45 protein-coding genes, 2 pseudogenes and 1 riboswitch (1 of these 48 running past the window's edge) are annotated in these 57671 nt (G+C 38.4%); of the genes and pseudogenes, 31 read left to right on the top strand and 16 right to left on the bottom strand.

Annotation, left to right across the window (positions count from 1 at the left end; all coding sequences use genetic code 11):
- Nucleotides 1-1885: the 5' portion of a PTS sugar transporter subunit IIA gene (locus tag AAHB12_RS20645; RefSeq protein ID WP_342046847.1), read on the bottom strand. The gene continues 20 nt to the left of window position 1, outside the view; the window shows 1885 of its 1905 coding nt (coding positions 1-1885); it begins with the start codon at nt 1883-1885; the stop codon falls past the left edge of the window.
- Nucleotides 1886-1889: 4 nt separating this feature from the next.
- Complete coding sequence (locus AAHB12_RS20640; protein WP_342046846.1) at nt 1890-4007, bottom strand: BglG family transcription antiterminator; 2118 nt, start codon at nt 4005-4007, stop codon at nt 1890-1892.
- 650 nt (nt 4008-4657) lie between these two features.
- Between AAHB12_RS20640 and AAHB12_RS20635 the strand changes: the two genes are divergently transcribed.
- The 8 genes from AAHB12_RS20635 to xylB all read left to right on the top strand — a co-directional run bounded on the left by AAHB12_RS20635 (nt 4658) and on the right by xylB (nt 12126).
- The gene (locus tag AAHB12_RS20635) at nt 4658-5083 is read left to right on the top strand and encodes a transcriptional regulator GutM (protein WP_129731071.1); all 426 of its coding nucleotides are present in this window, start codon (nt 4658-4660) and stop codon (nt 5081-5083) included.
- Nucleotides 5084-5110: 27 nt separating this feature from the next.
- Entirely contained in the window at nt 5111-5656 is a 546-nt protein-coding gene (srlA, locus tag AAHB12_RS20630; RefSeq protein ID WP_129731073.1) for a PTS glucitol/sorbitol transporter subunit IIC, read from the top strand.
- Nucleotides 5657-5669: 13 nt separating this feature from the next.
- The gene (srlE, locus tag AAHB12_RS20625; protein WP_342046843.1) at nt 5670-6719 is read left to right on the top strand and encodes a PTS glucitol/sorbitol transporter subunit IIB; all 1050 of its coding nucleotides are present in this window, start codon (nt 5670-5672) and stop codon (nt 6717-6719) included.
- A gap of 119 nt (nt 6720-6838) precedes the next feature.
- Nucleotides 6839-7204, top strand: a complete 366-nt coding sequence (locus AAHB12_RS20620; RefSeq protein ID WP_342046841.1) for a PTS glucitol/sorbitol transporter subunit IIA — start codon at nt 6839-6841, stop codon at nt 7202-7204.
- Nucleotides 7205-7353: 149 nt separating this feature from the next.
- Nucleotides 7354-8154 (top strand): SDR family oxidoreductase, encoded by an 801-nt coding sequence (locus AAHB12_RS20615; RefSeq protein WP_342046840.1) that lies wholly within the window; start codon nt 7354-7356, stop codon nt 8152-8154.
- A gap of 539 nt (nt 8155-8693) precedes the next feature.
- Nucleotides 8694-8927, top strand: a complete 234-nt coding sequence (locus AAHB12_RS20610) for a hypothetical protein (protein WP_342046838.1) — start codon at nt 8694-8696, stop codon at nt 8925-8927.
- Nucleotides 8928-8941: 14 nt separating this feature from the next.
- The gene (locus AAHB12_RS20605; RefSeq protein WP_342046837.1) at nt 8942-10051 is read left to right on the top strand and encodes a GerAB/ArcD/ProY family transporter; all 1110 of its coding nucleotides are present in this window, start codon (nt 8942-8944) and stop codon (nt 10049-10051) included.
- A 587-nt stretch (nt 10052-10638) separates the two neighbouring features.
- Complete coding sequence (gene xylB, locus AAHB12_RS20600) at nt 10639-12126, top strand: xylulokinase (protein WP_342046834.1); 1488 nt, start codon at nt 10639-10641, stop codon at nt 12124-12126.
- 234 nt (nt 12127-12360) lie between these two features.
- On the opposite strand, the gene AAHB12_RS20595 is transcribed toward xylB, so the two are convergent.
- The 6 genes from AAHB12_RS20595 to AAHB12_RS20570 all read right to left on the bottom strand — a co-directional run bounded on the left by AAHB12_RS20595 (nt 12361) and on the right by AAHB12_RS20570 (nt 18318).
- Nucleotides 12361-12486 (bottom strand): hypothetical protein, encoded by a 126-nt coding sequence (locus AAHB12_RS20595; RefSeq protein WP_281278918.1) that lies wholly within the window; start codon nt 12484-12486, stop codon nt 12361-12363.
- Nucleotides 12487-12636: 150 nt separating this feature from the next.
- Nucleotides 12637-13734 carry a GerAB/ArcD/ProY family transporter gene (locus tag AAHB12_RS20590; RefSeq protein WP_129731091.1) on the bottom strand — a complete coding sequence of 366 codons (1098 nt, stop codon included), beginning with the start codon at nt 13732-13734 and terminating at the stop codon, nt 12637-12639.
- A 76-nt stretch (nt 13735-13810) separates the two neighbouring features.
- Complete coding sequence (locus AAHB12_RS20585) at nt 13811-15013, bottom strand: Ger(x)C family spore germination protein (protein ID WP_342046833.1); 1203 nt, start codon at nt 15011-15013, stop codon at nt 13811-13813.
- A 40-nt stretch (nt 15014-15053) separates the two neighbouring features.
- The gene (locus tag AAHB12_RS20580; protein ID WP_129731096.1) at nt 15054-16661 is read right to left on the bottom strand and encodes a spore germination protein; all 1608 of its coding nucleotides are present in this window, start codon (nt 16659-16661) and stop codon (nt 15054-15056) included.
- Between the two features lie 372 nt (nt 16662-17033).
- Nucleotides 17034-17702, bottom strand: coding sequence for a phosphatase PAP2 family protein (locus AAHB12_RS20575; protein ID WP_342046831.1), 669 nt, complete (start codon nt 17700-17702; stop codon nt 17034-17036).
- 19 nt (nt 17703-17721) lie between these two features.
- Entirely contained in the window at nt 17722-18318 is a 597-nt protein-coding gene (locus AAHB12_RS20570; protein ID WP_129731101.1) for a DedA family protein, read from the bottom strand.
- Nucleotides 18319-18696: 378 nt separating this feature from the next.
- Nucleotides 18697-18795: riboswitch (cyclic di-GMP riboswitch) on the top strand.
- A gap of 20 nt (nt 18796-18815) precedes the next feature.
- Between AAHB12_RS20570 and AAHB12_RS20565 the strand changes: the two genes are divergently transcribed.
- Nucleotides 18816-19049, top strand: a complete 234-nt coding sequence (locus tag AAHB12_RS20565) for an aspartyl-phosphate phosphatase Spo0E family protein (RefSeq protein ID WP_342046830.1) — start codon at nt 18816-18818, stop codon at nt 19047-19049.
- Nucleotides 19050-19310: 261 nt separating this feature from the next.
- On the opposite strand, the gene AAHB12_RS20560 is transcribed toward AAHB12_RS20565, so the two are convergent.
- On the bottom strand, nt 19311-19508 hold the full coding sequence (locus tag AAHB12_RS20560) for a YwbE family protein (protein ID WP_342046828.1): 198 nt from the start codon (nt 19506-19508) through the stop codon (nt 19311-19313).
- A gap of 104 nt (nt 19509-19612) precedes the next feature.
- Here AAHB12_RS20560 and AAHB12_RS20555 point away from each other — a divergent pair, with 104 nt between their 5' ends.
- The 6 genes and pseudogenes from AAHB12_RS20555 to AAHB12_RS20535 all read left to right on the top strand — a co-directional run bounded on the left by AAHB12_RS20555 (nt 19613) and on the right by AAHB12_RS20535 (nt 24953).
- The gene (locus tag AAHB12_RS20555) at nt 19613-20083 is read left to right on the top strand and encodes a hypothetical protein (RefSeq protein ID WP_129731106.1); all 471 of its coding nucleotides are present in this window, start codon (nt 19613-19615) and stop codon (nt 20081-20083) included.
- Nucleotides 20084-20167: 84 nt separating this feature from the next.
- Nucleotides 20168-20272: pseudogene (locus tag AAHB12_RS31905) on the top strand (hypothetical protein); the annotation flags it as partial.
- A complete protein-coding gene (locus AAHB12_RS20550; protein ID WP_342046826.1) occupies nt 20270-20449 on the top strand; it encodes a hypothetical protein in 180 nt (59 codons plus the stop codon). The pseudogene AAHB12_RS31905 and the gene AAHB12_RS20550, both read left to right, overlap by 3 nt.
- A 261-nt stretch (nt 20450-20710) precedes the next feature.
- Complete coding sequence (gene yhfH, locus AAHB12_RS20545) at nt 20711-20842, top strand: protein YhfH (protein WP_129731108.1); 132 nt, start codon at nt 20711-20713, stop codon at nt 20840-20842.
- A 559-nt stretch (nt 20843-21401) separates the two neighbouring features.
- A complete protein-coding gene (locus tag AAHB12_RS20540) occupies nt 21402-22298 on the top strand; it encodes a DMT family transporter (RefSeq protein WP_342046824.1) in 897 nt (298 codons plus the stop codon).
- Nucleotides 22299-22841: 543 nt separating this feature from the next.
- Nucleotides 22842-24953, top strand: coding sequence for an RNA degradosome polyphosphate kinase (locus AAHB12_RS20535; protein WP_342046823.1), 2112 nt, complete (start codon nt 22842-22844; stop codon nt 24951-24953).
- A gap of 1371 nt (nt 24954-26324) precedes the next feature.
- Here the strand turns inward: AAHB12_RS20535 and msrA are convergent.
- Nucleotides 26325-26612: pseudogene (gene msrA, locus AAHB12_RS20530) on the bottom strand (peptide-methionine (S)-S-oxide reductase MsrA); the annotation flags it as partial.
- Between the two features lie 52 nt (nt 26613-26664).
- On the opposite strand from msrA, the gene AAHB12_RS31900 reads away from it, so the two are divergent.
- Nucleotides 26665-27234: an acyltransferase family protein gene (locus AAHB12_RS31900; protein WP_446715591.1), complete on the top strand. Its 570-nt coding sequence runs from the start codon at nt 26665-26667 to the stop codon at nt 27232-27234.
- A 170-nt stretch (nt 27235-27404) separates the two neighbouring features.
- Here AAHB12_RS31900 and AAHB12_RS20525 read toward each other — a convergent pair whose 3' ends face one another.
- The 3 genes from AAHB12_RS20525 to AAHB12_RS20515 all read right to left on the bottom strand — a co-directional run bounded on the left by AAHB12_RS20525 (nt 27405) and on the right by AAHB12_RS20515 (nt 30387).
- Nucleotides 27405-28391 carry a DUF3231 family protein gene (locus tag AAHB12_RS20525; RefSeq protein ID WP_342046822.1) on the bottom strand — a complete coding sequence of 329 codons (987 nt, stop codon included), beginning with the start codon at nt 28389-28391 and terminating at the stop codon, nt 27405-27407.
- 437 nt (nt 28392-28828) lie between these two features.
- On the bottom strand, nt 28829-29479 hold the full coding sequence (locus tag AAHB12_RS20520; RefSeq protein WP_342046821.1) for a YczE/YyaS/YitT family protein: 651 nt from the start codon (nt 29477-29479) through the stop codon (nt 28829-28831).
- Nucleotides 29480-29625: 146 nt separating this feature from the next.
- A complete protein-coding gene (locus AAHB12_RS20515; RefSeq protein WP_342046856.1) occupies nt 29626-30387 on the bottom strand; it encodes a MurR/RpiR family transcriptional regulator in 762 nt (253 codons plus the stop codon).
- Between the two features lie 420 nt (nt 30388-30807).
- Here AAHB12_RS20515 and AAHB12_RS20510 point away from each other — a divergent pair, with 420 nt between their 5' ends.
- On the top strand, nt 30808-31323 hold the full coding sequence (locus AAHB12_RS20510) for a hypothetical protein (protein WP_342046819.1): 516 nt from the start codon (nt 30808-30810) through the stop codon (nt 31321-31323).
- A 539-nt stretch (nt 31324-31862) separates the two neighbouring features.
- Nucleotides 31863-32990: a GerAB/ArcD/ProY family transporter gene (locus AAHB12_RS20505; protein ID WP_342046818.1), complete on the top strand. Its 1128-nt coding sequence runs from the start codon at nt 31863-31865 to the stop codon at nt 32988-32990.
- 372 nt (nt 32991-33362) lie between these two features.
- On the opposite strand, the gene AAHB12_RS20500 is transcribed toward AAHB12_RS20505, so the two are convergent.
- Nucleotides 33363-33980, bottom strand: coding sequence for a TetR/AcrR family transcriptional regulator (locus AAHB12_RS20500; protein WP_342046817.1), 618 nt, complete (start codon nt 33978-33980; stop codon nt 33363-33365).
- A 118-nt stretch (nt 33981-34098) separates the two neighbouring features.
- On the opposite strand from AAHB12_RS20500, the gene AAHB12_RS20495 reads away from it, so the two are divergent.
- Together AAHB12_RS20495 and AAHB12_RS20490 are read left to right on the top strand one after the other, a co-directional pair.
- Complete coding sequence (locus tag AAHB12_RS20495) at nt 34099-36330, top strand: MMPL family transporter (protein WP_342046854.1); 2232 nt, start codon at nt 34099-34101, stop codon at nt 36328-36330.
- A gap of 284 nt (nt 36331-36614) precedes the next feature.
- Nucleotides 36615-37616: a LacI family DNA-binding transcriptional regulator gene (locus AAHB12_RS20490; protein WP_342046816.1), complete on the top strand. Its 1002-nt coding sequence runs from the start codon at nt 36615-36617 to the stop codon at nt 37614-37616.
- Nucleotides 37617-37792: 176 nt separating this feature from the next.
- Here the strand turns inward: AAHB12_RS20490 and AAHB12_RS20485 are convergent, their stop codons facing one another.
- Nucleotides 37793-39070, bottom strand: coding sequence for an MFS transporter (locus tag AAHB12_RS20485; protein ID WP_342046815.1), 1278 nt, complete (start codon nt 39068-39070; stop codon nt 37793-37795).
- Between the two features lie 717 nt (nt 39071-39787).
- On the opposite strand from AAHB12_RS20485, the gene iolG reads away from it, so the two are divergent.
- The 6 genes from iolG to lmr(B) all read left to right on the top strand — a co-directional run bounded on the left by iolG (nt 39788) and on the right by lmr(B) (nt 47111).
- A complete protein-coding gene (gene iolG / locus AAHB12_RS20480; protein WP_342046814.1) occupies nt 39788-40816 on the top strand; it encodes an inositol 2-dehydrogenase in 1029 nt (342 codons plus the stop codon).
- 50 nt (nt 40817-40866) lie between these two features.
- The gene (iolE, locus tag AAHB12_RS20475; RefSeq protein ID WP_342046813.1) at nt 40867-41760 is read left to right on the top strand and encodes a myo-inosose-2 dehydratase; all 894 of its coding nucleotides are present in this window, start codon (nt 40867-40869) and stop codon (nt 41758-41760) included.
- A 563-nt stretch (nt 41761-42323) separates the two neighbouring features.
- Complete coding sequence (locus AAHB12_RS20470) at nt 42324-42758, top strand: MarR family winged helix-turn-helix transcriptional regulator (RefSeq protein ID WP_342046852.1); 435 nt, start codon at nt 42324-42326, stop codon at nt 42756-42758.
- Between the two features lie 625 nt (nt 42759-43383).
- Entirely contained in the window at nt 43384-44607 is a 1224-nt protein-coding gene (locus AAHB12_RS20465; protein ID WP_342046812.1) for a multidrug effflux MFS transporter, read from the top strand.
- 400 nt (nt 44608-45007) lie between these two features.
- Nucleotides 45008-45586 carry a TetR/AcrR family transcriptional regulator gene (locus tag AAHB12_RS20460; RefSeq protein ID WP_342046811.1) on the top strand — a complete coding sequence of 193 codons (579 nt, stop codon included), beginning with the start codon at nt 45008-45010 and terminating at the stop codon, nt 45584-45586.
- A 79-nt stretch (nt 45587-45665) separates the two neighbouring features.
- On the top strand, nt 45666-47111 hold the full coding sequence (gene lmr(B), locus AAHB12_RS20455; protein WP_342046809.1) for a lincomycin efflux MFS transporter Lmr(B): 1446 nt from the start codon (nt 45666-45668) through the stop codon (nt 47109-47111).
- 106 nt (nt 47112-47217) lie between these two features.
- Here lmr(B) and AAHB12_RS20450 read toward each other — a convergent pair whose 3' ends face one another.
- Nucleotides 47218-48459: a helix-turn-helix domain-containing protein gene (locus AAHB12_RS20450; RefSeq protein WP_342046808.1), complete on the bottom strand. Its 1242-nt coding sequence runs from the start codon at nt 48457-48459 to the stop codon at nt 47218-47220.
- Nucleotides 48460-48613: 154 nt separating this feature from the next.
- Between AAHB12_RS20450 and AAHB12_RS20445 the strand changes: the two genes are divergently transcribed.
- The 5 genes from AAHB12_RS20445 to AAHB12_RS20425 all read left to right on the top strand — a co-directional run bounded on the left by AAHB12_RS20445 (nt 48614) and on the right by AAHB12_RS20425 (nt 57559).
- Entirely contained in the window at nt 48614-50923 is a 2310-nt protein-coding gene (locus AAHB12_RS20445; protein ID WP_342046807.1) for a glycoside hydrolase family 3 C-terminal domain-containing protein, read from the top strand.
- Between the two features lie 727 nt (nt 50924-51650).
- Complete coding sequence (locus AAHB12_RS20440) at nt 51651-53417, top strand: sensor histidine kinase (protein ID WP_342046805.1); 1767 nt, start codon at nt 51651-51653, stop codon at nt 53415-53417.
- A gap of 3 nt (nt 53418-53420) precedes the next feature.
- On the top strand, nt 53421-54896 hold the full coding sequence (locus tag AAHB12_RS20435; RefSeq protein WP_342046803.1) for a response regulator: 1476 nt from the start codon (nt 53421-53423) through the stop codon (nt 54894-54896).
- Nucleotides 54897-55279: 383 nt separating this feature from the next.
- A complete protein-coding gene (locus AAHB12_RS20430; RefSeq protein WP_129730092.1) occupies nt 55280-56602 on the top strand; it encodes an ABC transporter substrate-binding protein in 1323 nt (440 codons plus the stop codon).
- 90 nt (nt 56603-56692) lie between these two features.
- Nucleotides 56693-57559: a carbohydrate ABC transporter permease gene (locus AAHB12_RS20425; protein ID WP_129730094.1), complete on the top strand. Its 867-nt coding sequence runs from the start codon at nt 56693-56695 to the stop codon at nt 57557-57559.
- The last annotated feature ends 112 nt before the right edge of the window (nt 57560-57671 follow it).

Below are 57671 nucleotides of genomic sequence, written 5' to 3'. Positions count from 1 at the left end.
CTTTGTTATGAGACTTAGCCAAGCCATTCTTGATAATTTGAATAATTTCCTTACGGGTTGTAGCATGGATTAGCCCATTCACTGTATCCTTTTGTTCAATGATTTCGGCTAAACGTGAAAGAATGGATAATTGTTTTTCTCCCTTTCCAGCTATAGCTATCAAAATGTAAGCCTTTTGTCCATCCGCGAAAGTGATTCCTTCTGGATATTGTGCAATAGAGATTCCTGCTTTTTTAATCTGATCACTTTTGGCATTCATCCCGTGCGGAAGAGCTACTCCGTTTCCAAGATAAGTGGAGAAAACCCGTTCGCGTTGCTTCATTTCCTCGATATAATGACTTCCTACATTCCCTCTATGAATCAGTACAGTCCCGACTTGTTCAATCGCTTTCCATTTATCCTTTGCTTTCATATTCAGAAGAACATGTTCTTCATTCAGATCCTCAAAGGCATCAATTGTGTCAGAATTCCCAACAGGTTCACCCCCCTGTTGAGCTTTAAGCCGCGGAATCAATTCTTCATGAAATGATCGATCTAGAAAGGATGTAACAGAAATATGCTCTGCTTGAGGAGCACATGCATGAGCTCGTTCTGTTAACCGAATATTGGATATGACGATATCAGCATCTTGAGGAATATCGTCGACGGAAAGGTTATCCACCATTATATCTAAATTTTCCTGCTTTAGCCTTTTTTGTAACGCAGCGGCTCCCATTGCGCTTGAGCCCATTCCTGCATCACAAGCAAAAATGATATTTTTCACTTCCATCTTTTTCTCCTTAGCTTCCAATGGAGTTAACAGACTATCGTATATGTCTTCGTGTATAACTTCATCTATAACCTCATCTATAATTTCAGTTTGATTGATGGCTCTTCTTTTATGATCATAGGAAAGTACAAGGACAGATCCAAAAAAACTCACCGCAGCCGAGGCGAGAAAGCCGACAGCAACTGCCATATGTGTTCCTTTTGCTGCCATCATCAGCAATAAAATAACACTGCCCGGTGAAGGAGTAGCAGCTAATCCAGCGTCAAGCAGGTAGAAGAGTAAATTTCCTGCCATTCCCCCTAGGATAAGAGGAATGAGAAGTAAAGGCTGCATAAGCGCATAAGGAAAATATACCTCATGAATTCCCCCGAGGACATGGACTGGAAGAGCTGCTTTTAGATTTTCCTTTTCCTTCCCGTTTAAATAGAAATAGCACCCTAGTAACATCCCGAATCCTGGACCTGGGTTTGTTTCTAGAAGAAATAAGAGAGACTTTCCGTTTTCCTGTGCTTGTTGGATACCTAATGGCTCTAAAATACCGTGGTTGATTACGCTATTAAAAAATAAGGCCTTTCCTGGTTCAATAATAAGAGCTAGTAATGGCAGATAGCCAGATTGGGTCAGGAATTCTACTTGCTGAAGGATAACATTCATCATCTTTATGAAGATAGGGTTAGCCCACTGAATACCGATACATATAAATAGGATTGCGGTTAGAGCATCAATAATATTATTAAACAGTAGCTCAAACCCTGTCGGTATTCTCCCCTCCAGCCATCGACTTATGTTCTTAATACTATACCCTATGGCAGGACCGATTACCATAGAGGGCAGGATCATCGGTATGCTTGAGGGATTTTCTATGACTAATACAAACATAACGATAGCCGCAACAACGCCTCCCCGATGTTTGCCTAGCATCTGAGCGGAGGTGTAGGCAAACAGGACAGGAATAAAATAGCTGACCATAAGAACTGCTACTTGGTAAATTTCTTGATTAGGTGACCAGCCAATAGGACCGAATACTACTCTGATTAGACCTACAAGGATCAACACAGCCATATTTTTGAATACCATTCTGCTTATCAAACGGCCAATTCGATCTAAATATTTCATATGTTCACCTACTCAATAATGCGTTTGATTTCAATAAGTATCCTTTTCCGAGAACAGATTTAATTTGATTTTTAGCTGCTTCCATATCTGCTCCCCCTAGAGCTCTAACAAAATCATCTTCAATTAATGCTTTACTCACTTCACTAATAATTTCAATATGTTCTTTCGGGGCGCCTTTTGGAGCGAGCAGGACTAGTACTGTACGAACGCCTGTGTTATGCTCCCAGTCTACGTCTCTTTCTACTTTAAACAAGCAGATACACATCTGATTGATGAGATGACTGCGGCAATGGAGCATCGCGAGCCTTCCTTCTTCAATAACCAATGCTCCTATTTCTTCTCTTTTCCGCAGCTCTTCTGCGAGAGATGCAGAATCAATCTCAGTAAACCGGGAGTGTACATATTCTGCTACTTGCTTGATAACTTCTTCCTTTGTTGACGCATCACTATCAGTACAAATAAACACATGATTCAATAACTGCGTCATGGCCTCTCCGTAACGATTGACCTTCTGAACGGTGTCTTCAATTTCGATGTTTGTATGCACAATTCCCCGCTCTCCCTTCTCTAAACTTTTTAATTGTTTTAAATGCCCTTCAATTAGTTGAATATCCTGGGGAAGGAGAAACGGATTCACTACAACTACCACTTGTCCTTCGCATTCAAATGGCACTGTTGAAATAATTAAATCAACTGGCGGATTTTTTCTAATCCATTCACTAAGATGAAGAAGGGAAACAACATCCACAACTTCTATATAAGAAAATTGCTTTTCAATCTGGGCTGATAGCAAGTGGGAAGTTCCGATTCCACTCGTGCAAACAAGAAGTACACGATAGGATTTATTCTTGAGCTCCTCATTTCTTACCGCTGCAGCACCAAAATGCATAGCCAAATATCCGATTTCCTCTTCTGGGACCCGGCAGTGCAATTTCTTTTCTAAGTATGTGGCCGCCTTATTGGTAGCAGCAAAAATATGAGGATATTTTTCTTTAATGTTCCCCAGAAGAGGATTTCGAAATTCCATATTTAACTTAATTCGATGAATAGCTGATCTCAAATGTGTGCTTAGGTGTTCGATAAGTGAAGAGTCGCTAGCTAAATTGACCCTAATTTCGTTTTCTACAATTTGTATCATATGATACACATATTCATCGATTTCATTTGTATAGATAGGAGCTGAATGTAATCTTTTCACCTTGGCTCCCAAAAGATGCATTGTAATATACCCAATTTCACTGTAGGGGATCTGGATTGCAAGAAGGGAATCCAGGTCTTCCGCCATTTTGCCGGCAGCTTCATATTCCTGCGTATCCTTTATGCTGTTAAAAGCATCTGGAGCAATTGTAATAATCTCACCGTTTTTTAAACGTTGAACAGCTAATGCGATATGAACGACTAAACCCACATAGGCGCTATCCGTTAGGATGTAACCCCATTCCTCGGTTTTCTGTACCACCGTTTCAATTTTGGATATTGTGTCAGGATCAATAAATTGCAGCAGCCGGTTTCGGATGGAAAGGTGCAGTTTTACCTTATCGGAAGAAGGATCCGAATAGGTGGAAAGAACCTCCATCAATTGTTCTTGACTAAAATGCTGATAAAATAAATCAACAATTGCCTCTCGAATGCTTTTTTCATTTCCCTCAATATAAACCCCGAATCCAGGCTTACGGATAAGCTTGATACCATGTTTTTCAAACCAAGGCTCGATCTTTAGCAGGTCATTGCTAATCGTTGCTTCTGTCACATTAAATTTTGTACTGAAATAGTAAAGCTTGGTTGGTTCTTTTAATGTGAGCAACAATTGCTTCAGAATATATTGACGTTCCTCAGGTGAAAATATTTTATTGGATTGATTGATGGACAAGTACTGCAGCAGCTTCTCGCGAGCATACTCCTCACCTTCTAAAGACAGCCCAACTCCTGTCTTTTTATTTAAGATAAGACCATAGGCCTCCAAAAAATGATCCAATCCGACCAGCTCCCTTTGAACGGTGCGGCCGCTAATTGCAATCTCCTTTGAAATTTCCTTCAATGTTACCGGAGAAGGAGACCTTAGGAGAAGCAAGAGAATTTGCTGTTGCCTAGAGTTAAGCTGAATTTCTTCTTTTTCGAGCATTACGAACACTCCTGACAAAATTTAATATCGAAATAATATTATGCGTATTCATCATGTAAAGTCAACGACAAAATTAAAGAGAGGGACTAGCTAGGAAAAAAAGAGGTGAATTTTTTCTATATTTAAGAAAGGAGAGGCTTCCAGCTAAGATGTTAATTTGATGTATCTAGAAATTTGAGGGTCGAAATTCAAGTGCAACTAATCCTCTGTCTTCACCTGATGGCTCACCAATTAGCAAGTTTTCTTTACTACTTCTATGGGAGTAATTAACGTTGAGACTATTCACTTCCTAATATCTGAATCTCTTTTTCCTTTACAATTTAAGAAATTATAAATTTCTAGCTGGAAGACAATTCGCGTAGTTAGAAATTTTAGGAACAAAGTATAAGTAGGGCTACGTCTCTGTCTTCGCCCAAGGGCAGGGATTGCCAATCGGCGAGTTTTCTTTATTAAAAAATGTCATTATGTAAATCACGACATTTTTTAATGTATATCCCTTGAAAAATGTCGTGATTATGATTGTGACAATGTTATATATGTAAGTGATTACATTATCTATTGTGTCGTAATATAATCAATCCATAGAAAGAAATTTAATTTTGTCGACAATCACTTGTTGTTCTGTTCGACTTTTGAAAGGGAGGGAATTCATGATTTGGTACATCATTGTTTTAATCGGTTGTTCATGGCTTCTCCAAAGTATTTTGGGTTTTTTTCAGATTAGACATTTTAATAAGAAATATGCCGAGCTGAGAAAACTAGGAAGAGTGGCGATTGGGAAGAAAACGGCAATGTTTCGGGCTGGTACGGTTGTTATGTTTGCAATTGACCGGAAAAATACTATTTTAAGGGCTGCTAGAATGCAAGGAGTAACAGTCTTCTCGGGAGTAAGAAATTTAAAAGGTTTTGAGGGGAAAAACTTATTAAAATTAAGTGAAGAGGATCTTCAGAAGGTAAATAAATTAACAAAATTGGCCATTCACGATGCTTTGAACAGCTACCATATCATCGCTAAAGGAGGTGAGTTAAAGGTTAAGAGAGGATGGATCGACCTATTTATACCAGCTAAAAAATAAAAAAAAATACGTTGAGGTGAAAGCAAGATGGATTACATTGTAAAGTTCGCAGATGGATTTATGGGCTTGTTTAGAGCAGGCGCTGAAACTTTCGTAAGCTTAGTAACTGGAATTGTACCATTATTGATTATGCTTTTGATTGCCATGAATGCTCTCATTCGTCTAGTCGGGGAAGAAAGAGTAGAGAAGCTGGCAAGAAAGTCAGGTAAAAACCCGTTCACAAGATATTTTGTTCTTCCAATCATCGGAACATTTGTGTTAGCGAACCCAATGACATTATCGCTAGGCAGATTTCTGCCAGAAAAATATAAACCGAGTTATTATGCGGCGGCGTCATTTTCTTGTCACACACACAATGGACTGTTCCCACATGTTAATCCAGGAGAATTATTCGTATTCTTAGGAATTGCGGCCGGGATTACAACACTCGGCTTTGAAACGACAGAATTGGCGGTTCGTTATTTTCTGGTAGGGATTGTGACGAACTTTCTAAGAGGCTGGGTAACAGATATAACAACGGCCTTTGTAGCGAAACAACAAGGTGTGAAGCTGAAAGAAGCAGTTGATCTATAAGGAGGGGAAACACATGGGTACAAGCAGCGCAGTAATCAGAGGAGAAGGCAAAGTGGCTCAAAGCTATAGCCCTATTCTTGTACAAGCAGGACCAGGCGGATTTGGTGGTCCGTTAGTAATTACGCCGACAGAAACGAAAAACAAAGTTGTGTATATTACAGGTGGAACGAAGCCTGATATCGCGGATCGAATTGCAGAATTAACAGGCTGTGAATTAGTGGATGGCTTTAAAACAAGTGTTCCAGAGAGCGAAATGGCCTGTGTCATTATCGACTGTGGCGGAACCTTACGATGCGGTTTATATCCACAAAAACGAATCATGACAATTAACGTCATGCCAACAGGAAAGAGTGGTCCATTGGCAAAGCACATTACAGAAGACATTTACGTCTCTGGAGTAAAACCGGCGAATATCAGCTTGTATGAAGGTGCGGCAACACCTCAAACAGCTAATGTTCAATCTACTGCTGAAGCAGAAAAAAGCAATCAACCTAAGTATAGCGCAGGTAAGAAAATTAGTGAACAGCAAAAACCTAAAGGTGCGATTGCACGTATTGGTATGGCTATGGGCTCCATTGTCAGCATATTTTATCAAGCAGGCCGTGAAGCGATTGATACAGTTATCAAAACGATTTTGCCATTCATGGGATTTGTTGCGATGTTAATTGGTGTCATTAAAGCATCTGGACTTGGGGATGTAGTTGCAAAGTATTTGTCACCGTATGCAGGCACCTTACCTGGATTACTCTTAATTTCTCTAGTTTGTTCCTTCCCGTTACTTTCACCATTTTTAGGACCTGGATCTGTTATTGCGCAAGTAATTGGTACATTGATTGGTGTAGAAATTGGAAAAGGGAATATTCCAGCTCATTTGGCATTACCAGCGCTTTTCGCAATTAACTCTCAAGCTGCAGCAGACTTCGTTCCAGTAGGGCTAGGACTAGCAGAGGCCGAGGTTGAAACGATTGAAGTCGGAGTACCCGCTGTTTTATATTCCCGTTTCTTAACAGGAGCACCAACGGTATTTACTGCATGGCTCGCAAGCTTTGGAATGTATGAATAAAGCTTGAAAAGGATAAATAATTATTTGATTTATCATGAAGAAGGCGGAGAGAAATACAATCAATTCATCTTGATGTTATTTCTCTCTATAAACTCACATAGGATGTTGGAGGAATTAATATGCAAACAGTTTACCAAACTACAATTAATAAAATTGGTTCATCTGTATCAGACTTTCTTGGAGAAAAAATGTTTATTTTATTCGGAGATAATGCTCCTGCTGAACTAGCGGACTACTGCTTATTAATTAATGTAAAAGAAATTGACGGTGAAATTGGACAAGGGGACGTTTTAGTATTCAATAACAAAGAATATAAAATTACAGCTGTAGGCGATGCAGTGAAAAAGAACTTGGGGTCACTAGGACATATTACATTGAACTTTAATGGCTTCGATACTCCTGAACTGCCAGGGACTTTATATCTTGAGGATACTGACATTCAAGTTCCAGAAGTGGGCTCGCAGATTCAGATCCTTAAAAAATAGAGTTAGTAATTTAATAGTAATAGAAAGACTTTTCCTAGAGGATCATTCAGGAAATCCAAAAATTACAAGGAAGAATCGGAAGTTATTTCGTATTTTCGCTTTTCTAAATCATACTCAATTTTATATAGCTAATTAAGGGGGAAAAGAAAATGAATCAATCATGGTTACAATTAGAAAATCAAGTAGCAATTGTTACAGGCGGCGCATCTGGAATCGGCTTAAAAATAACAGAGAATTTGGTAAAGAACGGCGCAAAGGTTATTGTTGCTGATCTGAGTGTAAGTACTGGGGAACAAGCTGATGGAACATACCATATCCAATGCAATGTCACGAATAAACAAAGCGTTGAGAATATGATAAGCCAAGCCGTAGAACGATTTGGAACAGTAGACATTTTGGTTAACAATGCTGGTGTGAACTTACCGCGTTTACTTGTTGACTTCCGTGGCGAAAAGCCGGAGTACGAGTTAAATGATAAGGATTTCGACTTCATGGTTGCTGTGAATCAGAAGGGACCATACCTTTGTGCACAAGCAGCTGCGCGAGTAATGATCAAAAATAATAAGGGTGTTATTATTAATGTTTCCTCCGAAGCGGGCATGGAGGGATCTGCCGGGCAAAGTGCTTATTCTGCTACAAAGGGTGCTGTTAATGGATTCACCCGTTCTTGGGCTAAAGAACTTGGGAAATTTAACATCCGTGTAGTTGGTGTTGCACCAGGGATCAATGAACAAACTGGTTTAACAACACCTGCTTATAATGAAGCATTAGCTTATACACGGGGAGTAACAGTAGAGGGCATTGGAACAGATTACAGTAAAGCAATCCCGCTTGGGCGTCCCGGACAGCTGGATGAAATCGGTGAACTGATTACGTATCTGGCTTCAGACCGCGCAAGCTATATCACAGGTACGACTGTAAACATTTCAGGTGGAAAGTCCCGCGGGTAAATCCTGTAACAAGCATAAGCATTCCTGCCAAATAGTTGAGAAGGAATAAATAGCGTTTCTGTATTTTTCTAGGAGGATAACCTAAACAGTTATCCTTTATTTTTTATATAAGGAATAATGGTTTTCGGGACTTTTGATACACGCAGCAAATTCAACAAATATTTGGAAGTTGCATAAATTTAGATGGATTCTCTCCTATTTGTAGTGATTCTTATAATCAGAGAAGGGAATGGGCATAAATATAACTATATTTTGGATAATCTAAACAGCATAAGAGGTCAAAGCCATTATTCTAAAGGTAAGAAAAAGCAAAGGGAAAAATGTAATTTAATTTTAGGGCTAGGTTTTTAGAGAATTATGGAATATTAAATTTACATTGTAAGAAAGTATAAATTCCCAGCTAGAAGTTCATTCGACGTAGTGTGGAATTCTAGGAATACAGTATAAGTGTAACTACGCCTCTGTCTTCACCCGGCGAGCTTTCTTTATCAAAAAACATTTATAAGTGCATTTTACAAGACACAAAGGAGCAAACATACATGTGGTCAGTCTTAGGAGTGCTCTTTGTAGTGATAGTCATTTTAATCATTGAAGTTCCTTCACTTTGGAAGGCGAAAATGAAAAAGGAATTATGGATATTTTCATTCTTACTCCTGTGTAGTACCGTGTTAGGTATTGCAAAAGGTTTACAGCTGGATATTCCAACCCCTCTAGATTGGGTGGCAGCCATTTTTGAGCCGTTAGGTTACATCTTGCAAGGTTTATTAAAATAAAAAGAGGGGATAAGATGCTCAAGAAAAGGAAAGTATCCTTTTATCAATTTGTGGCATTAGTGACGCTATATACTGTTGGCAGTACGATCTTAGTTGTCCCGGGAAGTATGGCTGCTAATTCAAAACAGGATGCCTGGATAGCAGCAATCATTGGTGTGGGGGCAGGTTTATTATTGGTATGGTTGTATAGCGCTGTGGGGAACCATTTTCCTAATCAGAACCTGATTGAATTAAATGAGACAATTTTAGGGAAATGGTTGGGCAAAACTGTTTCTCTCGTATTTATTTTCTTTACATTAACTTCTTGTAGTCAGGTCGTGTTTTATTTAGGGAATTTTTTGCTTTCAGAAATTATGCCTGAAACTCCAATGATATGGATCCACATTCTCTTTATGATTGTTGTTGTTATGGGCGTGCGTCTGGGGATTGAATCATTAGCTCGTTGTGCGGAAATTTTGTTCCCATTTTTTATCATCCTTTTTATAGTTTTAACACTTTCTACCTTTCCTCAAATAAAGGCTAACAACATACAGCCTGTCTTAGAAACAGGAATGAAGCCTATAGTATGGTCTGCCTTAGTATTTTTAAGCATAGCTTCCCTAACTCTTATTGTTTTACTTGTGGTTTTTCCTGCTTATGTGAATAATTGGAAAGAAATGCGTAAAGCCTTTTTTATTGGTCATTTTATTGGCGGACTTATTATGGTTATGATTATAACTTTGAGCATTTTCGTTCTTGGTCCTTTTCATACAGCAAGATATTTATATCCAAGCTATGAGTTGGCTAGAAGAGCAACTATCGGAAATTTTCTAGAACGAATTGAAGCTATTCTAGAAGTTATGTGGTTATTTTCGCTCTATATCAAAACATCGCTTTATTTTTACGCTACTGTTTTAGGTCTAGGGCAAATGTTCAAATTAAAAGGTTATCGACCATTAACTTTCCCTATTGGAATGATGATAGTTATTCTTTCTGTTAGTGTGTATCCGAATTTTGCTTATCAACAGAAGTGGGATACTCTAACTTGGGTACCTTATATTTTAACAATAGGCTTTTTCTATCCTGTTCTTTTATTAGGAGTTGCTATATTTCGAAAGAACCACCTGGCTAGAGTTAAGAAATAAAGTGATGAATACTCATTTTTTATGATGTAGAGAAAGTAAAGTCGATGGAAATAGGCTAGATTTTTTTCTTGTACTTTAAGAAAGAAGTTTCTAGCTGGAGACCGTTCGACGTAGCGAGAAATTTTAGGAATAAAGTGTAAGTGCAATTGCGCTTCTGTCTTTGCCTAACGGCTCACCAATCGACGAGTTTTCTTTATGAAGAGCAACTCTGTGTAAAAGACCTGAAGGCCTCGGCGCTGTACAGCGAGGTCTTGTTTTGTATTCTAATGTTACGATATAAAGAATGAATGTAATACATCGATAGATATGTCAGTTAAGTAGATCATCATGTCGAGAAACTAAATAAGATTTTATATATGTTTATATACTTTATGTTATGACAGTAGAAAGAATAGGATAGAGGTGATGTAGACTATGGTAAAAATGGATAATTATATTGATTCTCTCTATCTTTCTAGTTACTGTAATAGGGAGTACAGTAGCTAGAAAGATAGAAGGTAGACCTAAAGCAATCATTATTTTACCTGATTAGACTCATAGAACTGGAATTTTATCGAAATGGGAGCAAGAAAGGGGCATAAGTAAATATGAAATATCTAATAGGTATTGATTTAGGGACTTCAAGTGTAAAAGCAATTGTAATGGACGTGGAAGGGGATGTAATCGCAGATGCGCAAGAAAGTTACTCTATTCAAGTGCCTGAAATCGGTTATGCGGAGCAATCCCCTAATGTATGGTGGTCTGCAACTGTTAATGTATTGAGAACAATACTAGAAAAAGAACATGTAGATCCAGCTTTGATAGGTGGAATCGGATTATCAGGCCAAATGCATGGTCTTGTACTAGTTGACCATAAAGGAGAAGTAATTCGTCCCGCCATTATTTGGTCCGATCAACGTTCAAAAACACAAGTGGAAAAGATCAATCAACTTATTCAGCAGGAACAGGTAATCGACAGCATGATGAATTCAGTTTCAACAGGTTTTGCAATTTCCTCTTTATTATGGGTAAAGGAAAATGAACCGGAAAACTATGCAAAAGCTGATACGATTCTTCTGCCGAAAGATTATATACGCTATCGATTAACAGGGGAGCTCGCAGTTGAAGTAACAGATGCCTCCAGTACACTTGCATTTGATATTGCCAAGCGAAAATGGGCCACTTCTTTAATTAACAAGCTGGGGATTAAGGAGAATTTGTTCCCGCCTTGTTATGAACCATACGAAGTGGCTGGTGAAATTACAACATGTGCTGCTGAAGAGACTGGGTTACAGAAAGGGATCCCTGTTGTATTTGGCGGTGGAGATCAATTTATGCAGGCGGTAGGAAATGGGATTGTCTTCCCCGGCATTGTTTCTTCAAATATTGGAACAGGCGGACAAATTGCGGTAATGGTTGAGAAACCGGCGTATGACCCGCAACTAAGAACCAATACATTTTGCCATATCCACCCTGATACTTGGAATATTCAAGGTTCGAGTTTAAATAGCGGTCTTTCTCTGGGGTGGCTAAAATCAAATGTTTTGCGAGCGAATGATTTTCAAACATTAACGAAAATGGCAGAAACTATTGCACCAGGAAGTGAAGGCCTTATCTTTTTACCTTATTTAACTGGGGAAAGAACGCCACATTTAGACCCAAATGCAAAAGGGATTTTCTTTGGCTTAACGCTCAAGCATCGAGATGACCATCTTGTGAGGGCAGTAATGGAAGGAGTGACGTATTCTCTAAGAGACTCTTTGGAAATTATTGAATCACTAGGCATTCCTGCTAATAGAGTCATTGCATCAGGGGGCGGAGCGAAAAGCAGATTATGGCTGCAAATACAAGCAGATATTTTCAATAAGCCCGTGTATACGACTAAAACAAATGAAGAGGCTTGTGTAGGTGCTGCGATTATCGCCGGTGTTGGGGTAGGCATATATCCTTCGCTTGAAGAAGCCTGTAAAAAGCTGATTTCATTTCACTCAGAGATAGTCGAGCCTATCCGAGAGAATGTAGAGATATATAGCCATTACTATGAATTATTTAAAGAATTATATAAACGAAATCAGGATTTATTTGTGTTTGTATAGGTGGATTATAGTCTGATAGCTATTCAAAAACGAGAAAGGACTGAGCGAGGATAATTTTCCTGTGCTCAGTTTTGCTTACACTGTAGTAAGATGTAAATCTCCATCTGGAAGTGAATTCGACGTAGGAGGGGATTTTAGGAACACAGTATAAGTACAACTACGCCTCTGTCTTCGCCCAAGGGCGGGGCTCACCAATCGACGAGTTTTCTTTACACCTTAAGAAAGTCTAATCCATTATTTCTTTTGTCGTTTCCAAGAAATAATGGACAAAGGGATGGAAAGAATGATAAAAAATGCAAGCAGTGCCCATGGGTATTGCAGCATCACATGTGTTTGCCATGGCCATAGGTATTGATTCATTTCTGTTACACTCCTCGCAGGTTTATTCATTTTGCACAGAAAGTATAAATAGACCATTCGACGTAGTGAGGAATTTTAGGAATACAGTATCAGTGCAACTACGCTTCTGTCTTCATCCGGGGAGCAGGGCTTGCCAATCGGCAAGTTTTTTTATAAGTGTGTTTTAAGCAATTTTCTTCTTATCACTGTAACAATTAATAGTGGAATCGGTAGAATGATTAATAAGGGTACCCATACATAAAGAGGAAACGCAGTGATACCAATATAGAAATGTTCATTTATATTTTGGGACATTGTCATACCTAACAAATATGTAACAACTGCCACAGGGAAGATAATAAGGCGATTATCAAGCATATTCAGTAAAATTTGAATCGCGCGAATTGCTACAAATAAGTAAATGGTCACCTTAACATAGGCCATGATGATCATAGTTAAAGCTACCATTGCATCTAAATTTTCTAGGAAATCTGCAATTGATATTTGTCTAACTAATACATACAGGGGATATACTGTATGACTGACTATACCTTCACCCAAAACGAGAATCGCCATTAGGCTAAAAGCAGTAATGGTAAGCCCTGATAGCAAGGTTGCGATAAAAGTTGTTTTTCTGACTTTTTCCGGTTTTTTTACAGAGGGCCAAAGCATAGCTAAGATCAAAGTTTCTGCAAACGTTTGGGTGATACCTGTCGGCCATACAGCCGACCAAATCTTTCCCCAGCCTTGTCCTAAAATAGGCCGCACATGTTTAAAGTCGACAACTCCTGAGCTAAATAACAGGATAATCTCTAGTATGAATAGCAAAAGCAGAACGGGTAACAAATACTCTGTGAACCGCGCCAATACTTCAATTCCGGAAAATAGACAATATACAATAACTAATAACATGCTTATAACAACAAACCATGGCGGTGTACCTGGCAGAAGCGTTGCTGGTATTAGCGACTTTAAGTCAGAAAATATACGTCCTGCCACATATAGAAATAAAAGAGGGTAGAGCCATGCAAGAGGTATACCTAGCCATCGACCAAATTGCGCAGGGAACCATTCTACAAGCGTTAAACCAGGGTTCATTTTCATAAGGGTCGTATATAGTAAAATGATGCTCATGCCTATAACTGTAGAGATTAAAATAGAAAGCCAGGCATCTCTACCTGCAGCTGAAGCAAAGCCAAATATAACTGTTGTGCCAATCTGTAAGAACATTGTGATTGTAAAAAGTTGAAAATTAGAAATCCGTTCCATGTCATCTTCCCCTTGAACTATAGATAACTTGCATAATAGTTGATGTTAGCCAGACAGGGTATGTAAAAGAATATTGTTAATTTTTGATATGATCTGGTATCAGTAGCGGTTTTGTAGTGAATCCCGTCCCTTGTATTTTCACATGAGACTCGATTGTTACTTCTAAATCAGGGAATATTTTATACCACCTCTGTTTATAATACGTCTCCCATTTCTTTGGGTATGCTCGATAGACAGCCTGTCCAAATCCAAATATGTCTGATTTAAATTGTTTTTGCGTTTTATTTAGAGCTAGTTGGATTCTTTCCTCCACATCTTTTTCAAAGACGGATTGCAGAGTATGAAGTACCATTGGATTGCCTAAATCTAATTTTGAGGAGTTCTCAAATATTTCCATTTCACCATAAGCTTCGATTTTTATTGCTAGCTTGTCATTACGTAATACGGGGTTAACCTTGGTGGATGCCTTCCATATTCGAGCGCCGACCCTTCCGCCGCCTTTTTCCTTTGGTATGGGTACTGCCAAGACTCCAGATTCCAATTCACTCCGAATCCACAAAATTCCGCGAGTTTCTTTATCATTCAACCAGCCAATTAGCCGATCTCCTCGAAAGATTGCAGTTCCATGAATAGAAGGGATTTTTTTTGATGCTCCAGAGTCTTTTCTTTCATTCTGGCTTGCAGCTTCTACAGGCAGATTTGACACTTGGGCTGCAACAGGCTCTTCTCCATCTGTCAGCATTCGATCCCAAAACTCCCTTACTCGAACCTTTACCCCAACTTCCATTTTTTCCTTTTCCCTAAGTTCTTCTGATGTAATTGCTTCAAAGTGAGGATTTGTCCGTAAGATGTCAACTGCCTTTCCTTTCGTAAATAGAAGATAATTACGCAGGTGTGCCTGCCGATGTCTTGAAAAGAAATCCAGAATAGGAGAAACCCCATCTCTTGCCAGTTTTTCTCCCACAATAATTACACGGCCATGAGCAAAAAAAACTTCCCGTGAAATTTTCTCTTGAATGATTCGATATGCTTCTATGATAGATGCTCCTTCTGCAGAAACCATCATCGTTGATTTTGTGGTCCCAGAAGCTTGGTTGGCCTCGCTCGCTCCTCCGGATGCCTTGGGAACTGCAATCTGCAAGGTAAGCAAGAGATTTCCATTCTTCGCCTTATCTAAAGCTACCCCGAGAACAATCGCCACATCATTGACCTCCTGCCGACTCCAACAGCCAGTTAGTAACGGTACTATCACTATAAGTAATGTGAAGATTCTTTTCATCCGTTTTCCTCATCTCATCTCATCTAGTTTAAATACTCATTTACTTCTGATGAGGTCCAGGACGCAGTGTGTCCTTCATCCGCTTAGTCTTGTGGTTTACTCCGAGCCCTGGGCGTTTCACCATAGCCCACCGAGGAGCGCGGATGATGACGTCTTTCAGGATGCTATCGGCATCCATAGGGGCCACGGGTGAAAAGTATGGCACCCCAAAGGAGCGAAGACGGCAAATATGAATTTGGAGAGCGATTGCCCCTAATAATACCCCGTACAATCCCATCACCCCTGCTAGTATCATCATAGGAAACCGAAGGATGCGGATAGAGTTCCCTAGGTTATAGCTTGGATTGATAAATGATGCGATACCAGTCAGTGCTACGATCATAACCATTGGACTTGAAACAATTCCAGCTTGTACGGCTGCTTGACCGATTACGAGGGCACCTACGATACTAACAGCTTGCCCGACTGGACGCGGCATACGAACGCCCGCTTCTCGTAATCCTTCAAATGAGATTTCCATAATTAACGCTTCTACAAACGCTGGAAACGGCACAGTCTCACGTGAGGAAGCGACGCTAAGCAGCAGGCTTGTTGGTATCATCTCCTGATGGAATGTTGTCACCGCAATATAAAGAGAGGGCAAAAGCAAGGAAATAAGCAAAAATAGATACCGAATGAAACGAATAAACGAAGCTACAGGGTAACGCAGGTAATAATCCTCCGTGCCTTGAAGAAATTGAAAAAATGTTTGCGGAGCAATCAGACAAAAAGGTGTGGTATCAATTAAAATGCCAATTTGTCCTTCCAGTAAGTTTCCCACTACTTTATCAGGCCGTTCTGTATATGCGACTTGAGGAAAAATAGAAAAAGGATTGTCTGAGATGAGCTCTTCAATATATCCGCTTTCCAAAACGGCATCAATGTCAATTCGGTGGATTCTTTTGCGGACTTCTGCCACTAAGGATTCGTCTGCAATGTCTTCGAGATATGTCATAACAATATTTGTTTTCGATAACCTTCCCACGGTTGCGGACTCCATCTTCAGTTTAGGAGTTTTTAGTCTTCTCCGTATTAAAGTTGTGTTTGTTCGTAAGTTTTCGGTAAATCCTTCCCGTGGTCCGCGCACCACCGGTTCTGTTGAAGACTCCTCTACGCTGCGTTTATCCCATTGTTGCAGGCTAATAAATAATGCTTGCTGCATTCCATCAATGAGCACTGCCGTATCACCTGATAAAACATGATCAATCACGTCCCCAATTTTTTGTCCCTCACTGATTTGAGCAGCCGTAATGACTTGTTCCAGAAGCAGTTGTTTGATGAGATGGATTTCGGAAGGACATACTTGGTCTTTTCCATAGTTAAATAACGGCTTTAATATATCTGCATCCATTAATTCTGTACTAACAAGGCCATCCAAAAAAATAAGAGTTCCCTTTTGGCATCCCACTTGGAATTCGCGATATACAATATCGGAGGAACGCTCGAAAATCATTTTGAATTCTTGTATGTCATGATTTAAATTTCCAGTTAGTATTTGATTGTTTAGTACATTTTGTTCGTCTTCAATAGGGTGTTCTTTGTTATAGGAGCGGCTGCTGTGATAAAGAAATGTAATGAATTCCTTGATGCTTTTAATGATATCAATCACCCTCCCCAGCCTCTAAATGACTTCATTTTCTTACTTTATTGTTGTTGCATTAACTACCAATTATGCATAACTATGTAAATGAATCCGATAATGCTTTTGGAGAGGTTTTAATAAGGGAGAAAATCTGTAAGTATTTAAGAAATAGGGTGGTGAAAAGAAATGATTCTGAGGGGATGAATCAAATATCCGAATATCGTACAAAAATAAAATGCGGTCTTAGATTAGAGCATATCCGGCTGGATATGCTGTCCGTATAAAAATACATAGTTTAGTTTATCCATTCCTTCAAGAGAAATCCCTTAAAGGAACGGGGATTATTTGTCTGTATGCAGAGCCTGTTATATGCAGCATTTTATCTCATATGGGTAATCGTTATTTGTTGTTTCCATTGACATGCTGCCGCATATATCGCTTTTCCCTATATCGTTGATAAAACCAAATGAGCGTGGTTAACCAAAATGTACTAATAAAATAGCCGCCGATGATATCGCTAGGATAATGTACGCCTAGATAAATGCGGCTTATTCCAATTGTGAGAATCATTACGATACTGATAATAATTAAGATGGTACGCCCCCAACGAGTAGGAATATGCCGCCATAGTAGGAAGGAGAGAGTTCCATATAGCGTACATGCATTTGTTGCATGGCCGCTCGGAAAGCTGTAGCCGCTTACCTCGATCAGACGATGTAAATCCGGACGGGCTCGCTGAAAAAACAGCTTTAATGTGATAAAAAGGAGGTTGCTTCCTAAAACGGCAGTAAGTAATAGAATCAGCTCTGATCGATGCTTGAGTACAACATAGAGAAAAAATAAGGCAATCATAGCAAGTATCGCAACAGAACTTGTCGATCCAATAAAGGTGAAGAATTTCATAATAGCTGTCAGAGCTGGGGACTCAAGGCCTTGAATAAAGGCTATAACGGTACTATCAAATGAAATAATCCTTTGCTTGCTAATCAGAATAGCCATAAGGCTGAAGCCGATAAGAGATAACAAACTTATTATAAAAGCAGTAGTAAGTTGAAGCTTTAAATTCATATAAATAACCACCTTAGATTCATTGCAATTTTTGTCTTCTCTTCCAAAATAAATAGGCGCCCCAGATAATACTAACCGCAGCTAGCATAAGGTATATACGATATTTAGAGATATACATAGCAATGATTTTCCAATTTCCTCCTAATGATCTTCCTAACGTAATAAAGGTAAAAGACCAGAGCAATGCCCCAGGGTATGCATACCGTGCAAACTTCTTAAAGGAGTACCCGTTAATTCCTGCAAGATAGGCGGTAATATGGCGGATGCCAGGAATAAAGTATCCAATAAAAAGCAGATAAGGACCTAGTTTTGTGAATAATTGTCTTGTTTTATTAATTCTGTCTTCTGTAATATGGAGCCTTGGTCCAAACCTTGTTAAAAATGGCAAACCCAATTTGATTCCTAATAGATAGCTAAGCGAAATGCCGCCGCTTGTCCCTAAAAAAGCACTTAGTAAGGAAGGAATATAAGCTATGTTTCCCTGAAAGACGCAATATCCAATAAAGGTAAGAAGGATTTCATCCGGCAGAGGGAGTCCGATAATGCCTCCAATTAAGGCTAATATAATACCATAATATCCAAAATGTGAAAGAAGATAGGTTAATTGGTGCTCCATCCATTCACACTCCTATGCTATTGGAATAAAAGAATCGGTCGGAGATGATGCTTTTCTCAGTATTCTTTTTTTATGCGCGGTTTATACCTGTTACAATGTGCTTAGTATTTGGGCTAGGAGGGTTATGGCCTGTATAAGAGGAGTGTGAGGATGTGGGGAGTAAAGGTAGTAGGTAGTTCAACTCGTAAAACTTTCTAAAAACTATAATTGAAAAAAATGTAAAAATATGAGAAAATGATTAAAGAGAACGACTGAGCCATTTGGTGTTGATGGATTCTATAGAAATAATTTTGTAGAGGCTACTAGTGCAGCAAATAGTGATTCTTGTTACTCCTATATTGACAAAATAAAGCATATTTATATAGATAAAAAATAAAGTTTCGATAAAGGCAAACCTATTGAAAGATAGGGACGCAAAGCTACAGGTCTAAGGTGGGAGAGGTATGCCGCTCCCACTATGATTGCTGGGCTGCCGTAATACGGAGGGAACTACAAGGGTGAAGGTGCTAGTTGAATTACCGATGGAAGACAAGCAAGCTGATTCTACTGATTTGAAATGGATGGACGTACTTTTGGATGCTAAACAAAATAACCCAGCCATTATTGAGCAAAAAAGAAGGCAACTACTTCATCTAGGTAAACTATATGGATTAACTCATCCTAAAACTATCAAATGCAGTCAACAACTAGACAAATTAATCAACCTATCTATGAGGGGACAAATTGTATAGGTATTATTAATGTGTGCAGCATCTAAATGATAAGGGATAAGCAAACATAGGATTAATGGAGATGGTATAAGCGTTTCTATCGGGGATTGTTCAACTGCCTGAAGTAGTGATTAGCTAGCTAAAGTTAAATTAGGTTGCATGTTAAAACTCCAAGTTTGTCCTATAACTCATAGTATTTGTGACGAGGTAGGGAAAATGGTTGTCATCAGATAAAAAGGGACAGATTCGTAAGTGTATGAATCTGTCCCTTTTTGTTTGTTATTAGTTAACAATTGTTTGTACCCTGCCTACTTGTCCATCTGTAAGACGAACCTTGATTCCATGAGGATGAAATTGCGAATTCGTCAGCAGGTCCTTTACAATTCCACGCGTCGTATTTCCTGTACGCTGATCCTTTTTTAGTACAATATTCACTTCTAGACCAGCCTGAATATTTTTTCTATATCGTCCATCATTCATAAATCATTTCCTCTTTTCCGCCTAAGAATTTGCTTAGTTTTGGTGTTATCTTCTACTAATGGTATAATAATTTGAACTATAATGCACATCTACATGGAGGTAACATGTTAACTTTTGAACAAAAACTCGCTATTATTGAATCTTTTCCGGAGCTTAAGCGCAAGGATGTATCGATGAAACGTGTAAATTTTCATTATGAGGAAAGTGCAAGCGATAAGAAAAATGTCGTATACCACTTGCATCCAAACGGAAATGGATTTGTTTATGCAGAATATGTAAGCAGCTATAATACAGATGACAGAGGCATGATTAATATCCGAGATTTCTCAGAGGAAGAGCTGCGCACAGTGATTGCAAAATCGATTCAATCCCTCGCACCCCGATCAACTGCTGAAGTGGCAATCGTTGGAGATTTGGAGGAGGAGCGCTGGGTGAATGAAGATAACGCATCGCTTATTTTAGTCCAAGAGGATGAGATGTGGAATGTGTATGCAGGTTTAAACCTTGATGGAACGTTTCCTTCCTACAATGAAGCGAAGCAGTATTTGGAGGAAGAAGGGTTTAAGCGGGCATGAGTCTTACAAAAAAGCCCATGATTTATATACAACGTAAATCATGGGCTTTTTTGCTTATAGACACCATCTGATGTTAAACCCACATTTGCGGCAATTCGAGAACAGCTTTCAAAGTTAAACTCGGTTGTACAGGAAAATATAAGTGGAATCGGGTTGTAAAAGCTTTTGCTAGAGAAGATTATGAAATTGAAGAGTTTTCTATGGAAAATGGTGCCTTTAAGGAGAAAAGCCTTCAGTTCGCAAAGATTTGGGAAAAGTATTTATCGGTTCTTGATTCGCTTGCCGGAATCAGTAGCAAAGCTAACCTATGTAGCGCTAAAGCATACGCTACAGGAGCAAGAAGCTGAGAAAGAAGAAACGAAATAACGCAAAGAAAACGCCTGTAGCTTAACGCTGCGGGCGTCTTTTTTACATTGTTAGGAAGGTATAAGTTTCCAGATAGAAGCGAATTCGACGTAGTCGGAAATTTTAAGAATACAGTATAAGTGCAGCCACGTCTCTGTCTTCGCCTAAGAGTGGGGCTCACCAATCGGCGAGTTTTCTTTATTGGAATTATGTAGCAGTTATCAAATTACCACCTTGCTGAATAATACAATAGTACGAATAAAATTGAAGGAGGCACTTGTTATGGAAGACCTAGAATTTTATAGACGAATACCTGCGAAGGTCTGCCGCGGCTGTGGCTGGAAGATCGAAGAGCAACACGAATCATACTTACACGAATGCGAACATTGCAAGGAAGTAATTGATGAAGGGTGATGACGTTTTGTAATTCGCCTTTCATGCGCTTATAAGAAGTATGCAGATTATAGCGCATGTCCATCAAGTTAAAGCAAATAGAGTAACTGAGTTACGAACGAGAAATTTTTATTTTTTATAAACTGAGAAACAGGCAGGAAATGCCTGTTTTTTTTGTACTTTAAGAAAGTATAAATTTCTAATCGAGAAGTCATTCGACGTAGCGAGAAATTTTAGGAATAAGGTATAAGTACAACTACGCCTCTATCTTCGCCCAAGAGCAGGGCTCATCAATCAGCGAGTTTTCTTTATGGAGTTCATTTATAATAAAAATATAAAAAAATGAATTATAATAAATATATGTTTTATTTACAGTTAATTGTGACTTTCTTTTCTGTTTGTCACTATATGTTAGAATTAGAGAACTGTTGAATGACAATAAAGTTGTTCCGCAAACGGGCCATTTAGTGGGAGAAGACTTCCATAGAACAACCTCCATACCAACTGTAATGCTAATACTAGGGATGATTTTAAACTTTAATTACTGTTAGATATGCTAAAAGACATGGGGGAATCATTAATGAATGGACTGATGCTTTTTTTATGTATGATTTGGGGTTTTAATTTTGTTATTATGAAACTGGGCAATGGCGTGTTCCCGCCTGTTTTATTTGCAGCCTTTCGGTTTTTGCTTGGGGCAATTGTCCTTTTTGGGTTAAGCTATTTTAAAAAAATCCCGATGCCAGGTAAACGGGAACTGAAATGGTATATTCTATGTGGAATTCTGCAGACAACTTATTTTAATATCGCAATCCAAATTTCTTTAAATTATATAAGCGCGGGACTTACTTCTGTTCTAACATATAGCATGCCGTTGTTTCTTTCACTTATGGCTCATTATTTCATTCCCGGAGAAAAATTGACTGCTGGTAAGACGGGTGGGATCTTGATCGGAATATTTGGCTTATTTTTAGCAATGAATATTCATCTTGGAGAAAATATCTGGGCTCCCATTCTTGCGTTAAGCTCTGCAGTAGCGTGGGCGCTATCTAGTTTGATTTTCAAAAAGAAATTGCAAGACTGTGATAATGTTCAATTCACTACATGGCAAATGGGTGCGGGAGCAATTGGCTTGTTTTTGTATTCCTTCAGTTTTGAACATGGAGAGTCACATTGGAGTCTCATGGCTGTAGTATACCTTTTATATTCCGGAATTTTAGCCTCTGCATTAGCTTTTGTTATATGGTCACATATTCTTTCTAAAATGGAAGCCAGTAAAGCTTCAATTTCTTTGCTAATTGTACCAGTAGTTGGTACCTTATCAGGATTCCTATTTTTAAAGGAAGATTTGAGTGCTATTACATTACTAGGAATCATTTTGGTGCTTTCAGGAATTTGGCTGGTAAATAATACAGGCTCTGCCCGTTCCACGTTACAAAATCAGCGATTCTTAATAGGTAAAAAAGATAAATACTGAAGACGAGATAAATGGAATAAAACTTAGATTTTCAAACGACTTTATTGTTATTTTTTGAGTTCTGTGAAGCATTTTCTATCAAAAATTAAATAGCTTTATTTTACCCCCATCCTAAAATCAGGACGGGGGTAAGTGTGTTTGAGGTTTTTGAAATTAAAGAACTTTATTGTCATTCTACAAAACATCTCCTCTGTTTTATTGTCCAGAAGGTCACTGTTTTCTGAACATAGAAATATAACAAGTAGTTTACATATTTTTAGATTGAATTGTGTTCAAAAACTCATAAAGTATTCTATGTTCAGATAACCTCATGTGTCTTAAGGTATGTTACAATTCAGGGCCGATAAGTGAGATGTGCCATACAAGAATACAGCATTGAGTTGTATTTTTTCGTGAAAATGGTAATAAAACACGGAAAAATTTACATAAAATTAACAAAAAAAATAAATAGAGATAAAAAATGGTTCTCCTTCTTTTGGTATGATAAAGGCGGATGAAGAATAATATCAAAAAAATATAGAGATGAAGGGGAAGTAAGTAAGTATGAACACACTCCAAACCGATTTCATTAATTTAAACAACACAGATTATTACAACAATCGTGAGCTTAGTTGGCTTGCCTTCAATGAGCGTGTATTGCGAGAAGCGTTGGATGAACGTAATCCGTTGTTGGAACGTTTTAAGTTTATTAGTATTTTTAGCTCTAATTTAGATGAGTTTTTTATGGTTCGGGTAGCTGGCTTACAAGATCAAGTAAAGGTGGGCTTTAACCAGCCTGAAAATAAAGCTGGTCTGACGCCGAGGCAGCAGTTAAATCAAATTTCACAAAAAACCCATGAACTGGTAGACCTGCAATACAATACATTTCAATCTGTATTAATTCCGAAGTTGGAAGAAGAAGGAATATTCCGGCTTTCCTTTGATGAATTAACACCAGAACAGCGAGTTTTTATAGAGGAATACTTTGATGAACAAATCTTCCCCGTTCTAACCCCCGTTGCCATTGATGCATATCGGCCATTTCCTATGTTGCTTAACAAGAGTCTAAACTTAGCGGTTATGCTGTATGACGATGTAGAAGAGCTTGAGGAAAATCGTACGAAGCTCGGAATTGTGCAAGTGCCGTCCGTGCTGGAACGCTGTATTTTTCTTCCCGGAGAAGAAGAACAAAAGTTTATCTTTTTGGAGGATGTAATCAGTAACCTCGTTCATAAAATGTTTACTGGCTACGGCGTGTTGTCTGTTACTCGTTTTCGCATTACACGTAACGCTGATTTGACCATTCATGAAGAGGGTGCTCGTGATTTATTAAAAGTGATTGAAAAGGAATTGAAAAAGAGAAAACGGGGAGCTGCCGTTCGCTTGGAAATAGGAAAACAAGGATTGGACGAGCAGGTGCTGGATTTCTTGCTTACAACCCTAGAAATCCATGAAAAAGATGTGTACAGAATTGACGGACCTGTGGATTTGACTTTTTTATTTGCGTTATATAAGGTATTGTCCAAAACACACGAACATTTAATGTACCCTGCCTTGATTCCGCAGCCCCCTAGAGACATTCGCTCAGACGAAGCTATTTTTGAAAAAGCTTTAGAGCAGGATATTCTTTTGCATCATCCGTTTGAGTCCTTTCAACCAGTAATTGACTTTGTCACAGAGGCTGCCGAGGACCCAGACGTATTGGCGATTAAACAAACCTTATATCGTGTAAGTGGTGATTCTCCTGTTATTTCCGCTTTGAAAACAGCAGCAGAAAATGGGAAACAAGTTGCTGTTCTTGTTGAGTTGAAGGCGCGTTTTGATGAAGAAAACAACGTACATTGGGCAAAGGAGCTCGAGCAAGCAGGGTGCCAGGTGATATATGGGATGAGCCATTTAAAGACGCACAGTAAAATTACGCTTGTCGTTCGCCGCAAGAACGGAAAAATTGAGCGTTTTGTTCACCTGGGCACAGGAAATTATAATGATGCGACGGCGAAATTCTATACAGATTTAGGTTATATTACATCGAGGAAAGAGATTGGAATTGATGCCACAAACTTTTTTAACTATTTAACAGGATACGGAGAAATACCGAGTTATCATCAATTGTCAGTTGCGCCTTTTGATATACGCGATCGTTATATCGAGTTAATCGATGCGGAAATTTGTTATCACAAGCAATACGATAATGGACAAATCATTGTCAAAATGAACTCTTTAACGGATAAGGTGCTCATTCGGAAACTTTATGAGGCTTCTCGCGCAGGGGTGAAGGTCGATGTAATTGTGCGGGGAACGTGCTGCTTAAAGCCAGGAATCCCGAATGTGAGTGAGAATATACGGGTAATCAGCGTAGTAGGGCGCTACTTAGAGCATAGCCGTATTTTTTATTTTCATCACAATGGAAAAAACAATGTGTTTTTATCATCTGCTGACTGGATGACACGCAACATGGAAAAGAGGGTAGAAATTTCATTCCCGATTGTAGAAGAAAGCATGAAACAACGGATTATAAAAATACTAGAGCTCATTCTTTCTGATAATGTGAAAGCACGAGAACAAGACAGTAACGGCGAGTACCATTACGTAATCCGAAAAGAAGATGACCCCGAAATTGACAGCCAAACTGAGATTTTTTCTATGGCTTACCATATTTCGGAGGACGAGGAATAGGAGCCTAACAACACCATGTGCGCTTGTTCATAAAATATAAAAAACTACTTGAGCAAAATCACATACAAAAATGATAAACATGTAGAAGAAGATAAGGAAGAAAATCGAAGTAAGACGAATGAATAAAAAATAGTTCAGTCCATGTAGTTACGCGATTCTTGGTAATATATTTATCTATCATTGGTATCCATTTCAAGCATTGAAGATTAAGAAGGCCTTTATTTTGTATATTGGACAATAGTTTTGTTATTGGATGAACGGTTTATATTGTTACCACAACCATTTGGTTGTTTTCACTATGGTTGGTGGACAATATGGAACTCCGTTGTGGCAGACCCTATCTTATTGTTCTTGCTATTGATGCCTTACAAATGAATATGTAGGATTGAAAATGCATCGTAAGATAAGTAAAGTGACTTCCTTCCTACATCATATTGATTATTGATTACGTGAACAAAAAGCCCTCCAGTTGGAGGGCTTTTTATATTTTAGATACATTGACTCTTGATAATGCAGGGGTATGTTAATCGGACTTGTATAGAATATACAGTATTCTTTATTCAATTAACTCATCTTTCTTTCCTATATATGTCTAAATCTCAACAAGAAAACTATTTATTTATAAATCTTTTGTAAATCTTTTGTAAACTTTTTGTAAACTTTTGCTACACATTTATTTGTTTTTGGATTAAAATAATGAAGTTAGAAATGTATAGAATATACAATTTAAGCTAAAATAGGGCTCTTTACATTGAATGTTATCCTCTACAACGAATGAATGAAGATCAGATAAGGAGGAGAGAAGCATACTTCACTATTATATAGATAGACATACTACGGTTATGGCTATTATCGTTATCATTTGCGCTGTGTCATATATTCTTTTTCTTATCTATGTATGGGTTCGAACATCCTTGCAAGAACGTAAATTAAAGCGAACAGCGTTTGATGCTGAAATCGATCTCATAGATGAAAAAATCTTAAAAAAAAGAAAAGAAAGGCAAGTTCCTCGTGAGCTCAGTTCAGTAGACAAATTAAAAAATAAACGAGATTCTAAATAATTGCTGTGTCTTACTCTCGCTAATGGTGGTGATGTAAATAAGAGGGACGTTGTGACAGGGCTATTTTTAGCTAACTAATGTATATTAACAACGGGATGATTAGGATAAAGCCTAATTATCTTTTACATCTCACTATAAAGAGGGTATAAACTTCCATATTGAAGTGAATCCGATATAGATGGAAATTTTAGGGGTGTAGTATAAGTACAACTACGCCTCCGTCTTCGCCCAAGGCCCAAAATGGCAGATTCCGGGCTGAATCTCCACAAAAGGCAAAAAGCGCCTTTTACTCCGGCCCGCCTCTACGCTGCGCTGCCATAAAAGATGGGCCTCGTCCGCCTTCATCAGTAGGGTCTATTTGTCTCCAATACATTTCAAGTAAATCCGTATAGGGAAAAACTGAAGGGTTGAATGTGATTTGGAAGACCTCGCAATGCCCTGTATTCCCTTCTTTTACTTCTTCATAAGTTGGATTATCAATGTGCCCACCCATATAACCTGAAACTACCTTATGAATTCCCGGCAATTGATCAAATGGTTGAACCATACACCAAAAACAACCTCCAGCAAATGTTGCTACCTCTAATGGATGATCCATTTTATTCACGTTCCTTCTTGTAACTTTTTATTAGACCTTTGCTGCTTATATTTTGTTGTTTTATATTGGAACTGTTGCGTATAGGAATAATTGGCTTGAAAGTATAACTCCTGGTATTTTAAAAGTATGGAAAAGGATCACCTTCATTGCTATTCCTGTTTTCCCTATTGGTTTGATTCTTACTGGTGCCTTAAACGGTCCTTTAAAGGTAAATGGAGGATTAAATAGTCAAGCCATTCTTTATGCTTTGTGGGAGCCTTTTGTTTGCATAGGAATGTGCTTACTCTTGTTATCACTTTTCAAAAGGAAATATAATCAGATGACAAGCCTTTTTATATGGTTATCAGATAATGCTTTTACGGTTTATATCCTACATCCGCCCATCATAGTAAGTTGGTCTCTATTACTTCATACATTAGTCATTCCAGCGATTTGCAAGTTTGTAATGGTTAGTATTCTCTCTTGTTGCCACCTTTACTTTGGCTCACGTAGTTCGGTTAATCCCTTATACAAGGCGAGTGTTAGGATAGAAAGTCAAAAGAAGTTTAAACATTCATTCAATACAGCAGAAATTCACATCAATAAGATTGTCGACACTATTTTTATGGATAAAACTCATTGACCTTATTGAGCTATAGGATGCTTAAGTTAAAAAGTAAAATAAAAAATGAATCATTAAATAAACTTCCAAAAATGCGAATGATGTGAACATAAAATCCCTTCAGGTTAGGTTAACTGAAGGGATTTTTGGAGGCTTCTAAATGTAATATGCTTTCTTTACTGAATGATATATTACTTTAATTTTAATTCTGGCGGCTTTTCTATCCATCCTTTTTTCACCATTAATTTAGTGCCGTCACTTGCGTAATCTACAATGTCTTTAGCAACTAACAACGCCTTCATCTTCAAATCATTGCGTAAATTAAAAGCAAAACCAAATGCATTCCCCCCAATGCTTAGGCTACATAATAAAAAATTGCAGTACATCATGAGTTTATCCGAAAATGGGCTGTTCTTTGAATTCGTTGTATTTCCTCCAGATGAAAGCGTTGGTGAAATGTCGTCATCTAAGAGGATTTTACTAAATTCTTTAACTATTTTCTTTGATATTTCCATTCCTTTATGAAAATATTGCTGAACTTCTTTTTCCTGTGCAACCTGTGAAAAAGCGGCCATTAGAATCATCCCTATTTTATTTGTTTCCATTCCATGGTATAGCGATGAAAATTCAATTGTATTCAGTTGTCTAGTATCACCCATTAAATTTAAACCATTTAGATAATGTAAATCATTGATATATTCAGCTGAAATAGGCATAGGGATAAACGGAGGACGAGTGAGAATATCTCTTTCTAACAAGTATTGTGTACACTCATTGTAACAGCCTTGGGTAATTGCTGTTAAATCCTTGTATATATTTATAATATCTTCACGATAGGACTTTCCCATATTCAGAGTATATAAAGCCATGCTTACTTCTTTGATTGTTCGAATAAACATAATATCAAAGCCATTTTCAAACAATTTAGGTGCGTGTATATTTACATCTTGGGAAGAAAAGCCTATTGGAACCGCAGCTCCTTCATTTTCAAAAAGGGTTTCTATTTTTTCTACATATGTACTTAAGTTTTTATATAAAGTAGTCATAATCTGTTCTGCTTTTTGATCGTCTGCGTTTGGAATTAAATATTCTAATACACGTAAAATGAACGTTTTTTCTCCATAGGTTGACCATAACGTGCCTATTTCACTGGAGGTAATTTTAGGTTTTTCTGGCATGAAAACTGCTCCTTACTTTAATATTCAATATTCTTACTGTTTAGAGTTGCCAATTCTGATTGATTTATGTAGGCCTTTCGTATGAGTACTAACACTTATCCCGATAATACTGCTGTTTAGTCAGTCCTTGAAATAAAAATTACCAATAATTGGATTATATTCATAGCATTTACTTTGTAAGCGCTTTCTATTATAATAAGAATTGGGTTGGGCGGCGCGCGTGGCTGCCAGTGGTACAAAGCGTAGGTGGGGCTTGTACTAGGGACGAATTGATGGAAGTCCTTTTATTCTATAAGTTAAAGATAAATAAGTTGTTTCTAAAAGCTTTCCAAATATGCTTGATAGAAAAAACACCATTCGTTCCAACGGTTCTGGTGCAAGCTTGATAGCTTAGAGGAGAAGCCCCCTCTAAACCATCCAATTAACCTCTATATATTCTATAGCGAGTGCGCATTTCGTGTCGGAGCTTTATGAATCACAATCCAGCGGTTATAATGATCAATTAAAAAACCAATTCCAAACATAAACAAAATTGTTCCTATACCTAGACCAGCTACATGGTGCTGAAAGACAATAATAAGAATGCTGACGGATAACGGAATGGACATACAAAAGATTGTACCGACCGTATAATTGTTCTTTAGCTTCCCAAATGCCTGCAGCAAATAGTCAAACGGCAAGTACACCGAGCCTGCCTGAAAGTAAATGCTCACAGCAACTGCGACAAGATTGATTCCTATTAATGAATATAAACAACGAATCCATATATTCTCTGGTACATACACAATATGATGTACATACACAAACAAATCAATAAACATTCCAAAAAAGAAGGCGAGGGCCATACTTTTGATGATCGTCATCAAGGTAAGTCTTGTTTTCATCAAATAGCTAAGTATAAATGAAAAGAAATTCAAAATAATAATGCAGACACCAATAGAAACAGGTAATATGGACACAAGATTTTGCCCGGCAGCTGTCCAAGGAGCACTTCCTAGATTAGCTACTATCATAAAGCTATTTCCTAAAGCATTTAATGTAATGGAACAAACAAACCATAATATGTTTACAGGTAGACTTTTCATCATGACCTCTGCTTTCTCACAGTATTTTGTATCCATTGTAGATAAGTATACTGCTAAAAAAGGATCTGATGTAAAAAAAATCTATGGAAACTGTACATATTACTGCTAACTTTTCAACATTTTGATGATGTAAGGGATCACCCCTCACATCATTTGTTGTTTTTACAAAGCTTATACACTTCCCGTGCCATAAACTCCAAGATGTACAGCGCAGGAAGCTGGGTTGTGATGTTAATGGGTACATTTGGTATATTTGAAAGGTGCGTTCGCTCTTCCGTTACATAATAAGAAATGTTAATATCTGAAATTTTAGCTAGTGTACAGTTTTTATTATTTGTAATGCTAATAATTTTATTTCCTTCTTCTTTTAATTTGCTAACCTGCTGAATAGTATGGTCGGTTTCACCCGAAACAGAAAGGGCAACTGTAATACTGTTATGCAGGTAGTGGGAATGAATAGGGAAATAAGGATCATTAATATAAAGTGAAAACTTCCCCAAACTAGAGAAGTATCTTGCTCCATACTGCGCTAATATCCCGGAATTCCCAATGCCCACAAATAAGACATTGTCTGCAGATTGAATTAATTTGACAGCCTCATGTATATGTATTTCGAAATTTCCTTGTAATGTACGTTCAATAAATTCTGATAGAAAATGCTGCATGCTTTTTAACGGAATGTCTCTATCCCGCTTTTGTTCCAAATAGAGCTTTAATTTCACCTTAAACTCTGAGAATCCATCGCAATGCAGCTTTCGGCAAAAGCGTAAAATTGTAGATGTTGAAACATGGGCTTGGTCGGCCAAATCGCGGATACGCATATAGATAACCTTGTCTCCATTTGCAATAACATAGTTGTATAACGAGTATTCTAATTCATTAAAGGTCGTAAGAATTTCATTCGGGAACATCATAGGTTCCTCCTATAATAGTCATATTTATCTTTTGCTGCGCAGTCATACACGCAGTTTATTTTACATTGTACTATATGAATTCTACTTAAGAAACATCTTGTGTTTTTGATGATATCGAACGTTTTTGGATGTTTATGATTGTTTTTATTTATTTGTTGATTGTTTTTGGAAGTATATGATTGTTTTTTGTCGTTTTTTACGTTAGAATGCTTGTAGGTAGAAATGTAGTGTAAAATGGAGATTGAATTGAAAGCGGAAACAAGGAATGGAGATGTTAAGCGATGGAAAGCAGTTTATCAATTGAGGTGCAACAATTTGATATATGAAAAATGAACTCGATTGCACAACTCGCTTAATAAGGAGATCGGATTGCTGGACTGTTTAATTACAAATTATGTAGGGAAGAGGAAAGATAGTATGAAACTATTAGATGCAAAAGTAATTAGTACTGTACAGGGTTTAGAGATATATTCAGATTTAGTAAAAAATATTGAAATAAAAGAACTTCATGTTCCAACTATAGATAGCCCTTTTTATGAAGTTCAGTTTGGGCTCGGATATTTTCTTTTAAGACAAGAAAAATTTTATAACAGTCAAAGAAATTATTTTCGTATTTGTATGAACTCTGATTTTAGTATGATTACATTAAAAGAAACGGAAACAGAAAGCTTATTTGCAGTGAAAAACGAAGATGAGAGAGCAGCAACGAAGAAGCTTTTAGGAGAATGGTTTGTTAAAACAAAGGGTTATCAAGAATCTATCAATAAATATATCGAAAAAGTGAAGCAGGAAAATGTCTACACTGATGAAGATATTCAACACAAAGTCAAAACGATAAACTTTCTAGAGAAGCTACTGGAATTAACAACTGAAGATATTGAACTGGCTCCTGTAGAAAAACCAGATCAATTACAGGTATTGTTAGGAGTTTGATACTTCTCAGCTTCTGTGAAATAACATTTTTCTTAATTGAGGATGGCGCCTAATATTTATCCAGCTAAGAAAATCAAATATCGAAGGTACACAACGTCTTTTCATAAATATCTAGTCTAAAACCACGAGTGAGTATAAAAACGATTGTTGTTTATAGGGTTAAAAGCAGGCAGGAAATGCCTGTTTTTTTGTACTTTAAGAATGTATAAATATCTAGCTGGATGCCAATTCGACGTAGCGAGAAATTTTAGGAATAAAGTATAAGTAGGGCTACGCCGCTGTCTTCGCCAGGGGAGCCGGGCTCGCCAATCGACGAGTTTTCTTTACCGCTTGCGCTCCTTCAGGCACAACTAGGGTCTCGACGTCAAAACGCGAAAATTATGTGCTAACCTATTCTTTGGAAAGTAAGCTACACTCCTTGCTTCTTAAAAGTATTAGAAATAGTAAGGTAGGATAGAATGAAATAGATGTACTATATAAGCATTCATTTGCTCAACAAACATGCAGATCAAGCGTAAAGAAGGGAAGAGCTCCAGACGATGGAGAAACCTAAAATTAGTGCTATTCAACTATTTGCCATGATGTTTATATTTGAGATGGGGACTGCAGTGGTCATAAGTTATGGAGTACATGCCAAAAAGGATGCCTGGTTGGCCATTCTTTTAGGATCGGGAGCAGGCATTGTTTTATTTTTCATTTACTACTTTTTATTTCGTCAATATCCTACTGTGCCGCTCACCGGATATGTTAGGAAAATATTTGGAAAATACTTGGGGTGGATCATTGGCCTGTTATATATCCTATTCTTTTTGTATATTTCTGCTAGAAATATACGTGAGTTCGGTGAATTATTGATTTCATCGACATTAAGGAAAACACCATTATTAGCAATCACTATTTTATTCGTTCTTACCATTTGTTATGTACTTTATCTAGGAGTTGAAGTATTAGGTAGAACAGCAGAAGTATTTATTGTCATTTTGCTCCTTTTAGGGATAACTGGAAATTTTTTAGTGCTTGTTTCAGGTAATTGGCATCCCCATAATTTGCAGCCGTTTCTTGAACATGGGTGGAAACCAATCATGATGACAGCCTTTCGGGACATACTCATTTTCCCTTTTGGAGAATTGCTTGTTTTTACGATGCTTCTCCCTTACTTAAATCAACCTAAATCAGTGAAAAAGGTGTGGCTGTCTGCCTTAATTTCAGGCAGTCTTGTCTTAAGTTATACAACAAGTTTAAATATTGCCGTCCTTAGTATCGAAGAAGTGGAGAGATCTACTTTTCCTTTGTTATCAACTGTTGGAAAAGTCAATCTTATGGAGTTTTTACAACGGCTGGATGCTATTGTTGTTTATACCCTGCTGATTACAGTGTTTTTCAAAGCAGCCATCTATTTGTATGGTGCCTTAATGGGAATAGTCGATTTATTCAACTTAAAAAATCATCAACAAATTCTTTTACCAATTGGGGTTATTCTTATCTTTTTCTCAATTGTATTGTCTGCCACTTTTGCGGAACAAACGGAAGAAGGTATCTTGGTTCATTACATTGCTATCGTTCTGCTTATAATTATTCCTTTGCTCATGCTATTAGTTTCCTTAATTCGGAACCGTTTCAAGAAAGCTAAGGATGAGAAAGGTAAGTCGGAATCCAGTGCAACGTAATCTTACTTCTGCCTTCGAATGTCATGTAAGCAAAGGGGACTGCTCTAATGTCGGTTCGATAAAATCTTATACTTTCAATTTTCATATATTTCCTCTTCAATCTTTTTTTAATCGAGCTTACTCAATTAAGGAGTAATTTGTATGGTTCCTTCATAAATTCAACCGCCATTTTCTTAAGAACAATTAATAGGGGGCCGCCGCATATTTACCAGGCTAAGGCTCTAACATATGGCCAAAACAAAAATTCTCCGTCTTTTGTAACAAAGAAATACGTTGAGGACAGCCTATTACCTTGATAGCGATGTAGCGATACCCCTATAAATATTGTAAACATCAAATTTCAGAGAAATACATATAACTTAAAATCCTGAATTAATGTCCTAATCCCTTCCAATAAAAATCTACAATTTTTACAGCTAACTCATCGATATTCTCAATCAGCGGCTTTTGATTTACATCTTTGTAATTACCTACGTATAGCAAGGCTACAAAAGCATGAGCACTTAAAAGTGAGTGACCTTTAGGGATTTCACCTTCCTGCATTGCTTTATGTATTACGTGATCCAATACCTCATACATTTTATCTTCAGCGTGTTGCATTTGTTTTACGTGGTCATCTGAAAGAGATATTTTTGCATCTCTCATAAAACTCTGGATGTCAATGTTCATTGTTGCGGTTAAATGAACTTTTACAACATCAAGTAATCGCTCCTTGAGTGGCTTGCTTGTTGAAAGAAGTTTATGCATATTTTCTCTAATACGGGCCATCATTTGAATCATTGCATCCGTAAATAGATCGGCTTTTGTAGCATAGTAATAATACACCGTTGCCTTTGTGACATCGCACTCCTTTGCGACATCTTCCATAGAAATGATTTGATAACCTTTACTTAAAAACAACTTTGTAGCAATTTCAACAATTTTATCTTTTGTCGATTTTGTATTTTTATTTTGAGGGGGTCTTCCTAAAGGACGTTGTTTTTGTGCCAATATAATTCTCTCCTGACTCTTCATAATTAAAAATATTATAACACTTAAATAGTTCTTGATTAATTAACTATCCAGTATATATAATTAATCCAAAAGTTAGTAAGAAAGGTGGATTATGATGAAAAGGCATCCTCTTTATACATGGGGGAAATATGTTGGGGGACCAAAAACAAGGTGGATTACTTTCTTTGTATGGGTCTTGTTGACACTCGTTTTATCTTTTACCTGGCCAACTGTTAATACGGTTGAAGATGAGACAGCGCCTAACCTTCCGGAAACGGCTCTGTCACAAAAGGCTAGTAATATGATTAAAAAAGAGTTTCCAAATGACGCAGGAAACCCTGTGCTTATTGTTTGGCATAAAAATGAAGGTTTAGAAGCGAAGGATTTTAAGACAATTCAAGATACTTATAAAAAGCTTAGAAATTCGCCATTAAAGGGTCAAGCAACGTTACCACCTTTTGATACCATTCCACGGCAAGTGTTAGCAAAAAGTGTTTCAGAAGATGGTACGTCTCTAGTAACTCCTGTGTTTTTTGATAAAACTGCAGGGACAGATGTACTTCAAGAGAATATGAATGAACTGCAGAATATCATCAAGAATACATTGGAGGACAATCCATTCAAAAGAAAGATTTCTGACTCTGGTTTACATGTACGTCTATCAGGGCCGGTTGGTATTCAGACTGATGCAGTAAGCTTATTTAGTCAGGCCGATGTGAAATTATTAGTTGCAACTGTGTTACTTGTTTTAGTTTTGCTTATTCTTCTTTATCGCTCACCACTTTTAGCCATCTTACCTTTAATTGTAGTTGGATTTGCTTATGGGATAATTAGTCCAACTTTAGGCTTTTTAGCAGATAAAGGCTGGATTATTGCGGATGCACAAGGGATTTCGATTATGACTGTACTATTATTCGGAGCTGGTACGGATTATTGTTTATTTTTAATTTCAAGATATCGAGAGTTTCTTTTGATGGAGCAGAACAAATTTAAAGCGCTACAGCTTGCGATTAAAGAATCAGGTGGAGCTATTATTATGAGTGCTCTTACAGTTGTAGTAGGATTAGGTACTTTGTTACTTGCCCATATTGGTTCTTTTCATAGATTTGCAGTCCCATTTAGTGTGGCCGTTTTTCTGATGGGAATCGCTGCATTGACGCTTTTACCAGCATTATTAGCTATTTTAGGGAGAGTTGCTTTCTTCCCGTTCATCCCAAGAACAAAAGAAATGAATGAAGAACTTGCTAAGAAAAAAAATAAACCAATTAAGGTAAAGGAATCGAAAGGATTCTTCAGCAAAAAACTTGGGGATCTTGTTATCCGTAAACCATGGACGATTATTCTGCTAACATTATTCTTATTGGGTGGATTGGCTTCATTTGTTCCACGTATCCATTTTACGTACGATTTATTAGAATCATTTCCAAAAGATATGCCTTCACGTGAAGGGTTTGATTTGATATCTGATCATTTTTCACCTGGAGAGTTAGCCCCTGTACAGATTGTTGTTGATACAAAAGGAAAAGATATACCTGTTAAAGCAGAATTAGCAAAACTTTCTTTTTTAGATCAAGTAACAGAACCAGTAAAAGGGAAACAGAACAATCAATTACAAATGTATGAAGTTTCATTAAAAGATAATCCGTATTCTATTGAGGGGATGAATAAAATTCCTGAATTAAGAAAAAGTTTGAAGGAGGTCATGAAAAATGCTGAGATAAGTCAGGCCGAGAACCACATATGGATTGGAGGAGAAACGGCTACATTATACGATACAAAACAAACGACTGAACGGGATCAACGTATAATTATCCCTGTTATGATCGGAATTATTGCATTATTATTGCTTGTTTACCTGCGTTCTGTTGTAGCAATGATCTACCTAATTGTAACAGTTGTCTTATCATACTTCTCTGCATTAGGGGCGGGATGGTTACTACTTCACTATGGTATGGATGCTCCCGCAATACAGGGAACAATTCCCCTATATGCATTTGTTTTCTTGGTAGCGTTAGGAGAGGACTATAACATATTTATGGTTTCTGAAATATGGAAAAATAAAAGAAGCCAACCACACCTTGAAGCAGTCAAAAACGGGGTGGCTCAAACAGGTAGTGTTATTACGTCTGCTGGTTTAATCTTAGCAGGAACATTTGCTGTATTAGCTGCTTTACCAATCCAAGTACTTGTTCAATTTGGTATTGTTACAGCAATAGGAGTACTACTGGATACATTTATAGTAAGACCTCTTCTTGTCCCTGCAATTACAGTTGTTTTAGGTCGTTCCGCTTTTTGGCCAGGGAGTATTTGGAGGAAGAGAGAAGGAACAAAAGTAGATGCTTCATAACATAATGACAGGAAACTAATGCCCTTGCTGCAGCAAGGGTCTTTTATTTCTCTTTTTCCGTTATTGTAGGTACATAAGAGAGAGGACAGGTGAAATAGATTGAATCTAGAAAATAAAGAAGCAAACATATTGATTTTCAGGAGAATATAACTATAATAAGAACAAAAGGGGTAAGCGCTTACCTTTGTGGATTAGAAGCATTATCACCTAGAACTGCAATTCCTCTCTATGTATAACTACCAGTGAAGAAAGGCAGCCTGGTATGGTAAGGATGGGAGAAAAACATGAAACTAACTATTTATACAGTAGCACAAGAAGCAGGAGTATCTATCGCAACGGTATCAAAGGTTATTAACAATACAGGACGGATTAGTGAAAAAACGAGACAAAAAGTGTTAAAGACAATGGAACGTTTGAATTATCACCCTAGTACTGTAGCATCTGCCTTAACTGGAAAAGGGACAAAAAACATTGGCTTGCTAGTTCCAGATGTTGCGAACCCGTTCTTTGCTGAGATTACGCGAAGTATTGAAGATTATAGCAATTCATTAGATTATAGTGTCATGATATGCAGTACAGATAATAAAAGCGAGAGAGAAAGGAAATACGTTTCTCTTTTGCTCAGGCAGAAAATTGATGGCATTATCCTTGCTTCCAACTTTCAAAATGAAGAGCTTATTCAGGAGCTGCTTGATAAAAAGGTTCCAATTGTATTACTGGCGCAAGAAGTTCCTAGTATGTCTATTGCTTCGGTAACAATAGATGACTTTAAAGGGGGCTCCATTGCGATGCAGCATCTTTTGTCGCTGGGGCATAGAAACATCGGGATTATCACTGAAAATAATAGAAGCGGTAAAAAGAGGCTGCATGCTTATAGACAGATGTTAGAGGAATATGGTGTTGAGGTTAATGAATCTTACATTATGAAGTGTGAAGCAAGTATATCAGACGGGGCTTATTATGGAGAAAAATTGCTGCGGCATCCTTCTAGACCAACTGCTATTTTTGCCTGCAATGACATGATTGCTCTTGGAGTAATGACAGCTGCACGCAACGCAGGGATATCTATTCCAGATGAGCTATCGGTTATAGGGTTTGATAATACGATCATGTCGACAGTGACAGTACCGTTGTTAACGACAGTTTCTCAGCCGATAAGAGAGATGGGAAGGAAAACAGTACAGCTATTAATGGAAGATATCGAAAAAGGGGATGCTTTTAAGCAATCTATTTTATACTCTCCAGAGCTCGTGGTTCGACAATCTACCGCTCTGCAGAAGCAGTGAGAAGATGGATAAAATAAATATGGAAAAGAAAAGCACCTCTTAATTTAAGCCATTGGCATACGAATTAAGAGGTGTTTTTGTTACCTTTGAATATAAAGATCTACTTACTTGTGTGGCATTAACACTGTCCTTGTAGTAAAAGAAGGTGAAGTGTGTGCAAAACTTCTTATTGGTCACTATGAAACAGCCTTTTGGCCGTTTGCAAATCCAGCTCCTGTACCACCTTTTTCTTGTGAAGGAGTAAGGAAGCTAGTTAAGAATGCGCCAACAAAATATAGGCCGGCAAAAATCCACATGACGCCTCCTACACCTAATGTTCCGATGAAAACGGTAACAACTAGTGGTCCAACGAAAGCCGCTAATCCAGAACCTAAGTTTAGTACAGACATGGCAGCTCCTTTATCATTTGGAGCTAAGGAAGGTACTAATGCTGTAAGAGGTACATAACCAGCTAATGTCGCTCCATAGCAGCACGCTACAATCATCATAATCCAATAGTTATGTCCTACAAGCTGCGGTACATAATAAAGCGCAAGTGTTACAATACCGGAACCAACGCAACCAAACCACTTAATTGTGTTAACCCAGCCCATTTTATCTCCAACAATTCCAAAAATAATATTACAAACCATGTTTACAAAAAATAAAGTTCCCCAAATTTGCAGCCATTCGCTTACAGTGAAATTAAACTTTGTCATATAGGTAGGCAAGAACACAACAAATCCAAATTGAGCAGCAGAGTTAATAATTTTAACTATCCCACCTATACCAACTCTTGGATTCTCAAACGCAATTGTAATTCCTTTAAGCAATTCTTTCCCTTTGTTATCGCTTACTTTTTGTACCTCAAACTTGTCTTTATTCATGATGATAGAAAATACTCCACCTGCAACAACAAAAATTAATGCGCTCCATAAAGTCGCAATTTCCCCAATCTTAGGAACCATAAAGCTAGAATAAAAGGCCCCGATAACACTTAAACCAAGCTGAAAAACAAACCAGTACCAGCCTACAGCCTTAGAGAGTATTTCCTGAGGGGTACGGTATGAGACCCATACTAAGAAGGAATAAGCAAACAAAGGATAACCCAATCCTCTTAAAGCATAACATGACAAGATAACAGCATAATTCATGCTAGGAATCCCAAAACCAATAAATCCAATTGAGCCTATAATAAAGGCAGCTAATCCAAACGTCATTGCACGTCTTGGACCCCACATCTGTACAAATACTCCTGAGAACCAAGCAGAAACAGATACAGTAATTCCATAGACAGTAAATAATAAGCCGGATTGTTTCATCGTTAAGCCTTGTTCAACGAGATAAGGTGATAGCCACCCTTGTTCCAAGCCATCGCCAATCATAAAAACAATGATCCCGATATAGCCCCACAGTAAATGTGAAGGAATCCCAATTTTGTCTAAAGCAGTTTGTTTCGGTGTAAGCATATTCATTTTTTCCACCACCATTAATTATTTTGGTTAATTACAATTGGGGTAAGCGCTTAATCATTTCTAGGAAAGAGTATACGCTTACACCAAGGGGGACGTCAATAGTTTTTATTTTTATGAGTTGATAATCTACTATTTTTAAACGATTCAATTGATTGCCATAATATGAAGAAAAAATTTATCCGTTTGTAAGCTTCTGAGTAGCTATATATGATAAAAAGAGCATGGTTGCTGTGTTTATTCTTCATACGATCTAACAGAAGCATGCATGAATGAACAGATTTGAAGTGCTTGAAAAAATAAAAAAACATTTGCACTTTTTAGATGAGCGTGTATAATGAAATCAAGGAAAGCGCTTAACCTATTTTCCTTACTTTTAAGACAATAAAGCTTGTAATGTAGCATAGAATTGCAATTTTCTTTCTTTTTTTACCAATCAAAGAAAACGCTTTATTTTAGTGGGAATCAATAGTGTACACATAGTTGCTGCACAGGATCCTACATAAGGAATCTGATATTCCCTTCCTATGCAGACGGTTACGTTTATCTAGCACTGTAGGAAAGTATAAATTTCCAGCTAGAAGCGAATTCGACGTAGTCGGAAATTTTAGGAATACAGTATAAGTGCAACTACGCCTCTGTCTTCGCCTAAGAGCGGGCTCGCCAATCGGCAAGTTTTCTTTATCTTTTCTTAAATTTTTCATAAAAAGGAGAATTCATATGAGTTTAATTACATTAGGAATTATTGGTGCAGGACGTATTGGAAGATTACATGTAGATAACCTTTTATCAGTTCCGCAAGTAAAAATTAAAGCGGTTTCGGATGTAGTTGTAGATCATTTACAGGAATGGGCTGCTAGCAAAGGGATTTCCGTTTTAACAACGAATTACCAGGATTTATTGGGAGACCCTGAAATTGATGCAGTATTTATTTGCTCTCCAACAAGCACGCATGCGCAAATCATTCAAGAGGCAGCTCGTGCGAAGAAGCATATTTTCTGTGAAAAGCCAGTTAGCTTCTCTGCGGAGCAGACAATTGAAGCATTACGTGTAGTAGAAGAAGAGGGCGTACTATTACAGGTTGGTTTTAACCGCCGCTTCGATCCAAATTTCAAAAAGGTACGTGATCTTGTGCAGCAAGGGGAAATCGGCCAGCCTCATATTCTGAAAATTACATCTAGAGACCCGCAGCCACCAGGTGTTGATTATATTCTGAATTCAGGTGGATTGTTCATGGACATGATGATTCATGACTTTGATATGGCACGCTATGTAATGGATAGTGAAGTAGTAGAAGTGTCTGCTCAAGGAGCGGTTTTAGTTGATCCTGCGATTGGGGAAGCAGGAGATATCGATACTGCTATTGTTACATTGAAGTTTGCAAATGGTGCCATTGGAGTAATTGATAATAGCCGTCAAGCTGTATATGGATATGATCAGCGTGTGGAAATCTTTGGGGCAAAAGGAGCAGCAACAGCTGATAACTGTCGCCCGACAACTGTAGAAGTATCTACAGTGGATGGTGTAGTAAAAGATAAGCCATTGTATTTTTTCCTTGAACGCTATACACAAGCATATATCGAGGAAGTAACTCAGTTTGTGAAATCAATCGCTGAAAATCAAGCTGTAATTTGCAGTGGAAATGATGGGCTTCAAGCAGAGCGTATTGCAAAGGCGGCGAAGGAGTCTTTACTCAAGGGTCAGCCAGTTAAGATTGACCATGCGGAAAATGAGCTTATAGCAAATTAAATCGTTTATGTAAATCGATTTCTAATAAGAGCGTAAGGGAGAAAGTGGACATGTTTAAAGAAAATACAATCAAACTTGGGATCGCTCCAATTGCTTGGACAAATGATGATCTTCCAGGGCTTGGCGGCGAGAATACATTTGAGCAGTGCGTAAGCGAAATGGCGTTAGCAGGATTCACTGGCAGTGAAGTAGGAAATAAGTATCCGCGTAATACAGAGGTATTGAAAAAGGCGTTATCGCTTCGGGGATTGCAAATCGCAAGCGCTTGGTTTAGCGCGTTTTTAACAACAAAGCCCCTAGAGGAAACAGTGGAAGCTTTCATCGAACACCGCGATTTCTTACATGCGATGGGTGCGAAGGTTATCGTTGTATCGGAGCAAGGCAAAAGCGTGCAAGGTCAAACGGTGCCTGTTTACAAAGCAAAGCCTGTCTTTACAGAAGAAGAGTGGAAGCTGTTGGTAGATGGCTTGCATCGCCTTGGTGAGCTGGCTGCAGAGAAGGATATGGATATTGTATTCCACCACCATATGGGAACAGGGATTCAAACAACAGAAGAAATTGATAAGTTGATGGAGCTAACAGATCCAAAGCTTGTTTCCTTGTTGTTTGATACAGGACATCTCGTATTTTCAGGAGAGGATCCAATTCATGTACTGAAAAAGCACCTGCCTCGCATTAAGCATGTGCATTTAAAAGACATCCGCCCGGAAGTGGTCACTCGCGTGAAGGAAGAGGATTTAAGCTTTTTGCAGGCAGTAAAAGCAGGTGCTTTCACTGTTCCAGGTGATGGTGGTATCGAGTTTGATGAAGTGTTTACAACGCTTGCGGCTTCTGATTATACAGGCTGGTTTGTTGTAGAGGCTGAGCAGGATCCGGCAGTAGCGAATCCTCTTGAATACGCGTTGAAAGCCCGCCGTTATATTCACGAAAAAACAGGGCTGTAATCGTATCGAAACATAAATAGATGAGGTTCCATCTGCAGGATTATGGGTAAAGATTTAACGATTCGGTGGCATAATCTCAGTAGTTGGTTATGAAGCGTTCCTCATGTATTAACACATACTAGCCTACACAATTCCAATCCATTAGGCACAGGAAAAAGACGGAAGGGTCTAAGTGCAATAACACCAAACCTTTCGTCTTTTTATTTTTGCACTTTAAGAAAATATAAATTTCTAGCTGGAAGATAATTCGACGTAGTTAGAAATTTTAGGAACAAAGTATAAGTGCAACTACGCCTCTGTCTTCGCCCAAAAGCAGGCTTGCCAATCGGCGAGTTTTCTTTAGTAAACAGTAGTGAAATATGTAAAGCTCATTCCTTAGAAAAGACAATCATAAATGAAAAGCTGTTAGAATAGAAAAAAGTTAAAATAATCCCATTTGACTGTTAAAATGATTCCTTGTTACTATTAGGAAAGACAATGAATGAAGTCGATATTTGATAATCGTATTTATTTTATCAATGATGTTCATTGCTTGTAGAAAGAACTTAGGATTGGTGGCACAAATGGAATTAAGTCAAAACAAACCATTGATAGCAAATTGGTTGTCCTTAACCAATATCCAAATGAAAATCACGAATGAATTAGAAGGTATACTTCAAGAGAAGCATAAACTATCTTTGAAAGAGTTTTATGTGCTTTTATTTTTATCGGAAGCTCCTGAGAAAAAATTAAAATTGCAACAGCTTCAGAATATGGTTGGTTTGAGTCAAAGCGCCATGTCAAGATTAGTAAGCCGATTTGAGGCAAAGGACTGCGGAGCATTAAAAAGGCATATTTGCGTAGATGATCGCAGAGCCATCTTCACATCCTTAACAGCTGAGGGAGAAGAAGAACTAAAAAAAGCGTCCGTTACGTTTAATCAAGTCCTTGAGAAGGCTTTTGCTCAAGAAACAATTCAGGAAGAGCTGCAACGATTGATTCGTCAATTACAATCTTGATGGAACTTGTTATATCCGGCTGTGGGCGGGAAAATGAGATTCCATCTTTTTGGGTTGAATTCATTAAACTTGACGGAGTATTTGTTACATGTTAATTTGTATGCATGTGCATGCATAATATTGTTACTGACGTAATTTACATAATATTTATGCCTGTCCTTGGCGTTGTGAAACATCAGTGTTGGAATCGGAAATGTACTGACTCTTATGGAGAAGTACGGGTGCAAAATTTTTTGTTATAGGAGAGAGAAATTAAATTACTATAGGAAAAGGAGTTTTATCATGGAACATTGATTTACCCCTTATCAGTTAAAAGGAATAGACGGATAACCGAGGAATAGGGAAAATCAAGAGCCAGTGTCTTTTACACTGTAAGAAAGTATAAATTTCTAGCTGGCGGACAATTCGACGTAGTGAGAAATTTTAGGAATACAGTATAAGTAGGGCTGCGCCTCTGTCTTCGCCCAAGAGCAGGGCTCGCCAATCGGCGAGTTATGATACGGCTTCTTGATTTTCAATGCTGTTGGCCAACACGTTGAAACCTTGCAATAGGGTTAAGTGAAGTAGATAAAGTGTTTTAAAGTTTTATAGAAAATGAATGTTTCGACAGAAAGGTGAGAAAGGCTTGAAAAATCTAACAAAAACCAAACGACTGCAGCTTGCTTTACTTTTAGGATCGCTTGGACTTTTAGGTCCTTTTACAATAGATACGTATTTGCCTGCATTCCCTACTATTGTTAAAGAATATCATACGAGTGCTTCCTTAGTACAAATTAGTTTAACGACATGCCTTTTAGGCTTGGGATTGGGGCAATTGATTATTGGTCCAATGAGTGATGTTCAAGGACGACGTAAGCCATTGCTTAGTTTTCTTATTTTGTATTTATTAGCTTCGCTAACATGTGCATTTGCACCAAATATTTATACCTTTATCGGTGCTCGTTTTATACAAGGCTTTGCGGCGGCTGGCGGACTCGTTATTTCCAGGGCGGTTGTTCGCGATGTTTATAGCGGAAGGGAATTGACTAAGTTCTTCGCTTTATTGATGCTAGTAGGGAATCTTGGACCAATTGTTGCACCAATTGCTGGCGGCAGTATCCTTGCTTTTACAAATTGGACAGGGGTTTTCATTGTATTGGCTTGTATTGGCTTACTATTATTTTTGACTATTTCATGGAATTTGGAAGAGACATTGCCAAAGGAAAAACGTATCCCAAGTGACTTTTCGCAAATATTGAAAAACTTCGGTTCTTTATTAAAGGACCGTCAGTTCGCAGGCTATGCTCTTACACAAGGCTTTATTATTGCAGGAATCTTTGCTTATGTATCGGGTATCCCTTTTGTGTATCAGAATATTTATGGGGTGTCTCCACAAGAATTTAGTCTATTATTTGGAATCAATGGTATTGCTTTAATTATTGGAAGTCAGCTAGTTGGCCGCTTTACAGATGTTATTTCAGAGAGAGCTTTTTTAAAGATAGGATTAATGATTTCTAATGTGGCAGGGGCTGTGCTATTAGTCGCTTTTCTTTTAAAAGCACCGCTATTAGTTATTGTTGTTCCTATATTCTTTTTGGTAGCTTCTATCGGAATTATTGCTACAACATCTTTTTCGTTAGCGATGGAGACACAAGGACATATTGCGGGAAGTGCTTCTGCACTATTAGGTCTATTGCCATTTATACTAGGTTCATTAACTGCTCCACTTGTGGGAATAGCCGGAGAGTATACAGCTATTCCAATGGGTGTCGTTATTTTATCAGCAAGTCTTATGGCTCTTCTCTCCTATTATGGATTGGTCCGAAGAAATTTGGCGTATAAACTTCAAGATAGTACACGGAATCTCTGAATTTTAACTGTAAATGCACGATGCTCTGGCCCAAATAATTTCTATATGAATTCAATCTCACTCCGGACAGTCTTCACTCCTTGTTGAAGCTGTCTTTTTACTTTACATTGTAAGAAAGTATAAATTTCCAGCTAGAAGTGAATCCGACGTAGTGGGAAATTTTAGGGATACAGTATAAGTGCAACTACGCCTCTGTCTTCGCCCAAAGGCAGGGCTCGCCAGTCGGCCAGTTTTCTTTAACGTACATTGCATGGTCTATCCAAGAATCATTTGTTATCTTAAGAGACCTTCAATTCAGATTGGTGCTGCAATCTTGACAATTAAAATTAAAAAAACTAAAATAGACCAGTCACCATATTTTTGAGATTAGCTTTCCTGCCCCTTTGGAGGTGTATATTGTATGAATGATAAAAATGCCAAAAGAGAAACGCGCGACAAAATCATTAAAACTGCATCGCGGCTTTTTCAACTACAAGGGTACCATGCTACTGGATTAAATCAGATCCTAACTGAAAGTGAAACACCTAAAGGCTCTCTTTATTATCACTTTCCAAATGGAAAAGAACAGCTAGCAATAGAAGCTGTAAATAACATGAAAGACTTTGTTCAAGCTAAAACAGAGAAAATTTTCAAAGAGATTGCAGAGCCTGATAAAGCGATTCAATTTTCTATTACTGAGGTTGCGAAGGAATTCAATAAGGTTGAAGATATTACAGGTTTTCCTGTCGGCTTATTAGCAGCTGAAACAGCATTAATGAGCGAGCCGTTACGAAAGGCTTGTCAGCAAGCCTTCGAAACTTGGGAAGATACGTACACTAAAAAACTGATTCAAGGTGGATTTCCTGAAGAAACAGCAAAGGAATTAGGCATGGTGATTAATTCAATGATTGAGGGGGGCATCCTTCGTTCTTTAACAAATAAGGATAGCACACCGCTCCTTCTGATCGCCAAGCAAATTCCGATTTTACTGAAGAAGTAAGTAGAAATAGCCAAAATGCTATTTCTCTAATATTAATATAGAGACTGGTCTAATTTTAAAAGTCTCGAAAGGGGATAATATGGAAGCAAATATACTTTCAAAGCAAGTAGAAGTCAAAGAGATTAGAGTATTGCCTATCATGGTTTCTTTACTCGTTAGCGGCTTTATCGGCATGTTTAGTGAGACAGCATTAAATATGGCTTTAAGCGATTTGATGAAGGAGCTTCAAGTCACGGCGGCAACGGTTCAGTGGTTAACTACCGGTTATTTATTGGTGCTAGGTATTTTAGTTCCTGTTTCAGGACTTCTTCTTCAGTGGTTTACTACTAGACAGCTCTTTACAGCAACATTATGCTTTTCAATTTTAGGGACAGTTATTGCCGCTATAGCTCCTAACTTTTCCTTTTTGCTCTTGGCACGGGTTATTCAAGCAGTTGGCACAGGGTTGCTCTTACCTTTAATGTTCAATACTATTTTAGTGATTTTTCCACCCCATAAGCGCGGGGCTGCGATGGGAACGATTGGTCTTGTTATTATGTTTGCTCCAGCTATCGGACCAACTATTTCCGGATTGGTTGTCGAGCATCTTAACTGGCATTGGATCTTTTGGATTTCCCTTCCTTTCCTGTTATTTGCACTTGTTTTTGGAATGACTTATATGCAAAATGTATCCACTATTACAAAACCTAAAATTGATCCTTTATCCATCCTATTATCGACGATTGGCTTCGGCGGCATTGTCTTTGGCTTCAGTAATGCAGGGGAGGGGGCCGGTGGCTGGACAAGTCCAACTGTCATTATTTCTTTAATTGCAGGTTTAATCTCGCTCCTTCTTTTTACAATTCGTCAATTGTCTATGGAGCGGCCGATGATTAATTTAAGGGTCTTTAAGTACCCTATGTTTACAATGGGACTATTGATGGTATTTATCTGTATGATGGTGATTTTGTCTTCAATGCTGCTCCTGCCGATGTATTTACAGGGAGGTCTTGCTTTATCTGGATTTATCGCTGGGTTATTACTATTGCCAGGCGGTATTATTAACGGCTTAATGTCACCACTTACAGGACGCTTGTTTGATAAATATGGACCAAGATGGCTTGTCATTCCAGGATTTATCCTAGTTTCTATTATTCTCTGGTTCTTCTCGGATGTAACAACTACGTCTACCGTTATGACAATTATTGTATTGCATACTTGTTTAATGATTGGTATCTCCATGATTATGATGCCGGCGCAAACAAATGGATTAAACCAATTGCCTCGAGAGCTTTACCCAGATGGAACAGCCATTATGAATACCCTTCAGCAAATAGCTGGTGCAATTGGTACTGCGGTAGCGGTAAGTATTATGGCGGCAGGTCAACACGACTACTTACAGAACGCCAAGGAGCCTGCAAATCCCGCTATCATACCGAATGCGTTAACTGCAGGAGTTCAACAGGCATTTGTTTTTGCGATGATAGTTGCGCTTGTTGGTCTTGTTTGTGCTTTGTTTATCAAACGCGTAAAGGTCAAACATTAAATCAAAATCTTATGTAATTCAAAGGAAGAATAGCCATTGATGAAAAGGTCTGTGGAAAAGCAGCTTACTCCACAGACCTTTTGAATTTTGTAAAAAGGGGCAGGTTCTAGATTTTCAGCGGTTTATCCTTAAACTGCTTTGGCGTCACACCTATAAACTTTTTAAAAACCTTCGTAAAATGACTTTGATCGTGAAAATTCAGCATGCTGTAGATTTCTGCTAAAGAATGATTGGTAAGCGTCATTAAGTTCTTTGCTTCCTCAACTCTTTCACGCTGAATGTACTCACTGATAGAAATCCCAACTTCTTTTTTAAAGAGACTAGATATATACCTCGGATTCATACCTGTTACGTTAGCGAGATCAGCAAGCGTAATTTCTTCATAGAGATGTGTGAAAATATAGCTTTGGCAAAGATGGATCGGTTTTGAATACTTTTGCCTTTGAACATTTTGTACACGTTCTGTAAAGTCATATAGGGCATCCTCTAATAAATGATCTACGTCTTTACTGGTTGTTAGCTCCTCAATATTTTGGATATAGAAGTCACTTAATGTATAAGCGGCTTCAGGATATAATCCGCCTTCCATCGCAGCTCTGGTAATGAGTGTAATGCTTGTGATTGCCAGGTTTTTCTGGCTGCGCAATTGGCTTTTTTTAGAAAGAGTTCCGAAGCCGCCTTCTTCGGCAGCAGATCTCCAATGCTTAATTACTTCCTCCTTACGTCCCTCCTTTACAAATTGCATAATTCTTTTTTCATATATAGGATCATGATGAAAGAATGTATTTTGTCGTCTCTCTGCAATAGCTAAATCAGGATTTTCCATCTCAACTTGTGGTCTGTCCAAGGTTTTATTATGTTGAAGAATCATGGGAATATCCAATTGTTCTTTGTAAATCATGTAGTAGAGAAGCATGCTTATATGTATAAATCTTAGGCTGTTTAAAACGGGAAGGGATTGGTAATAGTGGATGACGCTGTGCTGCTCTTTATGTAAATGAAAGTCATTTATAAGCCCTTTTATCATTACTTCTGATAGCGGAGAGGACAGGGTAGGTCCCATCATAATAACTCCTTGAAATCCGTCATTGTCCTTTAAACAAATAGAAAAAAAGCTCTCTAGATAATTTGTTGTTCGGAATATAGGGAATTGCTGCGGGTCATCTGGATGGAAGAGCTGTTGAATTATACCTTGTTTTGATGCATACAAAGGATGGTGCACATAGTTAGAGGAGAATTCGAGCACGATTTCTCCGTTCGAATCCAGAAAGAAAATCGGTATTTTGTATGTTTCGTACATAAGCTTACAAATATATTCTAAATCCTTTACAGCAGGAATCATATTCATATAGTGAAAACCTTCTTTCTAATGAAAAATAAAAAATTGACGAAGGATACTAAATTTCTGACTATTATACCATAAATGAAAATTAGAAAAAGCTATAATCAACTTAAGGAAAAAGATAGCGCTTACTAAAAGCGTTACCGATTGGAGGATTATCATGACTAGAGATATACAAGCACTCATTTCACAAATGACATTAGAAGAAAAAGCAGGTCTTTGTTCAGGATTAGATTTTTGGAATTTAAAAGGAATTGAGAGATTGGGTATTCCATCCATCATGGTAACAGACGGACCGCATGGACTTCGGAAGCAGAAACAAGGAGCTGACCATCTAGGTCTTTTTGATAGCGTTCCAGCAACATGCTTCCCATCTGCCGCAGGAATGGCGAGCTCTTGGAATCGCGACTTGATTGAGCGTGTTGGTGTTGCGTTAGGAGAAGAATGTCAGGCGGAGGATGTAGCTGTTCTGCTTGGGCCTGGCGCAAATATTAAACGGTCACCATTATGCGGAAGAAACTTTGAATATTTTTCTGAAGATCCATATTTATCTTCTGAAATGGCAGCAAATCATATTAAAGGTGTGCAAAGCCAAGGGGTTGGAACATCTCTTAAGCACTTTGCGGCAAATAACCAAGAGCATCGCAGAATGTCTACAGATGCGATTGTCGATGAAAGAACACTTAGAGAAATTTATTTAGCTAGCTTTGAAGGTGCGGTGAAGCAATCACAGCCATGGACGGTGATGTGCTCCTATAATAAGGTAAATGGTGAATTCGCATCCGAAAATTCTTATTTATTAACGGATATTTTAAAGGAAGAATGGGGTTTTGAAGGCTTTGTTGTGTCCGATTGGGGTGCAGTGAATGAGCGCGCGGCAGGCTTGGAGGCTGGTTTAGAGCTGGAAATGCCGACAAGCGGCGGGATTGGCGATCAAAAGATTGTAAATGCGGTAAAAAACGGTGAGCTATCTGAGGAGAGGCTAGATCGTGCTGTGGAAAGAATATTACGAATCATTTTTATGGCAGTGGATCATAAACAGGAAAACGCAGCTTATGATCAAGAGGCGCACCATCAGCTTGCTAGAGAGGTAGCTAGAGAAAGTATGGTACTACTGAAAAATGAAGCTAATATTCTTCCGCTCAAAAAAGCGGGGACAGTGGCGGTGATTGGAGAATTTGCGAAGAAGCCAAGATATCAAGGCGGTGGCAGCTCTCATATTAAACCGACCAAGCTTGAAAATATTCTAGAAGAAATTCAAAAAACAGCTGGCAGCAGCACGAACGTATTATATGCGGACGGATATAGCTTAACGAGTGATGCGATTGATGCAGCATTGCTGGAGGAAGCAAAGAGAGCAGCTGCTGCGGCGGAGACAGTGATTTTATTTGTAGGTCTTCCTGATCGTTACGAATCAGAAGGGTATGATCGTCAGCATCTGCGTATGCCGGATAATCATCTTGCTTTGTTGAATGCGGTAGCGGAGGTTAATGAAAATATTGTTGTTGTTCTAAGCAATGGTTCACCAATTGAAATGCCATGGCTCCCTAAAGCAAAAGGTGTGCTTGAAGGTTATTTAGGCGGGCAAGCGTTAGGCGGTGCAATTGCGGATCTATTATTTGGCGATACAAATCCAAGTGGAAAATTAGCTGAAACTTTCCCGCAGCAGCTAAGCGATAACCCATCCTTCTTACACTTCCCTGGAGAAGGAGATAAAGTAGAGTATAAGGAAGGCATTTTTGTTGGATATCGTTACTATGATGCAAAGGGTGTGGAACCTTTATTCCCATTTGGTTATGGATTAAGCTATACAACATTTGAATACAGCAATCTTTCTATTGATAAAAAGGAATTGAAGGATACAGATGCAGTGACAGTCCGTGTAAACGTGAAAAATACAGGAGCTGTTGCCGGACAAGAAATCGTCCAGCTATATGTAAAGGATATCCAAAGCAGTGTGGTAAGACCTGAAAAAGAACTGAAGGGCTTTGAGAAGGTTGCACTGCAGCCAAGCGAGGAAAAAACGGTTGTATTCACATTAGATAAACGAGCATTTGCATATTACAATGTGGACCTCGAGGATTGGCATGTGGAAACAGGGGAATTTGGAATTCTAATAGGAGCATCTTCTCAGGACATTCGCCTACATGACAGCGTTGTTGTTGAATCTACCGTTTCGGTTCACAAGCCAATTCACAGAAATACGCTTGTTGGTGATTTGTTAGCCGATCCGCTGCTTGCACCGTTAGCGAAAGAACTACTTGCAAAAGCAAACGAGCATAATCCACTTATGAGCGCAGGCCCTGAAGATGAACATGCTTCGGATATGTTTGAAGCGATGATGAGATACCTGCCGCTTCGTGCACTTTCGAACTTCAGCGGCGGTATGTTTACAGAGGAAGCGATGGCCGATATGATCCATCAGTTGAATGAAAAACAGGAGAAATTAGCTGTTGTTCAATCTATCTAGAAATTCCTTTTTACACTACTTACTGGCATAAGACGTGAATATGTTGAAAAGGCAGTGTTGAAGCTTTAATAGATAGATGATGTAAATATAAAGTGGTAAAACAAGCTGAAACACAACATTATAATCTTTACAACATCTTAATCAATCATGACAAAAGCCGATTCTTCCTTGCTTAGCGTAGGAAAAATCGGCTTGTTGTGCGTCAGCAATATCAGTAAATCCTTTATTAGGTATTATGGGGAAATTTACACCAATTAAAAAGGAAATACAAAAAAAACAGACATAAACCAAAAAATAGATACTTATCAAAAAAAATGAAAACACTTACAATTGTTAAGGGGCCATTAAGTTCTATTGCGCATGACAGAGAATATACGATTATTCACAAGATTTTCAGATACATCGAGTTAGCTTTTCATTACAAGTTTAGGCTTCTTACACTTTAAGAAAGGATAAATTTCTAGCTGGGAGACCATTCGACGTAGTGAGAAATTTTAGGAAGAAAGTATAAGTAGGGCTATACCTCTGTCTTCGCCCAAGGGCAGGGCTCGCCAGTCGGCGAATTTTCTTTAAGGAATCAAAAAGCCGCGAGTATAAAGAGAATAAATACTCATGGCTTTTTTGTATTGGAGTAGAAGTGTATGATAGTAGCAATGTAAACGAGTATACTAAGAAAATATTGGTTATCACTACAGTGGTTAACCTTTTGTAAAAGGCAGGTTGTACAATGAAGCAACGATTTCAAAAGCGACTGTTACGATTTAAAAACGAAAAAATTAGATACAAGTATTTTACTTTTTTGATTGGCTTGACTATTCCGCCCTTATTTTTGCTTGGATTCCTTTCCTACAATATTGCTAAGGATGCCTTGCTGCAAAACCAAATGGAGTCAACGCAAAATCATCTTCAAACATCAAGTGAGGTTGCAGATTTATTATTTCGCAATGTCATCAATATGGAGCGTCTCATTTCATGGAACAAGGATGTTCATCAACAATTAAAGGAGAGTGCACAAGCCCAAGGTGACGAACAAAATGTTCTTGGCGAGAGTACAACGAAACGTATCCAGAATCTAATTGCCAGCTATCTAATTGATACACAGGATATTGATTCTATTTGCTTGTTTGATGTGCAAAATCATTCGGTATGCTATGGAAATTCGAACAGTACGGGGATATATGGAACTGGGGGCGTACATGGAGAAATTTCTCTCAATGATTGGTATCAAAAGAGCGCAAAGGCGAATGGAAAAGCAGTATTTTTTGGCTACAATGTCCTAACAGGAAGCGGGTTCGGCAGCACATTTTCCTCGGTGAAGCTATTAAAAGATCCTGAACAATTATTTAATCCGGTGACGACGGGATTGTTAGTTATAAATATTAAAAAATCTATGTTTTCAAGGGTATTTAAGGAGAGTGAGGACAGTTCATTTGTTGTGCTGGATGCTTCTAATGATAAGGTACAAGCGATCTATAATTATCCTCCATCGTTTGAGATTAAGGACAGTCTTGGGAAAAGTACCACAGAAACCTTTGCGAAGCTGCAGAAGAAAGGATATCTTGTAAGCAGTGATATCAATCAGACAACAGGTTGGACATTTGCGCAAGTTACGAAGGAAAATAAACTGCTTAAGCAATCGAACCGGATTGGAATTGTAACGGCTTCCATTTCCCTCTTTATTGCTTTCATTTCTTTATTTTTCTCATTTATGGTATCTGGGACGATCGCTCGTCCTTTATTACAGCTCAGAAATATGGCAATGGATTGGACGAGAAACTTATGGAATTCAAATGAGGAGCCTCATTCAGATGATATAGGTGTAATTGGGCGAACATTTGAGCGAATTACGGTTGAAAATAAAGAACTGAATGAACGGCTGATCAGTGCTCAATTGAAAGAAAGAGAGGCAGAGCTCAGAGCATTGCAAGCGCAGATTAAGCCGCATTTTTTATACAATACACTAGATTCAATGTATTGGATGGCCATTTTACAGAACAATCATGACCTTGCCAAAATGGCAGTGGCGCTGTCACAAAGCTTCAAATTGAGCTTAAATAATGGGAAGGATATGATTTTGGTGTCACAGGAATTAGAGCATATCCAGCATTATATGACGATTCAAAATATGCGCTATCATAATCGATTTCAGTATATTGAGGATGTTGATCCATCTTTAATGAATAAGGAAATGCTTAAGCTGCTGCTGCAGCCACTCGTGGAGAACGCAATTTATCATGGATTGGAGCCGAAGGTCGGAGAGGGAAGCATTCATGTAACAGGCAGAACTGAGGACGGTTGGATTGCTTTTACCGTTAAGGATGACGGTGTTGGGATAGAGGATATGAATGCGATCGAGCAAGGATACGGCTTACGCAATGTCCAAGAACGGCTGCAGCTATGCTATGGAAATGATAGTGAATTAAATATTTCAAGCGTAGTAGGTGAGGGAACGAGCGTTGAAATTCGCTTCCGAGAAGATGCGAGGGGGGAATAAAATATGCTAAAGGCAGTAATTTTTGACGACGAATATATTGTACTGCAGGGACTGCAGGCAATGATTGACTGGTCAAAATACGGAATTGAGCTAGTAGGTACAGCGACCGATGGAAATGCCGCGTGGAGCTTGTTTGAAGCGCATCGTCCTGATATTGTGTTTACCGACATTCGTATGCCTGGTATGGACGGCTTACAGGTGATTGAAAAGATATTAGCTGCAGCACCTGATACCATGTGCATTGTATTTAGCGGCTTTAATGAATTTGAATATGTAAAGCGCGCTCTTAAATTAGGCGTGGCTGATTATTTAGAAAAGCCGATTACAATCCCGATGATTGAGGATGCGATCACAAAAACCATCGAAAGAATAGAACGGGAGAAAGCGGTTTCCTCGTTACAGCTGAAATGGGAGGACAGCAGACAGGAACTCTTGGAGAAGGCAACGTTAGATTTGCTTCTTCGCGGCGAGGAGGCAGAAGCGAAGTGGCGCGATTCTTTTGGGGAAAAAGCGGACGAGGTTACAGGTGTAACTGTTATTGCTCTCTCTAGAGATGATCTTGCCTTAGATGATGCTGATTCCTATCAGGCAATTCATGTCCGAAACGGCTTAGAGCAGCTGATTGCTGTCTTTCATTTTCAGGAGGACGCAACAGATGTATGGAATCAGCTCTTATATTGGACGGAGCCTGCTGGTGTTGGCCGGACATATGAGCAAATCACAGATGCTGGGAAAAGCTACCGAGAGGCTTTACAAGCACTGCGGTATGGACAGTTTATGGAGGAGAAAGGGTGGACTCGCTTTGAAGATATCGGGGAAAATCCAAAAATTCCAGCAAGTCTATCAGAGCAAGAAGAGGCAGTTATTTTTTATATGCGTACCGGAGATAAAGCAGGTCTGCTTGGGCAGCTTGATATTTTTATTAAGCAGTTAGAATCAGAAAGACTGAATCCTGATATTATGGAACGTGAAATATTGAAGCTTGTGTACCTCGCTATGGAGGTAGCGAAGGAAACAGGAGAAGATGTATATAAAATTCGTCAGGCGGACTATCTGCCTCATCTAGAGATACGAAGCATACGTACAAAGGAGGAAATGTTTGCATGGCTGCGCGCTCAGATGGAGATGCTGATGGATTGGACACTCGATGTTCGCTCGAGCGCCAAGCATGAAGCCGTAGAAAGTGCTTGTGCGTATATGAAGCAGCATTATAATGAGGACCTAACGCTTCAGGAGGTATCAGAGCATGTCGGGATGAATGCTACCTACTTCAGCCTGCTGTTTAAAGAAGAAATGGGTCAGTCTTATATTAAATATTTAACACAGCTACGCATGGAGCGTGCAAAGGAGCTGCTTCGGGAAGGCTATAAGATTGCTGATGTTAGCGAGAAGGTAGGGTATCATAGCTATCGGCATTTCTCAGAGCTGTTTAAGAAGCATGTTGGGATGAAGCCAGGGCAATATAAGGATTCCTTTTGAGTGAACAAACCCCTTTTTCACATATTGTGAAGGAGGGGTTTTTTATGGTTTTATATAACCACTTATGAAGAGTATCGAGCAGATTCTAAAACAGAAATAAATAAAAACGGTGGTAGTTATAATGTATTGTTTTTTTGTATGAATCCAAAAAAAACAGACGTAATACAAAAAAAGAGCACTTACAAATACTTTTGAAAGCACTTACAATTAAGTTAAATCAAAGGGCCCCAGAGATTAAGAAACAGGTTATCAAGCTGTACGTTACGCAATTATTTAGTAATACCTTTTATGTAAAGATATTTCTGTAGAGTTTAAAGAAAGCGATTCCAAACTTGTTATTAGGTGCGAAAGCACTTACTACTAGAGGGAGAGGGAAGCATAGCATGATGAAAACAAAAAAGAAAATCTTAGCGGTATTATCTACGACAGCACTTTTTGCAGGTATCTTAGCTGGATGCGGCAGCAGTGATAGCAAAAGCGCTTCGGGCGGGGGAGATTCTAAAGAAACAACTCTTACATTATTAATGGATAACCAAAGTCCTGCAGCAATGGAAGGATACAAGGCTGTTGCAGCAGAATTTGAGAAAAAATACCATATTAAGACTGAAATCGAAACTCGTCCAGGCGGTTCAGAGGGTGACAACCTAATTAAAACACGTCTTTCCACAGGTGACGCAACAGACTTAATAGCGTATAACTCAGGTTCACTTATGCAAGCATTAAATCCAGAGAAGAATTTTGTGGATCTCACAAATGAACCTTATATGGACACAATTTTGGATACATTTAAGACAGCGGTAACAGTAAACAAAAAGGTATACGGCGTTCCTGTTGGCACCTTCAACTCAGGCGGTTGGTTCTACAATAAAAAGGTATATAAAGAGCTTGGTCTTTCTATTCCAAAAACATGGGACGAGCTGATGGCAAACAATGAAAAAATTAAAGCAGCTGGTAAAACAGCGGTTATTGGCACATACAAGGATACATGGACATCTCAGGTTATTCTCCTTGCAGACAACTATAATGTTCTAGCAGAAAGCCCATCCTTCCCAGAAGATTTCACAGCGAATAAGGCGAAAATGGCGACAACACCAGCCACCCTTAGAAGCTTTGAAAAACTAGAGGAAATCAGCAAAAAGGGCTACATGAACAAAGACTTCAACGCGACAGGTTATGAGGCAGGATTAAAAATGCTAGCTGAGGGTACAGGCGTACAATATCCAATGATTTCCTTCGCGCTAGCAAACCTTGCAAAATTGTATCCAGATCAAATTGATGATATTGGATTCTTCCCGCAGCCTGGTGACAGCGCTGATAAAAATGGTATCACAGCATGGGCACCAGGTGCTATTTATATTAACAAAGCAAGCGAGCATGTAGACGAAGCAAAGAAATGGGCAGAGTTCTTCGTTTCTCCAGAATCTCAACAGCTATACATGTCTAAAGCAACTCCTGATGGTCCACCTGCAATCAAGGATGTAAAGCTTCCGGACAATGTCTATGCTGCAGTAAAAGACATGATTCCATACTTTGACGAAGGCAAAACAGCACCGGCACTTGAATTCTTAAGCCCGTTAAAAGGACCAAACTTGCCACAAATCACATCAGAGGTAGGCGGCGGTATGAAATCGGCGAAAGAAGGAGCGGCAGCCTACGATCAAGACGTAGAAAAGCAAGCGAAGCAGCTTGGCTTAAAGGGCTGGTAATCTGCTGAGGTTACACTTAAAAAGCGAGGCCCTGTCAGTGTTCGACAGGGCTGCTTTTTGACTTAGGTTATAGAGAGGAGATTCAGCGAAATGAATAGTCTTACAAATCGGACATATACGTATATGTTTCTCATTCCAGCCGGCATTATTTATTTTGTATTTTTCTTACTTCCTACCGTTATGTCCTTATTTTTTAGTATGACATGGTGGTCCCTCACAGATTGGAAATTTATCGGATTAGAAAACTTTAAAACATTTCTGACAGAGCCTTCTCTGAATATCGGATTTAAAAATACGATTATCTACGCCATTGTGACATGTGGTCTTAAGGTCATTCTTGGCTTACTTCTTGGTGTATTCCTTAGCTCAAAGCTCAAAACAGTGAGCTTTATCCGCTCTATGGTCTTCTTCCCAACTCTTTTAAGTACAATCGCAATCGGGATGGCATTTGCAATGATGATGCACCCGACGCAAGGATTGATTAACCTGGCATTACAAGCAGTAGGGATTGTAGGTCCAGACTGGTTAGGTGACAGCAAAATCGCACTTCTTTCCGTCGCATTGGTTGATGTGTGGAAGGGTGTAGGAATGGCAACTGTAATCTTTATCGCCGGGATTATGTCTATTCCAGAGGATTACTATGAAGCTCTTATGATTGATGGCGGAAACGCCTGGCACAAGTTCTGGAACATTATCCTGCCGCTGAGCCGTCCTGCGATGAACTCTGTTATCATTCTAGCATTTATCGGTGGTCTTCGTTCCTTTGACTTAATCTGGGCAATGACAAAGGGTGGCCCAGGCTTTAGCACAGATTTAATTGCTTCTATTATCTATAAGCAATACCAAGCAGGCTTTTATGGTCTATCCACCGCTGGAAATGTAATTTTATTCCTACTTGTTTCTGCATTGGCATTCCCGCTATATGCTTATTTGAACAAAAAAGAGGTGGACCTATGATGAACAAGGTAGCGAACCAAAATATAACACCATCTGTTGTTCCTGAAAAACACAAAGGATTGACGGGTAAAAGGGTTCGAAAATTCCTAGTGGAATGTATCGCCATACTATC

This window comes from Bacillus sp. OTU530, assembly GCF_038440375.1.
The sequence above is the reverse complement of the archived record's forward strand: the minus strand, read 5'-3'. Positions and strand labels throughout refer to the sequence as shown.

Bases quoted from the DNA above. Each gene is read 5' to 3' on its own strand.
- AAHB12_RS20640 (WP_342046846.1), bottom strand. From the start codon at position 4,007: ATGCTCGAAAAAGAAGAAATTCAGCTTAACTCTAGGCAACAGCAAATT.
- AAHB12_RS20635 (WP_129731071.1), top strand. From the start codon at position 4,658: ATGATTTGGTACATCATTGTTTTAATCGGTTGTTCATGGCTTCTCCAA.
- srlA (WP_129731073.1), top strand. From the start codon at position 5,111: ATGGATTACATTGTAAAGTTCGCAGATGGATTTATGGGCTTGTTTAGA.
- srlE (WP_342046843.1), top strand. From the start codon at position 5,670: ATGGGTACAAGCAGCGCAGTAATCAGAGGAGAAGGCAAAGTGGCTCAA.
- AAHB12_RS20620 (WP_342046841.1), top strand. From the start codon at position 6,839: ATGCAAACAGTTTACCAAACTACAATTAATAAAATTGGTTCATCTGTA.
- AAHB12_RS20615 (WP_342046840.1), top strand. From the start codon at position 7,354: ATGAATCAATCATGGTTACAATTAGAAAATCAAGTAGCAATTGTTACA.
- AAHB12_RS20610 (WP_342046838.1), top strand. From the start codon at position 8,694: ATGTGGTCAGTCTTAGGAGTGCTCTTTGTAGTGATAGTCATTTTAATC.
- AAHB12_RS20605 (WP_342046837.1), top strand. From the start codon at position 8,942: ATGCTCAAGAAAAGGAAAGTATCCTTTTATCAATTTGTGGCATTAGTG.
- xylB (WP_342046834.1), top strand. From the start codon at position 10,639: ATGAAATATCTAATAGGTATTGATTTAGGGACTTCAAGTGTAAAAGCA.
- AAHB12_RS20595 (WP_281278918.1), bottom strand. From the start codon at position 12,486: ATGAATCAATACCTATGGCCATGGCAAACACATGTGATGCTGCAATAC.
- AAHB12_RS20590 (WP_129731091.1), bottom strand. From the start codon at position 13,734: ATGGAACGGATTTCTAATTTTCAACTTTTTACAATCACAATGTTCTTA.
- AAHB12_RS20585 (WP_342046833.1), bottom strand. From the start codon at position 15,013: ATGAAAAGAATCTTCACATTACTTATAGTGATAGTACCGTTACTAACT.
- AAHB12_RS20575 (WP_342046831.1), bottom strand. From the start codon at position 17,702: ATGAATTTAAAGCTTCAACTTACTACTGCTTTTATAATAAGTTTGTTA.
- AAHB12_RS20570 (WP_129731101.1), bottom strand. From the start codon at position 18,318: ATGGAGCACCAATTAACCTATCTTCTTTCACATTTTGGATATTATGGT.
- AAHB12_RS20560 (WP_342046828.1), bottom strand. From the start codon at position 19,508: ATGAATGATGGACGATATAGAAAAAATATTCAGGCTGGTCTAGAAGTG.
- AAHB12_RS20555 (WP_129731106.1), top strand. From the start codon at position 19,613: ATGTTAACTTTTGAACAAAAACTCGCTATTATTGAATCTTTTCCGGAG.
- yhfH (WP_129731108.1), top strand. From the start codon at position 20,711: ATGGAAGACCTAGAATTTTATAGACGAATACCTGCGAAGGTCTGCCGC.
- AAHB12_RS20540 (WP_342046824.1), top strand. From the start codon at position 21,402: ATGAATGGACTGATGCTTTTTTTATGTATGATTTGGGGTTTTAATTTT.
- AAHB12_RS20535 (WP_342046823.1), top strand. From the start codon at position 22,842: ATGAACACACTCCAAACCGATTTCATTAATTTAAACAACACAGATTAT.
- AAHB12_RS20525 (WP_342046822.1), bottom strand. From the start codon at position 28,391: ATGCCAGAAAAACCTAAAATTACCTCCAGTGAAATAGGCACGTTATGG.
- AAHB12_RS20520 (WP_342046821.1), bottom strand. From the start codon at position 29,479: ATGATGAAAAGTCTACCTGTAAACATATTATGGTTTGTTTGTTCCATT.
- AAHB12_RS20515 (WP_342046856.1), bottom strand. From the start codon at position 30,387: ATGTTCCCGAATGAAATTCTTACGACCTTTAATGAATTAGAATACTCG.
- AAHB12_RS20510 (WP_342046819.1), top strand. From the start codon at position 30,808: ATGAAACTATTAGATGCAAAAGTAATTAGTACTGTACAGGGTTTAGAG.
- AAHB12_RS20505 (WP_342046818.1), top strand. From the start codon at position 31,863: ATGGAGAAACCTAAAATTAGTGCTATTCAACTATTTGCCATGATGTTT.
- AAHB12_RS20495 (WP_342046854.1), top strand. From the start codon at position 34,099: ATGAAAAGGCATCCTCTTTATACATGGGGGAAATATGTTGGGGGACCA.
- AAHB12_RS20490 (WP_342046816.1), top strand. From the start codon at position 36,615: ATGAAACTAACTATTTATACAGTAGCACAAGAAGCAGGAGTATCTATC.
- AAHB12_RS20485 (WP_342046815.1), bottom strand. From the start codon at position 39,070: ATGAATATGCTTACACCGAAACAAACTGCTTTAGACAAAATTGGGATT.
- iolG (WP_342046814.1), top strand. From the start codon at position 39,788: ATGAGTTTAATTACATTAGGAATTATTGGTGCAGGACGTATTGGAAGA.
- iolE (WP_342046813.1), top strand. From the start codon at position 40,867: ATGTTTAAAGAAAATACAATCAAACTTGGGATCGCTCCAATTGCTTGG.
- AAHB12_RS20470 (WP_342046852.1), top strand. From the start codon at position 42,324: ATGGAATTAAGTCAAAACAAACCATTGATAGCAAATTGGTTGTCCTTA.
- AAHB12_RS20460 (WP_342046811.1), top strand. From the start codon at position 45,008: ATGAATGATAAAAATGCCAAAAGAGAAACGCGCGACAAAATCATTAAA.
- AAHB12_RS20450 (WP_342046808.1), bottom strand. From the start codon at position 48,459: ATGAATATGATTCCTGCTGTAAAGGATTTAGAATATATTTGTAAGCTT.
- AAHB12_RS20445 (WP_342046807.1), top strand. From the start codon at position 48,614: ATGACTAGAGATATACAAGCACTCATTTCACAAATGACATTAGAAGAA.
- AAHB12_RS20440 (WP_342046805.1), top strand. From the start codon at position 51,651: ATGAAGCAACGATTTCAAAAGCGACTGTTACGATTTAAAAACGAAAAA.
- AAHB12_RS20435 (WP_342046803.1), top strand. From the start codon at position 53,421: ATGCTAAAGGCAGTAATTTTTGACGACGAATATATTGTACTGCAGGGA.
- AAHB12_RS20430 (WP_129730092.1), top strand. From the start codon at position 55,280: ATGATGAAAACAAAAAAGAAAATCTTAGCGGTATTATCTACGACAGCA.
- AAHB12_RS20425 (WP_129730094.1), top strand. From the start codon at position 56,693: ATGAATAGTCTTACAAATCGGACATATACGTATATGTTTCTCATTCCA.